We start from the raw sequence: 53842 nt of genomic DNA, 5'->3' as shown, positions 1-53842 counted from the left end.
ATACTGGCTTTGGAGAAGAGGTTTCTGTATATAATGAAGGTTCATGGGTAGTGCCAAATGGAGTCTGTGATGTAGACAATGAACTTGCAGATGAAATCATCAAGAACTCCAATTTCGCTAAGGCGGATTTCAATGCACACTTAAAGGAACATAGTTGTGAAGTTCAGCTTCCATTCCTAAAGTACTTTGACAGCAACTTCAAGATAGTTCCAATATGCATGATGGATCAATCTGTTGAAACATCTAAAGATTTGGCAAATTCCATCTATGAATCTAGCCAAAACATAGGAAGAAAAATCACTTTGATTGATAGTACTGATTTATCTCATTTTAAGTCTCAGGAAAAGACCATTGAACATGACAACCTTGTGTTTAATGAAGTGTTCGATGCAAATACTGAAGGGCTCTATCAAGTTGTAAAAAATAAACAAATTAGTATATGTGGATACGGCCCAACTATGGTAAGTATGGAATTTTCTAAAAAATTAGGCCAAAAGAACTTTGAACTCCTGCAGCATTCAACAAGTGGTGACATAACTTTGGATTATGCATCTGTTGTTGGTTATGGTTCTGGTGTATGGTATTAGATTTTTTTAAATTGTCTTTTCTTAAAGAGGGATTATGAAAAAATAATTTCAAAAAATTTAGAGGGGGATGTAAAATATGAAAACTTTTAATAAATACAGTTTGTATTTCCTAACAGCATATGCTCTTGTATTATTAGTCATCGGAATACTGATGTGGAATAGTCTTGCCATAATTCAAAAAATAATCATAATAGCAACATGTATTGTAACATTGCATGAATGGGAAGAACAGCGTTTTCCCGGAGGATTTTTTGATGTAATGTCTAGGATATGGCAAATAGATCTTTCCAATATAGACCTTCATGACATGTATGCTAAACCTGATATCTACATTTTTGCAATAACTTTTTTAGCATTGATTTTTCCAAATACTCTCTTTTTATCCTGTGCAGTACTGCTTCTTGGGGTATTTGAAGGTTTTATACATATAATGGGGATTAAGCTTGCAAAACTGGAAAAACCTTATACTCCTGGAATGATTACAGGGGAACTTTATGCCGTATTTTCTATTTCTTGCATAATCTTTCTAATTGAGTCAGGAATGACTGGTCTTATGGATTGGATTTTAGGATTTATTTGGATATTCTTAACATTTTTAATTATGGAATTCTTTGTTTGGAGAACTGCAGGCATAAGCCCTAAAGAGTTTCCAAGCAAGGTAAGATCTGTAATTTTTAATAAGGATTAAAGTTTTAGATTTTTAGTTTTTTTTAATTTAATTTAATTTAATTTTTTTTATTTTATTATTGGGATTGGTTGATTATGTCATCAAGTAAGGAATATTTGGAATACATTTTGGAGCAACTTTCAGATTTGGATGAAATTTCCTACCGGGCAATGATGGGAGAATACATTATTTACTATCGTGGCAAGATTATTGGTGGAATCTACGATGACCGTTTCCTCGTAAAACCTGTAAAAGCAGCTATTGAGATGATGCCAGAAGCAGATATGGAATTTCCTTATGATGGTGCAAAGGAAATGGTGCTTGTGGATGATGTGGATGATAGAGAATTCTTAAAAGATCTATTGGAAGCGATGTATGATGAGCTTCCAGCTCCTAAGAAAAAGCGTAAATAACTTTTTTCATCTGATTATTCTTATTTTAAATCTTCGTAAGTCCATTGTTCGAGATTTTCTACTATTAGATTCACAATTCTTAAGAATTCAAAGTCACAACCTCCACAATCTATAACAATAGCTCCATCTTCAGTCATGTAATAATCTACATCTCTTTCTTTTAAATATAAAGTTTTTTCTATTTATTGTTCAGTTATTTTTCATTTTTTTGCCAATTTTCACAGCTATCATCTTGATTGATTAGCTTTTCATGATACTTGCAAAAGAATTGGGTGCATAAGTCCATGTCAAACTCTAAATATTTGCAATTGTAACATTCTTTTTCAATATTCCTTTCCATATCTATAGTATACTTTTTATACTATTTAAGATAAATTTATAAATATATTAAATTTTATACAATTAAAAAGAATTTCAAAATCAAATATTGGATTTTAGAATAGTGAATTTTAACTTTAAAAAAATGAGGGAGAATTAGAGATGAGACATATATCAGTAGCTTCTGCACCGGGAAAGACAATCCTTTTCGGTGAGCATTCAGTAGTTTATGATGAACCGGCTATTGCAGGTGCAGTCAATAAAAGGGCTACAGTAAGCATTCGCAGATCAAATAACAATTTCTCCACATTAAAATCCAATGATTTAGGTTTTGAAGTGAAGATGGACACTCGTAGAGGAACTTATACATTAGTTAGAGGTAAACCTGGAATTATTCGATATATTCTAAATGCCATGGGGAAGTTTCATGACCACAGTGCAATTGATATGAGCTTATCCCTTAATTTGCCTATCGGTTCCGGTTTAGGTTCTTCTGCTGCTGTAACTGTCGCTACAATTGCTGCATTGCATCATTTTCATGGTGTTGAATTCAATAAGGAAACACTTGCACATGAAGCCCATGGAGTTGAAGAGGATGTTCAGGGAATAGCAAGTCCATTGGATACATTGATAAGCACCTATGGGGGATTAATCTACTTATCTCGTGAAAAGAGAATAGTCCGTTTTGACAGTCATTTGGATGCTCCATTTGTTGTGGGATTCACAAATAAGTATGGAAACACTGCTAAAATGGTTAAGAACGTAAAGACATTAAAGGAAACCTATCCTGAATTGGTCAATCCTATAATCTCTACAATGGGCAAGATTGCTAATGAGGCAAGAGTTGCAATCATAAAGAATGATGTGGAAAGGATAGCTGAACTCATGAATTTGAATCAGGGATTGCTTGACTCTTTAGGTGTAAACACTTATGAATTGTCCAGAATGATTTATACTGCTCGTGACAATGGAGCGCTAGCATCCAAAATCACTGGTTCTGGTGGTGGGGGAAGTATAATTTCCCTATGTAGGGAAGACAATGTGGATGAAGTTGCAGAGGCAATCAATGTTGAAGATAAAACAATTAAAGTCAAGTTCTCAAAGGATGGTGTTTTAGTAAATAGGAGGGCTCCTCCTTTACCTTAGATTTTGTGATTGCAATGAAAACTGTTTATAATTATTTTTCATTTTTCTAAATTTATTTTAAATATTATTTTAAATATTATTTATAATATTTTTTTAAATATTATTTTAAATATTATTTTAAAAATTATTTTTAATTATAGTGTGATTTTATGATTATTTTAAAGATTGGCGGAAGCATATTAACTGAAAAGGACTCAGCGGAACCTAAAGTGGATTATGAAAACTTGAATCGTATTGCAGAGGAAATCAGAGAGTCTTTATATGCTGAAGAAATCAGCAATGACTTGATAGATGGTCTTGTAATTGTTCATGGTGCAGGCTCATTTGGTCACCCACCTGCTAAAAAGTATCAAATTGGCCAACCTTTTGAAATGAAGGATTACCTTGAAAAGAGGATAGGATTTGCTGAAGTTCAAAATGAGGTCAAGAAATTGAATTCAATCATCTGTGAATCCTTGATTGATCATGGCATTCCAGTTATTGCAATACCTCCATCTTCCTTTATAACATCACACAATAAAAGGATTTATGATTTTGACTTGAACTTAATAAAGACATATCTTAGGGAAGGTTTTGTGCCTGTTCTCTTTGGAGATGTGGTTATTGATGATGAAGTGAAGATTGCAGTTATCTCCGGAGATCAAGTCTTGCAATACATTGCTAAGTTCCTAAAGTCTGATAGGATTGTCCTTGGAACTGATGTTGCAGGGGTTTATACTAAAAACCCTAAAACTCATGATGATGCAGTTCATATTGATGAAGTGAACTCCATTGAAGACATCAAGTTCTTGGAATCCACTACCAATGTTGATGTAACCGGAGGAATGGTTGGAAAGGTAAAAGAGCTTTTAGACCTTGCAGATTATGGAATAAGTTCTGAAATCATCAATGCAAATGAGGAAGGGGCCATTGCAAAGGCATTGCAGGGTATGAAAGTGAATGGAACTAAAATCTGCAGAAAATAATTTTAGTTCTTCATTGCTCTTTTTTACCATTATTTTTTCTTTTTTAGTATTATTTAACCTCTTTTTAAACAATTTTTTCTTAAACTACTCTATTTTTACCCAATATTTAAATATAATGAAAATAAAAAATTATAAATAGTTAAAATATATGTAATTTTCATATATTTTGAATTTAAAAAATTAGAATTAATATTAAGTCGGATTTTAATGTTTTTAAATTCATTCGGGACCTAATTAAACACGTAAGAATATTTTATTTAATTTAACTTTTATTTATAAGGGCTTTTTTAAATTTAATTTTTCTATTTATAAGAATTTTACAGTTATTAGTTTATTTTAGATATTTAAACTACTTTTAAAGGTTTACTATTTAAAAAATAGTTATATTTGATTGCTTTTTTTAGGTTTCCATGTTTGGATATTACTTAATATTAATTTAAACATATTATACTTACAGTTTATTAATTATAAAAGAGGAAACAATGATTTCAGATAGAAAATTAGAACATCTATTGATTTGTAAGAATTATGATGTTAATTATAAGGATAAGACTACAGGCTTTGAGGATATTGAATTGATCCATAGGGCATTGCCTGAAGTTCATAAAGAGGAAATTGATATTTCAACAGAAGTTTTCGGCAAGAAATTGGAATCCCCTTTATTCATTACAGCAATCACTGGAGGACATCCTGCTGCTAAGGACATCAATAAGGAATTGGCTACTGTTGCAGAAGATAAGCAAATAGGTTTAGGTTTAGGTAGTCAAAGGGCAGCTATTGTAAATCCAGAACTTAGAGACACTTATGATGTTGTAAGGGAATATGCTCCAAATGCACTTGTTTTAGGAAATATTGGAGCACCTCAATCTGATTTGGCAGAGGAAGCTATTGAAATATTGGATAGTGATATCTTAGCAATCCATTTGAACCCTTTACAGGAAGCTATTCAACCTGAAGGAGATGTTGATGCAAGAGGATACATAGATTCAATAGCTGAGATTTGCAAATCAGTTAAGGTTCCTGTCATGGCAAAGGAAACCGGTACTGGAATTAGTGCTGAAGATGCAAAGACTCTTGAAAATGCAGGAGTAAGCTTTATTGATATAGAAGGTGCTGGCGGAACCAGTTGGGCTGCTGTTGAAACCTATCGTGCAGATGACAGATATTTAGGAGAATTGTTCTGGGATTGGGGAATCCCTACTGCTGTAAGCACTGCAGAAGTAGTGAATTCTGTTGATATTCCAGTTGTCTCTTCTGGTGGTATCAGATCAGGTCTTGATGCTGCAAAGGCAATTGCACTTGGTGCAGATGCTGTTGGTATGGCACTTCCTGCACTTAAAGGAGCTTATGAAGGGCAAGACGCTTTAGTCCAAATGGTGGAAAGGTTCAATGAATCATTAAGAATTGCAATGTTTTTAGTTGGAGCTTCAAATATCGAGGAGCTTAAGAATTCAAGTCTCATCATCAAAGGAGAAACTAAAAACTGGTTAGAAGCAAGAGGCTTTGATACAAAAGCATATGCTAGAAGATAATTCATAAGATGATTATCTTAAAAAATTCTATTTTTTAATTTAAGAGTTTTAACTCTTATTTTTATATTATTTAGAATGTATTGTACTTTATAATTTGAAAATAAATATCATACTAATTATTTTACGGAAAAAAAACAAAAAGGAGGCAATAAATGACTGTAGAAGTTATTGCAATAGGTGGATATGAAGAAGTAGGAAAGAACATGACTGCAGTAAAAGTCGGTGAAGATGTAATCATCTTTGATATGGGTATCCACTTAGACAGAATAAGCATTCACGAAGATACAGATATTGATAGAATGCACAGTTTGGATTTAATCGAAAGAGGAGTAATTCCAGACGATACAATCATGAAGGATGTAGACGGTAAAGTTAAGGGAATAGTATTCTCACATGGTCACTTGGACCACATTGGTGCTGTTGCCAAATTGGCTCACAGATACGATGCACCAATCATTGGAACCCCTTATACCACTGCATTAATTGAAAAGCAAATTAAAGGAGAACGTAAATTCAAGGTAAACAATCCAATCAGACCATTAAACCCTGGAAGCAAGATCAAGTTATCCAAGGACATTACATTGGAGTTTGTACAGTCCACTCACAGTATTCCTCAAGCTGTGTTCCCTGTATTGCACACCAATGAAGGAATAATCGTTTATGCATTGGACTTTAAGTTTGACAACCATCAAAAGGTTTCCCCACCACCTGATTACAACAGGCTTAGGGAATTAGGTAGAAAGGGAGTATTGGCTCTTATTGTAGAGACTACCAATGCAATCAATTACACTGAAACCAGAACATATTCAGAAAAGGTTGCAAGAATAATTCTTGAAGACTTGATGAGAGAACCTTTAAAGGCAAAAGAAGGTATGATTGTAACCACTTTCTCATCTCATATTGAAAGGATTCAAACCATTGCAGACATTGCAAAGGACAGCGATAGGGAAATTCTATTCTTAGGACGTTCCATGGAAAGGTTCTGTGGAATCGCACAGAACTTGGGAATCTTGAAATTGCCTGCAAACGCTTATGTTTACGGATCTCCTAAAGCAGTCAATAAGGCTCTTATGAAAGCTGAAGATGATAGGGACAAGTTCTTGCTTGTAACAACTGGTCACCAAGGTGAACCTGATGCATTGCTTCCAAGAATAGCAAGTGGAAGAACTCCATTCAATGTAAAGAAAGGAGACAATGTCATATTTTCAGCACCTATCATTCCAAATCCAACCAATGCTGCAAACAGGCATATTCTTGAATCCAAACTAAAGGCAAATGGCGCAAGAATCTATGCAAATGCTCACGTTTCCGGACACGCTGGCCGTGAAGACCATAGGGATTTCTTGAGAATGCTTAAGCCTAAGCACATCATTCCTGCTCACGGTGAGCTTGAGATGTTAGTTGCTTATGGAGAGCTTGCAGAGGAAGAAGGATACAGAATAGGAAACAATATTCATATTTTAAGAAATGCACAAGCTCAGGTCTTTAATGGCCACTAGTTAATCTAATTAACTTATTTGGGCTCATTTCTTTAAAAAAATAATTATTATTAACAAATTTTAATTAAGTATTTAATTAAGTATCAATAAATATTATGCTAGAGGGAGAATTATGTCTGATGTTACTGATGTCTTAAAACAATATTCAAAAGATGTTGTAAAAACCATTGAAGAGAATCTTAGTGTTATTGAACCACAGGATTTACAGGATGCTTGTCTTTACTTAACTAAAGCTGGCGGTAAAATGCTTAGACCAGCTCTTACTTTAATCTCTGCAGAAGCAGTTGGAGGAAAAAAGGAAGATGCATTGAAAACTGCTGCTGCTTTAGAGCTTATTCATACTTTTTCACTTATCCACGACGATATCATGGATGATGATGACATGAGAAGAGGAATGCCTTCCGTACATAAGGTATGGGATGAACCTGTAGCTATTTTAGCAGGAGATACCTTATTCTCAAAAGCATTTGAAATGGTAATTGATTCAAAAGAGGAAAATGCAAACCCTGCAAATGTTGCAAATGCATTAGCTACTGTTGCAGATGCTTGTGTAAAAATCTGTGAAGGTCAAGCTTCCGATATGAGCTTTGAAGGAAACTTTGATGTGAAGGAAGCGGAATATTCTGAAATGATCTTTAAGAAAACCGGTGCATTGATTGCTGCAGCTACTAAAGCAGGAGCAATTATGGGTGGAGCAGATGATGAAACTGTCAACGCATTATATGAATACGGCCGTATGATTGGTACTGCTTTCCAAATTCAAGATGATTACTTAGATGTAATCAGTGATGAGGAAGACCTTGGAAAACCTGTCGGAAGTGACATTGCTAAAGGTAAAATGACTCTTATGGTTGTTAAGGCATTAGCTGAATCTGAAGGCGAAGATCATGAAAGATTGCTTGAAATCTTAAAAGAAGAAAATTCTTCACAAGAAAACATTCATGAAGCTATTGATTTATTCAATAAATATGGCTCCATTGAATATGCTCACAATCTCGCTTTAGAAAACGTTGATGGCGCTAAGAAAGTACTCGAAATATTGCCTGACTCTGAAGCCAAAGCAATGCTTATCGCTTTAGCCGATTTTGTTATAGACAGGTCTTCTTAATTTTAGTATTTTCTTATTTTATTATTTTTTTTTAATTATTTTCATTATTAATTATTCTTAAATTTTGTATCTATTTTTAACTTATTTTCATTTTCTTACTTTTTTTAAATTTTTGCATCGATTTTTACTTTTTTTAATCCATTTTACCCTCATTTTATAAGTTTTTTAAGTTAAGTTTATAAATAATTTAATTTAAATTAATAATTATAATAAGCTATTTTATTACTAGTTTTAAAAAAATTAGTTAATGGGGAGGTTTATGTGGATTTAAGACGTTTATTAGTGGTATTGTTAGTGATTGCTGTGGTTTTGGTTAGCTCTTTCTTTTTATTGAATTATGATGAGACTGTAAAATATAATAGAGTTAGCCTTACAAACACTTCAAGCATAGAAATGCCAATAAGTGATCAATCTACAACTGCTGTGGTTCATAATGGAATTAACCTTATTAATGACACTAAGCATGATTTAACAGTGATGTATTTCAATAGCGCACAAGGCAATCAGGTTGCCGCGGTTGAATTGGAGTATATCCGTAATGATTTTATATCAAATTCCGTTCAGGAAACATTAGGAAATCAAGCCATTTGGCATAATGAGGAAAATGGAACTTATATGGCTTTCATTGGAAATCATGTAACCCATGACAACATTTTGATTATATGTAAAGATCCTGAAATGTTGGAGCATATGATTACTTCTGTAAAATATCAATACTTCAATGAAGAAACAAACAGTACAGAAACCATAACCGGAGATAATGCAAGTGCTGTTGATAATGCAAGTGCTGCTGTCGACAGTACTAAGTCTGCTTCCAATCAATCTTCATCAAGCAATGTGCCTGCAGGTTATTATTGGTCTGGTCAGGATGCAGATTATATTAGAGAATATGATGATGCTAACGGTGTTCATCATATAGACCGTCTACATGGTCCTAATGAAGCTATTGACACAGTAAACAATAAGCATTATACAAATGGTGTAGAAGATACAGAGGCCTATAATAAAGATTTTAATTAATTTTAATTATTTTCTCTTTCTTCTTTTCTTTTTTAATTTATTTTGATTATTATCTCTTCTTTATATTGTTTTTTTCATAAATATTATATGTCATATGATTTTAGAGTAGTGTCATTAAATTTAAGAACGAAACCTTTATATACTAGTTTGTGTATAATACTTATTGTGATTAGAAAAAACTTAAGTAAAATTAAGTCTTGCTTATTTTTTCAATCATTAAAAGTTTCATTAAAATTTAGAAACTAAAAAAATGTTTCCAAATAGTGAATTGGTGCAGATTCAACCTCTCTAAAATGTTTGACTTTAACACCTTTTGCTTTGATTCGTTATTCATATGTATGCACTAAATTTTAATGGTTGAAAAAATAAGATCTAATCCAAATCAATATCCAAATTAATATCAAATAAATTATAAAAAAATGGTTAATTAAAAAGCTGAAATCAATCTTATGTTATTCATAAGCTAAGGAATATAAACTGGGGGTGAATTATATTCCTTCTTGTTTGAATAGGAATTGGGGGTGATTCTTATTCAATCATGTGCTTATGAAACTTTGATTATTTCGATTGATGTCCATGGAATATAATTTGGGGGTGAATTATATTCTTTACGTTTGGGATAGGAATTGGGGGTGATTCTTATCCTCAGGAAAAAAGGTAATGGGGGTGTTATCTTTTTTCCCTTAATCTTTAATCATTTTATTTTTTCATTTCCATAATCTCTTTTTTTATTAATTATGCCCTTAACTTTAAGAACAAGTAATTATATAATAATATATAGAAATATTGTTATGTTTTTATTTTAATCCATTAGGTGAGTATATGATTAAAAAATATAAGTTTGATGAGATTGCAGACATTTTCACTGGAATTAGAGTCAAACGTTATCAAAAAGGAATTACAGTAGAGCAGAAAGTGTTGAAGAAGACATATGAAGACAGCTCAAAAATTGAAACTGATATTGAACTTGTTTCTGAGGATATAAATCCTAAGTTTTACTCCAGGAAAGATGACATTGTGATCTTGCTTGCAGGATCTACTGTAAGCAAGCTTGAAGAGGAGGGAATAATCATCCCTATGTATTATGCTGTTGTAAGGGTTAGGGAAGGATTTGATGTGGATTTCATCTACCATCTTCTTAAAAGTGACATTTTTCCAAGGGAATTGCATAAAATCGTGGAAGGAACTACCTTAAAAATCATTAAAACCACTCACCTAAAAGAAATTACTTTACCTATACCTGATTATGAAACTCAAGTGAAATATGGAAGATTATTTAAATTGATGGACAAAAGAATCAATCTAAACCAGGAATTAATTGAATTGGAAAGACAGAATGAGAAATTGATCATGAAGAACTTATTGGAGAGATTAGGGGATAAGTGATCTTTAAGTTGATGATTATAATTATTTAAATTTGGGGTTATGATATGGAGAATGTTTTAGGACGTCAATTATGGTCCATTTATGAAGATTTGAAAAGGGAAAAGAAGATTGGTTTCTTAACTGATGATGAGTTTCAAAAGTATTTCCTAGGTTTCATTTCCTATAAGTATCTATCTGAAAAACTAGAGGCTTACATTAAAAACAGATTAAAAGCGAAAAACATTAATTTTGAAGAAGCCTATAATCTTAAAGCTTATAAAAAATCCTTAAGAGAAAAGTCCATTAAAGATATAGGGTACTTTTTAAGACCTAATCTCTTATATAGAAACATTGTCTCTTCAAAGAATTATGGAAATATTATTATAGAGGAATTGGATAAGGCATTCACAGAAATCAGCGATTCTTCAGTGGGAAGAGAAAGTCAAGAGGATTTCCAGAACCTATTTGAAGGAGTGGACTTATATGCATCTCAATTGGGGAAGACAATAGATGATAAGAATCGTGTTGTATTCAATATATTGGATGCATTGGGGCCAGTTAATTTTGATTTGGATAAGGAAAGCAGGAACAACACTCTTTTAAGCAAATCAATTCTTGACAATAGAAAATTCAATAGATCTGATTATTCATATTCAAGGGATAAGCGTTACAGAAAAATGAATAACATTAAGGCGGATTTCGACTCTTTAAATTTCTTAGTTGATAAAAAAATGGAACGTGATTTAATAGAGCCTAATTATTCTATAGAAGAGAATAGCTTAGATCATGAAATTTCAGAGGAATACAGTTTAAAAAAGGATAGCTATCACAAAGATGAAACTTATGAAAAGTATATCGATGATTTGATTGGAAACAGTTTTGAATATCTATTGAGTGAGTTTTCCTTGAATTCATCAAATTCCTCAGATTACTATACTCCTAATGAGGTTTCCACTTTAATAGCAAAATTGATTTCTTCCCAGAAATCAAAGCTTGAATCCGTTTACGATCCATGTTGCGGTTCAGCTTCCTTGCTTTTAGAGATAAATAAGGAATTGCCTTGTGATTTTATCTGTGGTCAGGAACTTAACGCATCATTCTATAATATTGCAAGGGAAAACATGATTCTGCATAATATCCATTATAAGGACTTTGACATAAAGCAAGGGGATAGTTTGGAGCAGCCACAGCATTTGGATTATACATTTGATGCTGTAGTGTCTCAGATTCCATTTAACTCCAGATGGACCGCTGACAGGAGTTTTCTTGATGATGTAAGGTTTTTGGAATATAATATTCTTCCTCCACATTCAAAAGCGGATTATGCATTCATTCAGCATATGCTTTATCACTTGAATAAAGATGGAATAATGATTGTCGTTGCTCCTCATGGAGTTCTATTCAGGTCTGCAGCTGAAGGAAAAATAAGAAAGATGATTGTTAGAAGATTCAATTATCTTGATGCAGTCATTGGACTACCTGCAAACATGTTCTACAGCACAAATAATCCTGCTTGTATGATGATCTTTAAGAAAAACAGGAAATCTGATGATGTTCTCTTTATTGATGCTTCCAAAGGATTTGATAGAACCAAATTAATCAACTATTTGCAGGAAGAGGATATTTCTAAAATCGTAAGCACTTATAGGAATAGGGAAGAAATAGAAGGTTATTCCCACAGAGCAAGCTTAAATGATATCAAAGAAAATGATTTCAATTTAAACATTCCTCGTTATGTTGATACTTACGAAGATGAAGGTGAAGACATCGACTATGATGAGTTGGTATCAAGACATAAATCTGTAAGTGATGAGATTAATATGGTTACAAGAGAGATTGAAGAGACCTATAGGGAGTTAAACATTGAAAATGACTTATTTAGGTAGATTTTGATATTCTCTTTTTTATCTTTTTTTTAAATTATTTTTTCAAACAATCTTTTTTTATTTTTTTCATTTTAATTAATTTTATTTAATTTAATTTAAATTCGATTTTATTTTATTTCATTTTAATTAATGATTTTATTTTTATTTATTTATTTATTTTCAAATGCTCTTGGAACAAGGGTTTATATTTATTTAAATAATATTATAATCAAGGAACGTGTATTTTTTGGTGAAACAATCTTATTGTCTTAAGATAAATTCATTGGATTATACAGTTTCCTCTTATCGGAAAATACTTAAAACTACGAGTTTAATCAAGGATTTATTATGGGATTATTCATTAATTAATACATAATATCTCTTTGATAAAATTCTTTTGATTATTCTAAATAATACTTTAAAGAAATCATTACATTCGTCTTATCTCTATTTGGAATAATCAAATTTTTTTATAAATAAAATAGATTAATATTTTACTTTTTTTAATTATATTTTACTTTTTTTAAATTTATTTGAAATTTTTAAGAGTAAATAGCTAGTTTTTTGCGCTATTGATAGATAACTATTTATATAGTTAAAAAATAAAATATATTCATAGAATTATTAACTATACTTTTAGAATATTCTTTTAACATATCACCCCCTTTACATTAGTTTCTAGTTTTCTTTTTTTGGTATAGTTATTAATTCAGGTTTAGAGCTTAGATTTTTTTATCTAAGTTCTAAACAATAATCTTTTTTAATTAACTTTTTTTAAATTTTCATAAATATTTAATAATGTGAAAAGTCAATATTATAATTGTTATTTTTATAAAAATTTATCCAATTTTGATAGGTGAAAAAATGAGTAAAACTTATATTTTTGGTCATAAAAGTCCAGACACTGATTCAATTACCTCTAGCCTTGTTATGGCTGATTTGGAAAGCAAATTAGGTAATGATGTCGTTGCATGTAGATTAGGAAGTCTTAACAAAGAAACTGAATACGTATTGAATTACTTTGATATTGAAGCTCCGGAATTAATTGAAAAAGTTGAAGATGGTGCAGAAGTTATTCTTGTAGATCATAACAGCCCAAGCGAATCTGTTGACAATATAGAAAATGCAAAGATTTTAAAGCTTGTAGACCATCATAAAATAGCTTTTGAAACTTCTTACCCATTATTTATCAGAACAGAACCTGTAGGATGTACTGAAACTGTTTTATTAAAGTTATATAAGGAAAACGGATTCACTCCAGATAAAACCATTGCCTCCTTAATGTTATCTGCAATTATTTCTGACACCTTGCTTTTAAAATCTCCAACTACCACTGAAGATGATAAGGAAGCAGTAAAAGAGCTTGCAGAAATCGCTGAAATTGATTATGAATCTTATGGATTGGAAATGTTAAAGGCTGGAACTGACTTGTCCAGTTTCTCTATTCCTGAAATCTTAAGCTTAGATGCAAAGCAAATTGACTTTAAAGATGTAAAATCCATTGTAAATCAAGTGAACACTGCAGATATTACTGATGTAATGCAAATGAAAGGTGATTTGGAAGCAGGCATGGAAAAGATCATTGAAGATGAGAATTTAGACTTATTTATGCTTTTAATCACTGATATTGTTAACAGCAATTCTCAAGTAATTGCGCTTGGTAAGGATGCTGCACTTGTAGAAAAAGCTTATGGTGTAAAATTAGAGGATAACACTGTCTTATTGGAAGGGGTTGTTTCCCGTAAGAAACAAGTGGTTCCTATAATGACTGAAAATGCTTAAATGGCATTTTTGGTTTAATTTTTATTTTATTTTTTGATTTCGTTTTTTTAAAATATTTTATTATGAGGGGGTAAAAAATGTCAAAGTTTTGTCCAAATTGTGGTCATGAAAATAAGGATGTTGCAACATTCTGTGGAAATTGTGGAAGTAAATTGGTTTCTCCAGATTTCAGCACCAATTTAAGGGATAATGGATCTTCCACTAATAATTCAACTACCACTACAACAACTACAACTACTTCAAATGCTAGCAGCTCTTCCAGTTCCAATGATCTTGGTTCTGTATGTTGTGGTGTGCTTATAATATTATTTATAATAATTCTTATCATGTCAATAGGATAATTTAGGGATAGAATGGATTTCAATCAATTTGGGGACAATTTAGAGGATTCCACTAATTTTCTAATAGAAAAATTAAGTGAATTGCATCCTTGGGATGATGAATGGAAATACGATATTGCAGTTAAATTGGTTCCCATATATGTAGAGGAAATCGATAAATTCAAGGAATATCTGGAATCCGTGGGCTTGGATTTCACCGAAGAGAATTTCGATAATATCCTTAAGTTCTCATCCATTTTGACAAAGGATCAAGTCAAGCTTCTATTTATGGGGGATTTGGCTGATATCCCATTGATTTATGATGGCAAATACTTAAGTGATGATGAAAGGATTGACTTATTGGTTGAATACAAGACACGCTTAAGGAAAGTAGAGCCTAACTTGTATCTGTTCTTTAATCATGTGGAAAATTACTTGGATTAGCTATTTTTTAGCCCTAAATTCCTTGATTCTTTTTTTTTCTTATTTTTATATTTTTAAAACTTTTTTAGCTATTTTTATATATTTCGAAAAACATATTATAATTAATTAAATGTTGTTTTAGGTGACACAATGTTTTATAGAAAATTAGGAAAAACTGATTTAGAAGTATCTAATTTAGGTTTTGGATGTATGCGTTTACCTCATAAGGAGCATTTTTATGAGATTGATGAGGTGGAAGCTGCAAAAATGTTCGATTATGCAATTGAGCATGGAGTAAACTATTTTGATACCGCTTATTCTTTTCATAGTAAAAACAGGAACTTAGGAGGAAATGCTGAGCCATTTTTAGGCAAGTACCTTGCTGAAAGAGGCATTCGTGATGATGTTGTCATTCAAACCAAATTGCCTGGTTGGCTTGTAAACAAAAGAGAAGATATGGATAAGTTCCTTGATTTGCAACTCGAAAGATTGCAAACCGATTATATTGATGTTTACATGCTCCATTCCCTTAAGATAGACTTCTGGAACAAGTTATATGGTATGGATGTATTGGAATTCCTGGACAGCATTCTTGAGGATGGAAGAGCTAAGTATGTCGGTTTCTCATTCCACGATGACTTGGATGTTTTCTTCAGCATTATGGATTCCTATGACAAGTGGGATGTCATATTGACTCAAGTGAACTACCTTGATGAGGACTATAAAAGCGGTCTTGGTGGTTTGGAGTTTGTTGGAATGGCAGGACTTGGAAATGTAATTATGGAACCTCTCAGAGGTGGAAGCCTAATCAATAACATTCCTGATGAGGTTCAAGCACTTTGGGATACTGCTGATAAGAAAAGAACTCCTGTTGAATGGGCATTTGAGTATTTATGGGATAAGCCTCTTGTAACTTCTGTTTTCAGTGGTATGAGTAATATGGATCAAGTAAAACAGAATATAGCCATTGCAGAAAACTGTGATGTAAATTCAATGAGCGAGCATGATAGGCAAATCCTTAAGGATGTCACTCAAGTCTATAAGTCAAGGGAAGAGATTCCATGTACTGGTTGCAGATATTGTATGCCTTGCCATAATAGGGTGGACATTCCACATTGTTTCAAGCAGTATAATATTGCAAAAAGTCTAGATTATATTGATAAGACAGCAGCCCCTTATTTCTGGTTAGTTAATAAGGATGAACGAGCAGACAGCTGCACATTCTGTGGTGAGTGCAATATTCAATGTCCACAAGGAATCGATATCCCTGCAGAAATGGAAAAGGTGTTTGATTTCTTCCATGACGAAGATTATGTATAAATTTTTTATTTTATTTTTTTATTTTTTTAATTTTTTAATTTTTTAAAAATAGTGTTAATTTTTATTTTATTGTTTTATTTATTTAATTTCTATCCTTCTTTCTCCACCAAATCAATACTAAATCAGTTTTATCTTTAGGATTAACCCAGTTTCCTCTCTCATTTTTAGTGAATATTTCCTTAAAGTAATTTTCTAAAGCAATTCTGTTTTCTTCTTCCAAGTCTCCAAGTCTCCAAATGGACCTGTCTATTGCTTCTTCGATGCTATGATATTCCTTTAGATTTTTACATTCCAATTGAAGAACATTTGCTTCAATTCCAAGACTTCTTAAAAGCATAACTAAAACCATATAGTCTGTTCCTGCTTTGAATGGTTTTCCAGCTATTTTTGCCTTTTCCTTTTTGTATTTGTGGGTTGAAGATCCAAAAACAGTTATATAAACATAGTTATTTGCAATTTCATTAAGAGTTAATAATGTATTTTTTATATTAGCTATTCCATTTAAGCATCTGGATGCAAGTACAATATCATAATTGCGTAATTCCTCAACACTTAAATCATTAATGTCCTTTTGAATAGTTCTAATATTCTTTATATTTTCCTCTTTGGCCTTTTTATTTAGTTCTTCAAGCATCAATTCTGATTTATCGATTCCAGTAACTGATTTTGCTTTTTTAGCTATTTTTCTAGTAATTGTGCCTTCACCGCAACCTATATCAAGAACTGTATCATTAGAAGATATTCTCATTTCGTTGAGCAAAACATCAGGATAATCATCATTTTCAAGCCATTTGCCATATTCGCTAGCTATCTTATCCCAATCCTTTTCTTTTTTGAATCCTTTTTTGAGAGATTTTTGCCAAATGTATTCCCAATCAAGTTCTAAAGGGTTTATTTCATCTTCTAATCTCATGATACACCTATATTATAATTTATTAAGATTATTTTTTCCACCAATACAATACCCAATCTGCTTTATCATTTGGATTTGAAAGCTTTCCATTTTTATTCTCTTCAAGAATGTCTTCAAGGTATATGTGTAACTGTTCCTTCTCCTCATCATTTAGGAAATCCAATCTCCATTTACCATTATCCATAGCATCCTCAATGCTTTCGTATTCCCTTTCATGGCCTATGTTCAGGCTTTCCACATTTGGATAGATTCCCATATCTATAAGTATGTTGAAAAAGTATCTATGAGATGGAAACTCAACATATTCCTTATTGATTGAATCATAGAATTCCTTTTCAATTTTCCAGTTGTTTGGTCCAAAAAGGGTTATGTAAACATATTTATTAGCTATTTCATTAATATTTGCAATGGTTTCCTTTATATTTAGAATTCCATTCAATGATCTTGAGGCTACAACAATATCATGCTTTCCTACATTGTCAATTGTTATTTTGCTCAAATCCTCTTCAATTGTTTTGATATTGTCCATATTCTCCTGTTGAGCTTTTTCATTCAATATTTCAAGCATTTTATATGCAGAATCAACTCCAGTGACACTTTTCGCTCTTTTAGCAAGGGGAATTGTTATAGTTCCGTCACCACAGCCTAAATCAAGAATAGTTTCCTCTTTGTTTACATTAATCCTTTCAATCAATTTGGTGTGATAGTCATCTCTTTTGGCAGACTTTCCAAAATTCGGTGCTGCCTTATTCCAATCTTTGCTTCTATCCTTTTTTGCTTCAAGCTTCTTTGCCCAGAAATAAGCCCAATCTATCTCTTCCGGATCATTAATTTGGAAAGCCATCTTATCACCATATTTGAATCATATATAAAAAGTCGTTTTCAAAATGCTTAATTCTTGTTTTCCTCTTTCATTTGCTTTTGAACTTCATAAACGTCAGAGACTGCTAATGTTCTTTTAAAGTCAAAACGGAAGTTTTCAATAATCGCACCAAGCTCTCTCATTGTTGAATCGAACTTTTCAGTCTTTACAGGAATGTCACATAAGCTGTCAATGCTTTGTCCAAGCTCATCAATGTACTTTGGAAATGTTTCATTTGCATGATTGAAGAAAACGTCGTATTCCTCAGGATTTTCTATATTGTCATTTCTGATGTTCTCTTTCATCTTTTCATAAAAGTCATTGTAGTAGGAATAGCTTTCCCTGAATGAATCAAGCAATTCAGCTATTCTGTCAGACATCTTGTCAACACAATTCTCTTTGGTTTCTTGTGTTGCATCAGTTGCAAGAAGTGGCATATTCGCTCTAAATAACAATCCTACATCACTTAAATTTTTATTTAAACCAGTAATTGCCTTTTCAAAAGAATCTATATCCAATTTTCCATCCATTTTATATTCCACCTTTTATTATTTAGTATTTGTAAATTATTTTTTTGTTCATAGAGAATTTTCATTTCATTTTCAATGTATACAATAGATAATTTTTCATGAATTTTCCTTTATATATCAATCATTTTTTTCATTGCCTATCATATTTAAAAATTTGATCTTTCTCATCATCATATAATTTTATTAATTGCCTAATATTTATAATTAGTTTATTTTTTTCTAATTCTTTATAAAGGAAATTCATTATTTGACAAAAATTTTCATATATTAGAGAGAGGTGTATTTCTACTGTAAAATTTTTGAAATTTGCTACAGTAAAACCATTTTTTTATTAGAAATTTATTTATTAAAATCCGCTTTTTTTACATAGTTTCATATAGTAAATTTTTCCATTATTTTTTCATTAATTTTAATTAAAAAGATGAATGATTAAATCATATCTTATTATGAGTACATATAAAAATATTCATCGTTTTTTCATTTATATCATTTCATGTCAAAAATTTCATTTGTTTGTACTAATTTATCTACATCACATTAATTTTAATTACAAAAAACTACAAATTTATAATTATGAAGAAAGTAAAGATTACAATTTTAAAAACAACATTTCAAGAAGATCTTGCTAAGGAATATGGTGTTGATGGTTTATCCACTTGTCCTTTAATGAAAGAAGGTGAAGTGTATTATGCAGATTATGCTAAACCTGAAGGGTTTTGTGATGAAGCATGGAAAGCCATTTATCAATATGTATTTGCATTAGCTCATGGAGCAAGTGAAATATGGTACTATGAGGACTGGATTAAGACTCCCGGAGTAGCTATTGTGTCCTGCAATGATGGCTTAAGGCCAGTAATTATGAAACTTGAAGCTACTGATGTTGAGGCTGATGTAGAAAATTAAATTTATCAGATATATTTAGGTATAACTAAATATCTGTTCTTTATTCTTTCAAATAGGCAATTATATCAAATAATTTAAATATCAAAATACTTAAAGATATTATTGTCTGATAAATTCGTTGCTAAACCTATTTATTAGATTTGCCTATCTAATATGTTTGTAATTTTATTACATTCATATTAGATTTATACCTATTTTTAATTTTGATAAAGTTTTGTGCTTTGATTTATTACCTATTTTTAATTATATTTATATAAGTTTAGTTTCATAAATTATAACATAATTTTAATTAAAATTATTAATTTAATTTATTGTAAAATATTTTTAATATAAACACTTTTTTTTTAAAAATTTATTTATTTGTGATATTTATGGATGAATTAGAAGAAATTGTATTTAAACATGCATTATTGAATGCTGCTAAACATAAGGGAAGTGCAAATCCTGGAGCTGTTATGGGTTCCATTATGAGCAGTGAGCCAGAACTTAGACCAAGAGCTAAGGAAATTGGTTCTTTGTCTGGTAAGATTGTAGCTCAGGTAAATGCACTCTCTCCGGAAGAACAAAAGGTAAAAATGGAAGAATTGGGAGTTGCTGTTGAAGAGAAAAAGCAAAAGAAAGAGGAAGGTCTTCCAAAGCTTCCAGGTAAAAACAAGGATGTAGTAATGCGTTTTGCTCCAAACCCAAGTGGTCCATTGCATATTGGACATGCAAGGGCAGCTATTCCTAATGGGGAATATGTAAAGAAATGTGGCGGAAAGTTCATATTGAGAATTGAGGATACAGATCCAAAACGTATTTACGAACCTGCTTATGAATTAATCCAGGAAGATTTGAAATGGTTAGGAATCGAACCTGATGAAGTGTACTATCAAAGTGATCGTTTTGAAATATATTACCAATATGCTGAAGAGCTAATTAAGCGTGGAGCAGCATACATGTGTACTTGTGATGGTGGAGAATTCAAAAAGCTTAAGGATAACTGTCAAGCTTGCCCATGTAGGGACAATACCGTAGAGGAAAACATGGAACTTTGGAAAAAGTTCCCTGAGATGGAAGCAGGTGAAGCGGTACTTAGAGTTAAAACTGATATAAATCATAAGAATCCAGCTATTCGTGATTGGGTAGCAATGAGAATTGTTGAAGAGGAACATCCAAGAATGGGCACTAAATACAGGGTTTATCCTATGATGAACTTCTCTGTATCTGTAGATGACCATTTGCTCGGCATGACCCACGTATTAAGAGGAAAAGACCACCTTGCAAACAGTGAAAAGCAAAAGTATCTTTACCAGCATATGGGTTGGGAAATTCCTGAATTTATCCATTACGGCAGATTGAAAATGGAAGACATTGCACTAAGTACCTCTAAGGCTATGGCTGGAATTGAAGACGGCACTTACAGTGGATGGGATGATCCTAGACTTGGAACCTTAAAGGCAATTGCTAGAAGAGGAATCCAACCTGAAACAATTACCCAATTGATGGTGGAGATAGGTATTAAAATGTCTGACTCTGCAATCAGCTGGAAAAAGATTTACGGCTTAAACAGAAATATCATTGAACAAAAGGTAAACAGGTACTTCTTTGTTCCAAATCCTGTCAAAATAGATATTGCTGATGTGCCTGAAGAAGATTTAGGATTAGCTATTGAAAGGCCATTGCACCCTGACTTTGAGGAAAGGGGAAACAGAACTCTTGTATTCAATAGTGAAGTTTATATCCCTCAAGCTGACTTAAGTGATGGAATCAGCCGTTTGATGGATGCAGTTAATGTTGAAATCAAGGATAATGATGTTGTTTTCCACAGCAAATCCTTTGAAGATGCAAGAGATGCAAAAGCAAGAATCATTCAATGGGTTCCAACTGATGCGATTAAGGCTAAAGTTGTTATGGATGATGCTTCTGTAACTGAAGGGCTTTGTGAAGTTGATTGCAAGGACTTGAAAGTTGGAGATATTGTTCAATTTGAAAGATTCGGTTTTGCAAGGCTTGATGAGATTAAAGATGATGAATTAATATTCTATTATGCTCATAAATAAGCATAATATTTATCTAATTAACTTATATGGAGGTTAATATGAAAAAAGTATTATTCTTAATGTTTTTCACTTTGATATTTCTGTCTATCACTGCAGTTTCAGCGGAAGATAGTGGAATTTTGATCAATGATGATAATTCAATTGGGCAAGCGTATGAAGTTCTAAGTGGAGAAGAGATGCTCAGTGTTGATTCAACAGATGACAGTAATAGTGGTGACTCTGTTGGTGGTGATGGTACTGATTCAACAGATGACAGTAATAGTGGTGACTCTGTTGGTGGTGATGGTACTGATTCTACTGGGGATGGTAGTGGTGACTCTAATGATGATGGTAATGAAGTTTTGGATGAAAAGGCAAATTCTACACTCACTGCATCGGATGTTAATGGATATGAATCATTTACAACCACAATAAGCATTATATTAACAGCAAATGGCACTGCATTATCTTCAAAACCTATTCAAATATTATTAAATGGTATTATATATGATAAGATCACTGATGCAAATGGTGTTGTTAAGTTAGATGTCAAATTAACTAAAGGTGTTTATTTAGCTGAAATACTTTATGATGGGGATGATTTGACAACAAATGCAAGCAAAACCTGTAAAGTGATTATAGAATCTCCTATTAAAACCAAATTAAAAATTGGTGACAAGTACATTAATTATCGTCAAGGTTCCAAGTGCTTGTTTTATGTAAAATTGCTTGATGCCAATGATAATGTTATCAAAAATAGGAAAGTGACATTTAAAGTTGCAGGCAAAACTTACACAGCCATAACAAATAAATACGGGAATGCTAAAATTTATTTAAATCTTAAAAAAGGAACATACACTGTAAAATATTACTATTATAAAAGCAATGCTCCTTATTTAGCGTCAAACGGTTATTTTAAGATTAAAGTCAAACCAAAAATAGCTAAAGGAAATGGTTATTGGTTATGGTCTTCAGATATGAAAAAGGTTAATCTTAAAACCCTTGCAAAAAAAGGAACCAAACACATTTTCCTTCACGTCAAAGCAATATCTGCACACGGTAAATCTGCAGTAATATCTTTTATTAAAAAAGCACATAAAAATGGCATTAAGGTTCATTTATGGATGCAGGTCTGTTATAAAGGGGGTAAATGGGTAAGGCCTATTGATGCGAATAACAAGATCAAATATTCCTTTTTAAATAAGAAGATCAAGGAAGCTAAGAAGTATGCGAAAATAAAAGGTGTTGATGGCATTCACTTTGATTATGTGCGTTTTGGAGGTAAAGCATATAAGTATGAAAACCCTAATCGTGCAATGAACTACTTCATGAAAAAGGCTTCAAATGAAATCCATAAGATTAAACCGAATTGCATTGTTTCCGCAGCCATTATGCCCGAACCAAGTAAGATGACCGAATATTATGGGCAAGATGTTTCAACAATAAGCAAATACTCTGATGTATTGTTGCCAATGGTTTATAAGGGAAACTATAAAAAAGATAGGCCATGGATTACATCTGTGACAAAAGCATTTGTTAAACAGTCTAATGGTGCTCAAGTTTGGACTGGTTTGCAAGCATATAAATCTGATTCCAATCCTAAAAAATTAAGTCATTCCACTCTTCTTAAAGATGCAAAAGCAGCTATGGAAGGTGGAGCAAAAGGAGTCGTATTATTTAGAATTGGTGTAAGTAGGTATTTAAATTTTAAAAAGGTTTAAATACCTTTTCTTTTTTCTTTTTTTTATTTTAGCTTTTTAGTTTATTTTTAATTTTTATTTATTAAATATGGGGTTATTGAAATAATAATTCTTGAAAATCTATCATTATTAATGTAAAATTAATAATTTGCCTCTATCTTTAAAGCAAAATTGCAACATAGATTGCACAAAAAATATTAATTTTATTGCCAATTATTTTTTTCATTTTGTTTAGTAAGTGCTTATTTAATGAATCAAATATATAATTATTTTATACTTATGTGATATATTAATGCTGATTGATGAGTTAATCCACATATCAATTTTTTAAAAGATAAAACATTCAATTTTTTAAAAGATATTAATTAGGCAATGAAAGAGAAGAAATAAAATATTTTTTAAAAAATTAAAAGAGGATAATAAAATAAAAATAATTAAATAAAAAAAGTAAAGAAAAGGAAATAAATTCATTTAAAGATTAATTCGGTTTTTTAATAAATAAATTTATTTTTAATAAAAATTTAAGTTTTAAGATTTAAAAATAGAGAATTAAAATAGTAAAAACTATTTAATCTATAAATTATTTTAAAATCTTTTTGACTGTATTGGATTTGACCCAAATCTTTTTAGATCTGTATCTTACTCCAATGTAGCCTGGTTTGAGTCTTAAGATTTGACTTGAATAGCTTTCACCATTGATGTCAAAGATTACGATTTGACCTACTTTTAGTTCAAATAAGGTTCCATTGATATAAACCTCTTCAACATCGGTTTTGGCCTTATGCATCATCAATCTTTTTTGACCTTCTTCCACAGGCTCTTTAGCAGGAGCAGCTTTTCTAGTGCGTTTGGATTTTGCTTTAGCTTCAGACCTTTTACGGAGCTCTTCTTCGCTAATGCCTTTTGATCCTAAAATTTTTTTAGTGTTTTGTGCTCTGCGTTCTTTTTCTCTTTCTTTTGCTTCAATCTTCTTATAATCCTCTTTGGTGTAGACATTTGCATCTTTTTCAGAGGTTTCATCAGTCACATCATCATAGGAATCAGACAATTCCTCGTCTTCTGTTTTATTGTAGGATTCCTTGTTGATTTCCTTATAGATTTTGTCCACATCTTCATTAGGTTGATTGATTGCTAAATCCCTTTCTTCCTCATGGATTGGAGTTATTGTAATTGTGTCTCCGATATACTCAATTCCATCTCCTAAGTCTTGAGCATAATCATCTGGGACTATATCGTCCTTAGTTTCAACAACAACTGGCTCTTGAGGAACATTAGCTTTTCTGAAGTTTCTAATGGATTTGATAGCATTGTTGATTAATTCATTTCCAGTGGAGATTCTTTCTTCTTCACCGGAATTGATAGTAACAAAATCATTTTCAGGGCTTTCATCCACTTCCACCTTTTCATCCTTATTCAAGAGGATATGCAAATCATCATAATAAACATCGTCTGAACTTTGAGAATCTTCTTTTTGAACTTCTGCTTTAGCTTCCTCTTTAGATTTAGTTTCTATTGCAGGTTCTGCTTCAGCTTCCTCTTTAGCTTCAGATGCTTGCTTAATCTTTTCGATAGTAGATTCGATATTAGGAGTTTCAGTTTCTTCCTTAGCAGTTTCAGTTTCCTCTTTGATATCTGCTTCTTTTTCAGCTTCCATTTTAGTGTCAGCTAATTTTTCTACATCTCCTTTAGCTTCTTCAATTTTCTTAATCAATTCAGCAGTATCTGCTTCAGCCTTTTCAACTATATCATCTTTTGTTTCTGCTTTTGCAGTTTCCTCTTCAATTTTTGCAGATTCTTTCATTTCTTCAATTGTTTCAGCTGGTTTTACAGATTTAACAACTTTGACACTGCCTTCACCATCTTCAACAACTAACTTTTTAGCTTCACTTGCAATGAATTCCTTTTGTTTTTCAGTCATTGGCACTTGACGAGCTTCAGGTTGTTTTTCTTCTTGTCTTGCACTGTTGATGGTTGCAGTGTGTTCAGGTTTAATAGGCTCTTGGAAAGATTTAACTTCCTCTTCCTTATTGATTTGAGTTTTCACTCTTTCAGGGGTTCTATTAACCTTTTTAGGGACAACTTTATTAGGTTTTTTAGTCCTTCTAGGTTGTTTTTTAGGAGCATCTTCCATAGATTTTGCTCTTTGCCTAAGTAAAGCAGTTGTTGAGCCCATTTCCCCATTTTCAACATCATCAATAATATTTGCGTATAATTGAGCTTCACTTAAATTAGCACGGGTTCTGTTTGGAGACCTTCTGACTCTTCTACGTTTCTCATCATCATAATCTGATCTAGTGCTATTGATGAATTCTTCTAGTTTTTCCTTGTCATTATCTTTTTCCTTTTCTCTATAGTATAATTTAACAATTATTATGGAAATTATCCCAATAACTGCTATGAGAATAAGCAATATTGCTGTCATTTCTTTCATTTTTTCTCACCGAATTAATCTTATTTAAATCTTTAAGCAAGTTCTATAAACATATGCATAACTATGCAATTAGTAAGTAGAATATAGAACAATATAAGTATAATATAGTAAAGTATAGGTTATCTTATAGTATTATATGTATATCTTTTTTATTTTATTTATACATTAGTTTTCAACTAGCTTTTGAGTAAAAATTTTTAGTGTGAATTTTAAAAAATTATTAAATTTTTTTATGAATTCATTTTAATAATAAACAATTTTAAATAATATATTTAATAAATATTTAAGTGTTAAATAGTTAGAAATTTAGTTAGAAATTATTAATTAAGTTAATTTTAGATATTTTAGATTTTTAAAGGGTATATTAATTATAATTTGATGTTTTAGATTTATTAACTAACAATTTTAATTATTTAAATTTTAAATTATGTCTGAGGTATAAACATGGTTAAAATTAATGAAAACTATCTTTTATTGCAAAATAGTTATCTTTTTGTTGAAGTAAATAGACGTGCAGCTAAATATATGGAAGAAAATTCTGATAAGAATGTTATCAAAATGGGTATTGGAGATGTAACAAAACCATTAGTCCCTACTGTAATCAAAGCTTTTAAGGATGCAGTGGATGAAATGGCTGAAGCTGATTCATTTATGGGATATGGTCCTGAACAAGGATATGACTTTTTAGCTGAAGCTATCATTAAAAATGATTTCAATAAATGGGGAGTGGATTTGGACCTTGATGAGGTATTCATTTCAGATGGTGCAAAATGTGATACCGGTAACATCCAGGAAATATTTGCGTTGGATAACGTTATTGCAGTAACTGACCCTGTTTACCCAGTATATGTTGACACTAATGTAATGGCAGGAAGATCCGGTAACATTAAGGATGATGGAATGTATGAAAATATTGTTTACCTTCCTTGTACAGAAGAAAATAATTTCGTACCTGAACTTCCTAGTGAGCCAGTTGACTTGATTTATCTCTGTTTCCCAAACAATCCAACTGGAACCACTTTAACTAAAGAGGAATTGGCTAAATTCGTAGAGTATGCAAAGGAAAATGATGCGCTTATCCTTTTCGATGCTGCTTATGAAGTTTTCATCACTGAAGATGATGTGCCTCATACCATCTATGAAATCGAAGGTGCAAAAGAAGTGGCTATTGAATTCAGAAGCTTTTCAAAAACTGCAGGATTTACCGGTACACGTTGCGCTTATACAGTTGTTCCTAAGGATATCAAAATCAAGGATGCTCTAGGCAATGAGCAATCAGTAAATGCATTATGGAACAGAAGACAAACCACTAAGTTCAATGGAGTTTCCTATCCTGTTCAAAAAGCTGCAGAAGCGGTTTACTCAGAAGAAGGTCAAAAGGAAATTATGGAAAACATTGAATATTACTTAGAAAATGCTAAAATAATTCGTGAAAGCTTATCCGATATTGGATTGAATGTTTATGGTGGAGTCAACTCCCCTTACATTTGGGTAAAAACTCCAAATGACATGGAATCCTGGGACTTCTTTGATTTGCTTTTGGAAGAAGCTAATATTGTCGGTACTCCTGGTTCCGGATTCGGTCCAAGCGGTGAAGGTTACTTAAGATTAACTGCATTCAATACCTTGGAAAACACTAAAGAAGCTATGAGCAGAATTTCTAAATTATCCTTCTAGATTTTAGTATTGATATTTGGATATCAATTCTTCTCATTTCATTTTATTTTTATAATATTATTATTGTTTATTTATGATTATCTGGTGAAAAAATGGAAATTAATTCTCTTTTAATTGAAGAAAATGATGATTTACAGGATTTATTCTCTAAATATGGTGCTTTAGCATTGGAAAAACAGGAAATCTTATCTTCTATTGTTGGAAATGCTGAACCTGAATTGGATATTGAAAAAGGAATTGTCAGATTTGGTGAAAAGGAATTCCCAATTCAATTGATAGGATTCTTGGATCCTGATGAGAATACATGGTCTTGGGCATGGGATAACGATGATATCGGTTTTCCAGAAGACTTAATTGAAGAAGCAAAGGCAGTCAAGGAATTTGGAGAAAAACAAAATATCCCCCAATTAGTTGAAAATGTATTTAATGCAAGCTTGACAGAAGCTCATATTTTAAACATGACCATTTCTTCAATCTTCAATAATGATGCATACTGTGCAGTAAATTATGGAAGCTTTGTCTTCTTTGTAACCATTGAGTCTGATGAGATAGAGATTAGTGATGACATTGATGTATTTGCAAATGTAATTAATGATTTCCATCGTAAATTTGAAGTAAATCATTTAAAGGCTTTAAGAGGTTATGCTTTAAATAAAGGTTATGAATACAAGTACAGGGATGAGTTTTGCATTGTTAAAGTTGGAGATGACACTATAGTTGTCACTTTGACTGAAAGAAAAAACATTTATACCATTAAAATCATTAGAGCTTAATGATTTCTATTTTTTTATTTTTCTACTTTTTTTATAATTTGCTTATTATTTTTTAAGTAAAGTCTATGGGTGTTATTATGGATAAGGAACTGATTGATGAGATCAATTATGAAATTCAGCTATTGATCAAGAGCGGTTTTTATGGTGATGATGAGATATTGGAAATCATTGCTGATGAATTTATTGAAGAGGACATATCTGACGATTTGATTTCTAAACTCCTTTTGGAAAATAAGGAAAACCTTGAAGATTTGGAAGGAGATTCTGACGATTTCCTTAATTTGAAGAGTGCATTTTGCGATTTGACAAAGGAAAATATCATTTCCATCCATAATGCTGGCTATGACATTGAAGAGGGAATTCAGGATTCATTTGAGCTCTTTGTACATTTAAGGAATAATAAATTCGATCCTATTGGATTCTGTTTCTATGCCTTTGAAGATATTGAAAATGTGATAGCGGATAATTCATTGAACATAGCTTTCGGTGATTTTGAATATGATGAAGAGAAAGGTTTGGAAATAGCTAAAAAGATTGTTAAAACCTTGAAGGGCTATGGTTTTGAAATCAATTGGGGGCAGTCCGTAGATGAGATAATTGAAATAGAGAATTTCAATTGGAAAAAGCAATATGATGGAAAGGATTATTCCATGGATGGGGCCCTTGAAGATTTTATTAGATTAAACAGTGAAGAAAATGAACAATAGATCAAAAGAGATTATTGAAGATGCAGTTTCCCAAGGAAAATGGGTATGGCTGGAAATAGATGATAATTCAAATTCACTTTATCTAGAATTTGAAAATCTCAAATTGTCCTCAAGGCCTATTTTAGACAATTCATATAGAGGCGAATTAGCTATTCGATTTGGCCAGAACATTTATTTTGCAGTCTTTTTTAATGAAAAGAAAAATCTAGATTTCTTAAGATTCGATGAGGATTATCTGAATCAATTGTTGAATTCCAATGAATATCTCTCCTTAAGATATCACTATTTCTATCAAGAATTTTCAAAAAAGGTCATTGAATTCAAATTCCAGAATCATGATTATTTAAGCGAAATTGAAGAAAAATACAAGTTTAAGAAGGTTTTGGCAGATAAAAGAAGTGAGAATGTGAATAATGATTTTCTACTGTCATTTGAATGTGAAGAGATAGCTATTGTAGTAGGTGGAGACTTTATAAATTTCTTCAATGACTTTGAAGCATTGGATGATGATGAGATCAAAAGGGTTTCCAATACTTGGATGATGTACTATTTGGATTACTGGAATAAGAAAGGAACCGATAAGGAGTATGATGAAGACCTTCTTTGTGAAGAGTTTCCTCTAAAATAAGCGTTTTGGTGAATTTATGGAACAATTGGAAAAAGGGTATAATTATTTGGAAAAAAATAGCTATTTCTTTGGAGAAGTTCCAAATAACCGTGCCGTTAAGATAGCAGACTATAAGTTCTTTTGGGATGCTACTGATGAACTTGCTCCTTTTGGATGTGAAGAGGCATACATTGCTTTTTGTGAAATATCTGAGTGGTTGGCTGAAAATCCAAAAACTCCAATAATTGAATGTTTCATATGGATCTTGGAATCTTGGGATTTGGAATTGGAGGATTTCAACGATGATATCATTGAAAGTGAAAATATATTAAAGCTCATTCAGGATATGGACTTTTATGAGGAATTGATGAGCCTGGATTATACTATAATAGCAACTGGATTCGGACAATTGATTCTACAGGGAAAAATTGATGAGGATGTAAAGAACATTATTCAATTATCCATTTTGCGTCAAATGAATTCCCATGTATTGGATGCATTTTTAGGAAGCAATGAGCAATTCAAATACGAGAGATACATGTATCTTCAAAAGCTTTTGGAAATATTGGAAGATGCTTAATATCTTTTAGTTTTTATCTATTATGCTGATTTTTTTCTATTATTTTGTATATTTTTCAAGCTATTTTTTCAATATTATTCAGTCATGATAATATTTATAAATGTTGAAAAATAAAATATATATGGTCAATGAACTATTTATTTAAATTTTAAATAGTTTAAAATGAACTTTTCTATTAAACTATATTTAACTATATTTAAGACTACTAAGACTAATAAAAACTGATAAAAACTAATGAAATTAATTAAAATTAATTAAACTAACTAAAAATATATTTAAAGGAGATTTTAAATGACTTGTAGTATACTAGTTGGTGGAGCTTGGGGAGATGAAGGTAAAGGAAAATGCATCACCTACCTTTGTGATAATGATAAGCCAAGCATTATTGCTCGTGCAGGAGTCGGACCAAATGCAGGGCATTCTGTTGAATTCAATGGAGAAAAATATGGTTTAAGATTAACTCCATCTGGTTTTGTACATAAAGATGCTAAACTCATGATTGGTGCAGGAGTTTTAGTAAATCCAGATGTATTATTTAAGGAATTTGAAGATTTAAAGAAATATGATGTAAAGGAAAGAATGGTTGTAGACCCAAGATGTGCAATCATTACTGAAGAACACATATCCAGAGATAAGAATTCCGAGCATTTGGCTAAAAAGATTGGAAGTACTGGATCCGGTTGTGGGCCTGCTAATTCAGACCATGTAATGAGGTCAGTTGGCCTTGCAAAGGATGTTCCAGAACTTGAAGATTATCTTGCTGATGTCTCTCTCGCATGCAATGAAGCTATTGACAATGGAGAAGATGTATTCATTGAAGGTTCCCAAGGATTTGCACTTTCACTTTATTACGGTTCATATCCATTTGTGACCAGTAAAGACACCACTGCATCAACTTTTGCAGCAGATGTTGGTGTAGGTCCAACTAAAGTGGATGAAGTAATCAATGTATTCAAATCTTACATTTCCCGTGTAGGAGAAGGTCCTTTCCCAACAGAAATGACTCAAGAGGAAGCGGAAAGCAAAGGCCTTGAAGAGTATGGTGTTGTAACTGGAAGACGTAGAAGAATCGGTTACTTTGATATGGAACTTGCTAAGGAATCTTGTAGAATAAATGGGGCTACTCAAATAGCTTTAACTTGTGTTGATAAGTTATATGACTGTGCTCGTGTACAGGATTATGGTCAATTATCTGCTGAAACCAAAGCATTCATTTCTGAAATAGAACAAGAGACTGGAGTTCCAGTAACAATCATTTCAACTGGGCCAGACTTAAAGGACACTATTGATCTAAGAAAAGAATTATTATAATTCCTTTTCTTTTTTTAAATCTTTTTTTACTTTTTTTATAATTTGTTGAAATCATTTTTCACTGTTTTGCTTTTTTTTACTTTTTTAAATTTTCTCGTTTTGCTATTTATATTAATTTTTAAAAAAAGTTTTTATTAGAAAAAAGTTTAAAAAATCATATTTAATAAAAAGAGTTTATTATTATTATTATTATTATTATTATTATTATTATTATTATTTTTTAATGAAATTATAGAGTTTAAAAAGAGTTTATTAATAGTTTTAATAAAATTAAAGTGTTTAAAAAGAGTTTAATAATAGTCTTAAATAAAAAATAAAAAAAGAAAAGGATATGTAATTTAGTCATTTGCTAAATTATCAAAGTATCCTTGGATGAAAATAACTGGAGTTCCCTTATCTCCAGAACCACTGGTTAAGTCACATAATGAACCGATTAAGTCAGTCAATACTCTTGGAGTGGTTCCTTCTGTAATCATTTGTCCGGTTAAGTCTTCATCTTTTTGTCTGATTTCTTCTTTGATTGCTTCTTTCAATTCGTCTCCTTTTAAGTCAGCGAATTTATTGTCAGAAACATATTTCAATTTGATTTCATTAGGATATCCTACCAATCCATCGGTATGTGCTGGTGAAACAACAGGATCCGCTAATTCCCAAATCTTTCCGACAGGGTCCTTGAATGCACCGTCACCGTAAACCATCACTTCAATTTGTTTGCCGGTAAGGTCAATCAATCTTTTTTGAACTTCTCTAACTAAGGAGTCTCCTGTTTTTGGGAATAATTTTAATCTTTCTTCTGTTGCCTTGTTGGAACCGAGTAATCCGAAATCAGGGTTGCATCCGGAATCTCCAATAGGTTCAGTTAAGACTTCGTGGAGTCCGAAAACATTAGCTCCTTCTTCCTTAAGCAATTTTGTGGTTTTTTCTCTGGTATGGATATCACAGGTTAAGACATCAGTGTTATAGTCAAGGATTGTTTTTACATCATTGGAGAAGACGAATTCAACTTCACAGTCTTCGCTTTCAATCAATTCTCTGTAAAAGTCAATCATGTTAATTCCAGTGAATGGGTGTTTCCATGAACCGAAAGTTTCATTATATTCATCTTCAGTGATGACGCTTCCTAAGTTGTATTCGCTTTTTTCTAAAACATCTTCATCTAAGATACCATTTCCAACTTCATCTGCAGGGAAAGAGGTTAAGAGAGTGATCTTGTCCATTGCTCTTGCAATGCCTTTTAAGATAATGGAGAATCTGTTTCTACTTAAGATAGGGTTTGTCACTCCAATGTTTTTAGATGGGAACTTGTTTTCTAGATCTTCTGCAACATCATCTACAGTTACGTAGTTTCCTTCTGAAATACCTACAACTGCTTCGGTAATTGCAACGATATCCTTGTCTCTGAATTCGAATCCTTCACTTTCCTTTGCTGCCATCAATGAATCTACAACTATGGTAGCTAAATCATCGTTTTCTTTAATAATTGGTGTTCTTATTCCACGTACAACAGTACCAACACATCTCATTTTTATTACTCCTAATAAACATAAATTTGTTGGATTGTATCCAACAACCTATTTATTTTATTTTTTTAATTATATTTATATGTTTAGATTATTTCATTTGCATTGAATATTTTTGGATGTTTTTTATGAATTTTTTCATCCGATTCTTTTAATTTTTCAAGTAATACAAACATGACAAAAATTATATATATTTTAATAATAATAATCTTTATCATGAAAGATATTATTAATCCGAATGTAGAAATTCCTGATGATCAGGTAGCTATGGCATTCTTTAGGAGTGTCCGTTGGGTTAATGGAGTCTATTGTCCTAAATGTAAATCATATAATGTCAACAGTAGGGGAAACCAGGGAAGGACTAGAAGATATGTGTGCAAGGATTGTGGCGCTAACTTCAATGACTTTTCAGGAACTATCTTCCATAAGAGCAAAATACCTCTAAATGTGATGTTATACATACTCTTCAATTTGGATAAGAAAACAACCACTCAGTTGTCTGAAGAGTTGGATTACAGCAGACAATGCATTTCAAGGATATCTAAATTGTTTAGGGATAAGCTATTGAGCAATCCAGAATTCTTTGATATAGAGGAATGATTCAAAAATTTTTTCTTAAAAATTCATATTGTTTTTTTTTATCAATTTGTATTAATTTTTGAAGAGCCAAAAAATATCAATGTTAGCATATTGGTACATATTTTTTTATTTTTGTAACTTTTATAGTACAAATATGTTAGCATATCGGTATTTAACAATTGTTATATATTTCTCCATTAACCTAGTTAAATCTTTTAAAATGGTTCATTTTTTGATGTTTTTCAATTATCTCTTGAAATAATTTATTTTTAGCCCTATTTTTTTAATTTAACACGTTTTTAACAGTTTAAATAATATATATTTAATATTATTGTAGTTATTTTTTGTACTATTAATCTATCATGCCTTTATTTAATGAAAAACATTATATACTTTGTTTATCAATCTTTAATATAAGTAATAAGTTTTTAAATTATATTTTATTAATCCATAAAAGCTAATTGATAAATACCTTTTTAATTTCAAATTAAACCTTTATTTTAAATGATTAGTTTTTTCTAAATTATTAAAATGATTTATAAAAAAAACAACTTATTATTTTAAAAGTTTTTATATGGAAATGAAATCTCAAAATGAGATTATATAAGAACCATTTTGTTTAATTTTAAAAATTAAAGTGATTTTTATGGATAAAAAAATTTTAGCAATTATTGCTGTTGTTATTATAGCTCTTGTAGCTGTAGGTGCTTACTTTGCAACCAGCGGTGGTTCCGGTGACAATGTTGTAAGAATCGGTCACTTACCATCCGATCACGACACCGCACTTTTCGTTGCACAAGAAAAGAAAATGTTTGAAGATCAAGGTCTTACTGTTGAATTAACCCAATTTAACAATGGTGGAGACTTAATGACTGCTATGGCAAGTGGAGATATCGATATTGGTTATGCAGGTATCACTCCTGTAATGTCTTCCATTTCTCAAGGAGTTCCAGTAAAAGTTGTATCCGGTGCTCAAATTGAAGGAAGTTCCATTGTTGCAGGTAAAAATAGTGGTATTAACACTGTTGCTGACTTAAAAGGCAAAACTGTAGCAACCCCTGGTGAAGCAACCATTCAAAACATGCTTTTAACCTCTGCTTTAACCGATGCAGGCGTATCTACCAGTGATGTTGAATTCACTACCATGAAAGCTGCTCAAATGACTGATGCTTTAAAAGCTGGTCAAGTTGACGCTATGATCATTTGGGAACCATATGCTTCCATTGCAGTTAAAAACGGTGACGGTAAATTAGTTGAAACCAGTGGAGAAATCATTCCTGGTCACCCATGCTGTTGTGTTGTAGCAAGAGAAGACTTCATCAACAATCATCCTGAAGAATTGAAAAAAGTCTTAGCTGCTCATGAAAATGCAACTGCATTCACTAATGAAAACCCTGCAGAAGCAGCTAAATGCTTACCTGAAGACATTGTCCCTGACCAAGAATTGCAAGCAAGTGTAATCAAAGACACTACTTTCATTTCAGGTTTAGACAGCAGTTACAAACAAAATGTAATGGACTTCATGGATCTTGAAGTAAAATTAGGTCTTTTACAAAAACCTTTAACTCAAGACCAAATCTTCGCAGATTTATAATTTTATAAGACTTGCTCTTTTTGAGCAATTCTTATTTTCTATTTTTTTAATTTTTTTTATTCATTTACAATTGACTTTTTTTAAATGCTAAATTATTTATATCATTGGATATTAATTATTAATATATGAAATAATATAATTCATTAAGTAATTATTATTGATTTTTTGATAATGAATGATTGTTAGTTAATAAATTATATTAAAACAATTTTAAGATAGTGATTTATGTGGAAATTAAAAAAGAATTATTACCATTTATCTTACCTGCAATACTCCTTATTATTTGGTATTTGCTTACTGATGGTTTACATTTGATTCCATACTATATTTTACCAAGTCCTTTAAATGTATTCACTGCGGCTTGGACTTTATTAAGCAATGGAAAATTGTTTATGCATACCTCAAGTACTCTTGTAAAAGTATTTTCAGGTATTATCCTTGCATCAGCAGTTGCAATTCCTTTAGGAATAGTTCTTGGATGGTATGAAACTTTAGATAGATTAAGTTCCTTGATCATTAGTATCCTAAGGCCTATTCCACCTATCTCATGGATTCCATTTTCCATTTTATGGTTTGGTATAGGATTATCTTCAGCAGTATTCGTAATCTTTATCGGTTGTGTATTCTCAGTGCTTGTATACACCATTGACGGTGTAAAGAGAACTGATAAGGTATTGATTGAAGCTGCTCAAACTTTAGGTGCTAACAATTGGAATATCTTGACTAAAATCGTGCTTCCTTCTGCATTGCCTTATATTGTATCAGGGCTTAAGGTAGGGGTAAGTATCGCTTTGATGTGTACCGTATCCGCTGAGATGATTGCTTCAAGCAGAGGTTTAGGTTATATGATCTTGACTGCAAGTCAATTGTTCCAGCCAGGAACTGTAGTAGTTGGTATGATAATTATTGGTATAATCGGTATTTTATTTGATTATGGATTTAGAAAGGCACAAGATAGAATATTCTGGTAAAGATAAAGAAGAGAGAATATTTACCAGTTTTAGATATTAGTAAAAGGTGTTTATATTGGCAATTGATATAAAAAATGTTTCTAAATCATTTATTACAAAAGATAAAGATTTCATGGCTTTAAAAGATGTGAATTTGCATGTTGATGATGGGGAGCTTATCTGTCTTTTAGGGCCTTCCGGTTGTGGAAAGACAACCCTTTTAAGAATGGTTGCAGGTTTGGAAGAACCTGATGAAGGTGAGATTTACGATAGAGGGGAACTTGTAGAAGGCCCTTCAAAGGAAAGAGGGTTCATTTTCCAGCAATATTCTTTATTCCCTTGGTTAAATGTTTTAGATAATGTAATGTTTGGTTTAAACTTATCTGGTGAGCATAGTAAGGAAGAGAATCTTGCTGCTGCTGAAAGATATCTTGAAAGAGTTGGATTGGCTGACTTTAAATACAGTTATCCTCATGAGCTTTCAGGTGGTATGAAGCAAAGGGTAGCTATTATCCGTTCCTTATTGAACCACACTCCTGTCTTGCTTATGGATGAACCGTTTTCAGCAGTTGATATGTTGAATAGGCATACATTGCAGGAACAATTGATTGGAGTTTGGAAAAGATTTGAAACCACAATTCTTTTCGTCACTCACGATGTTGATGAAGCGGTCTATTTGGCAGACAAGATTGTGATTATGGATAAAAGGCCAGGTAGAATAAAAGATGTAGTGGAGGTTCCTCTTGAAAGACCTCGTCAAAGAGAATCAAGAGAGTTCTTGGATTTCCAAGATGAAGTTGAAAAGCTTTTAGGAGTCTGGGAACCATAGATAATATATGTTTTAAACTTTAGTTTAGAATTTGATACACAAAGTTATCACTTTTATAGTGATAATTCTTTTTTTTATTTTTTAATTCTTTAAAAAAGAGTTATCTATTTTTATTTTTTTATCTTAAAAAGAGAGCACTATTTTTATTTTATAATACTTTAGAATTAAAATTAGGATTTAAAGTACCGTATCTGCCGTTTTTAACGGATTCATAAATGAATTTGGTGGATTTTTCTATAGCTATTTTTAAATTATCCTCATCTTTGCTGTTTTTGTCATTATTGTTTAATAGAACAAGATTTGCACAAATTGCAGCAGATAGGCTGCATCCTGTTCCATGCAAGTTTTCAGATTTGATTAGATCCTGATGTAAAGTGCTTAATTCCTCTTTTTCCTTATTGTAAATAATGTTTGTACCATTAAGATGTCCGCCAGTAATCATCACATTACAATATTCTCCAATCTTATATGCTGCTTCCTTTGCATCTTCAACACTTTCAATTTTCATTCCTGAAAGTTTTTCAGCTTCAGATACATTAGGAGTTACAATAAGTGTTTTTTTGAGGAGATATTTCTTTAAAGCATCAGCTATTTCCATCTTCGCAAGTGCATCTCCTGCACTAGCTACCATCACTGGATCAACAACTATGCTTAAATTGTATTCTTCGACCTTTTTACTTACAAGTTGGATGATTTCCTTTGAGTATAATAAGCCTGTCTTTGAGTATTTGATAGTGTACTCATCAAAAATAGAATCTATCTGTTCTGAGATATATGTAGTGCTAACAGGTTCAACAGAAAACACTTTTTTAGGGTTTTGTGCAGTGAGTGCAGTGACTGCTGCACATGCATGAACACCATGTGCTGCCATGGTCTTGATGTCAGTGCTTATTCCTGCTCCTCCTGAAGGATCGAATCCTGCAATTGTTAGTCCTATCATAATATCACACAAATATTTTTTATAAAATTCTAAAAAAATTAAAAATTAAAAATAAGAAGACAAATAGTTAAAAATTATTCATCTCTAGTAACCTTAAGTCTTTCATGGCCACGGAATGATTCCACTTTGATTCCAAGTGATTCCAAGTATTTCTTGGTTTCTGTTCCATTTCCATGAAGCATGATTTCTCCAAGGTCTTCGGTGGTGTTTACATCAAGTGCCATATAGAATGAATCATGAACCAATGGGACCAATTTCTTCCTTTCTGCCTCTTCAATATGCTTTTTGAAACTGAATCCGCCGAATTTCATGTCAATGGACAATGGCTTGATGATCAATGCATTTGTTCCTCCACCTTTTGAAGGGACAATGATGAAATCAAGGTTTTTAGCTTGGTCAATAAGTAGCTTGATGTTTGTCTTTCCAATCAATGGAATGTCAGATGGCAAAATTATGACTTTTCTTGTTTTCTTTCTGCACCATTTCATAGCTTGTTTTATGGCTTTGTTTAAAGGGCCTTCATCACCATTTTTTGAAGTCTTTGATGATTTGTGGTCCTCTTCAACAAGTGCAGTAAGTTCCAATTCCTCTGCATATGCCAAAACCTCTTCATCCTTACTTATTATTATGATATCATCTACAATAGGCTTTAATGTGATTGCAATGTCCTTTAGCATTGCCTTTAAAAGATTTTTTCTCTCTTCAGGTGATAAAAAAGGAGATAATCTTGTTTTAGCATTTGCAAATTGGTTTACTGGAATTATTGCATAAATCTTATCCATTTCCATTCCTCTTATGATTCTAATGTCTTGATTTAAATTTATTATAAATATTTTTATAACTAGTATGTTTTTGCCATTAATGCTAAATGTTTAGCTGGCTTTCCGCAATGTGGACAGACCTTATCGGTTTCAATATCCTCTTCGTTTATTCCAAGGATATCCACGCCGGTTTCCTCTTCAATTGCTTTTCCACATTCCTCGTCTCCACACCAGTAGAACTTAACGACCTTTCCTTCATCAACAATGTCAGATACGTTGTCAAGACTGTCTAAGGTTACTATTTTCTCTTCCTGTTTAGCCCAGGAATTAGCTTTCATGCTTTCTTCAACTTCAACTAATAAGCATGATACCTTTTCAGCAATGTCATCGTCTAAGCTTACTTCAATCTTTTCACCTGTGTCTCTTCTTCCAATGATTGCTACGTTGTTGTTTAAGTCTCTTGGACCTAATTCAAATCTGAGAGGAGTTCCTTTGAGTTCCCAATCAAAGAACTTTTTACCTGGTCTGATGTCTCTTGTATCCATTTGGACTCTGATTCCTTTAGCTTCCAATGCATCCTTGATCTCATTACATTTAGCCATCACTTCCTCTCCACCATCCTTGAAGATGATTGGAATGATAGTGATTTGCTTTGGAGAAATCTCTGGAGGCAATTGAAGACCTTTTTCATCTCCATGAGCTGCAATTGCCGCTGCAATCACTCTGTCAGAGATACCATAACAGGTTTGGTAAGCGTATTCATGGTTTCCTTCCTTGTTCTCGAAGGTTATTTCAAAGGTATGTGCAAAGGTTTGGCCTAAGTTGTGAACAGTACCAATCTGCAATGTCTTTCCATCAGGCATGATTGTATCGAATGCCATGGTGTATTCTGCACCAGGGAACTTGTCCCAAACTGGTCTTTTGCTGATGAGATAAGCGATTCCAAGTCCGTCAAAGAATTTCTTGTAGAGTTCGATACCAGTTTCAACCTGTTCTGCAGCCTCTTCAGCGCTTGAATGTACTGTGTGAGCTTCTGCAAAGGTAGTGATTTCCCTTACTCTAATGAGAGGTCTTGTATGTTTGGTTTCATATCTGAAGGTGTTTACAACTTGGTATTGCTTGATAGGAAGGTCAATGTGTGATCTTACCCATAATGCAAACATAGGATACATTGCGGTTTCACTGGTTGGTCTGATTGCAAGCTTTTCGTTCAATTCTGTTTGACCACCGTGGGTAACCCAATATACCTCATCTTCAAATCCCTTTACATGAATTCCCTCTTTTGCAAGTTCTGCTTCAGGAATGAGTAAAGGAAATAGGGTTTCGTCATGCTCTTTGTCCATCAAGTCTCTAAATATGTTTAAAGTTGCTCTTCTGATTTGAAATCCATAAGGACGCCATACAGCCATTCCCTTAATAGGATATCTTGAATCGGTTATATCTGCATTTTCTAAAATGTCATGGAACCATTCACTAAAATTTTCCACATTATCACCTAATTTTAATAAAATAATAAGTTTAAGTTAAATAACTATAGAATGGGTTTAATATCTTTTTTTTACCCAATAAAAGTTATATAATATTTATAATATGTTTTTAATTTATTATATAGTTTATTAGTTTTATGCTAATTTTTATTTTGTTTAGCTATTGGATTAAATGATTAGTTTTCAAAGCAGAATAAAATATTTTCATTTTTAAAAACTTAAATCAAAACTTATTTAATTTATAGAAAACATATATTAAAATAATATTAAATAACATGCTAAAAATTTAAGAATATTATAGATTCTAAAAATTATTCAATGGAAAATTGATTTTTAAGGAGATAACATGGATTCTAAAACAATTCAAATGCCAAGAGAAGTGCATATTGGGCCTAATGTCCTTGATGACATAGGTGAAATATGCAAGAATTTACGCTTGTTTGATGAAGCTCTTGTCGTATCAGGTTTTCATACATTTGATGTGGCAGGTAAGCTTACAGTAGAAGCTTTGGAAAAGTCCGACTTTGGAGTTGAAGTTGTAAAGGTAAAGGATGCTTCAATGGAGTCTGTTGAGATGGTGCAAGAAAGAATAGCTAACGCTTCTGTAGTGTTAGGTGTAGGTGGAGGAAAGATCATTGATGTAGCAAAGCTTGCTTCCACTAATGCGCATAACTATTTCATTTCCGTTCCAACAACCGCTTCCCACGATGGTATAGCATCACCAATGGCTTCCATAAAAAATGATATAGGTTCAGTTTCCAAGAGCGCTAATTCTCCTATGGCTGTTGTTGCTGATACTGGCATAATTAACGATTCTCCTTTTAGATTAATTGCTTCCGGTTGTGCAGATATTGTCTCTAATTACACTGCAATAAAAGATTGGAAATTGGCATACAGATTAAGAAATGAACCATACAGCGAGTCTGCTGCTGCATTGTCTGAAATGACTGCAAAGCTTATCATAAAGTCTTCCGACAGCATTAAGGAAGGGCTTGAGGAAAGTGCAAGAATTGTTGTTAAGTCATTGTTCAGCAGTGGTATGGCAATAAGCATTGCAGGGTCATCAAGACCTGCAAGCGGTTCTGAACACTTATTCAGTCATGCTTTGGATAGAGTTGCCAAAAAGCATGCATTGCATGGTGAGCAATGTGGTGTAGGAACAATAATGATGATGCATTTGCATGGTGGAGACTGGAGATCCATTCAAAATATATTAAAGACAATTGGTGCTCCAACAACTGCAGCTGAATTGGGTGTAGATGATGATGAGATCATTGAGGCATTGACAATTGCCCATACAATAAGGCCAGAAAGATATACCATTTTAGGTGATAACGGTCTTACAAGAGAAGCTGCAATTAAATTGGCTAAAAAGACTGAAGTTATTTAAATTGTCTTATATTAATAAAATACATAAAAAAAGAATTCATCTCTTTAAATTGGCATGTTAATTAAGTAAATGAATTTAAATTGGATGATTATATGATTACATTAATTGGAAAAGAATTAGCAAAAGAAGGAGTGAGTTTCATATTCCATGAGCCCGCAGATGAATGTGCAAACTGTAGATTCAAGGCATCTTGTGTAGATTCCTTGGAAGAGGGACATAGGTATACAATTACAGAAGTTCGTGATGTTGAACAGAAATGCCCTATCCATGAAGGAGAAAAGGTTCAAGTGGTTGCTGTTGAGAATGCGGAATTCACTATCTTGACTGATTCAAAAGGGGTCTTTGAAGGTTCAAGCTTTGACTTCAAGCGTCAAGGATGTTCAAATAAGGACTGTGATTTCAGGCATATGTGCTTCCCAGATGGAATCTCCAAAGAGGAAAAGGGAGTTTATGTAAAGGATTTAGGAAAATTCAAGGATTGTCCTAAAGGAAACGAATTGGTTAAATGCATTGTTAAAATTCAAGATAAATAATTTAAAATTTAATTCAGTTAAGATTCAAGATAAATAATTTAATTTATTATGCATAGTTTAAATTTACGATAATTAGTTTATATTATTAATAATTATTATTTGGTGTTAATTATGAGTCAAATGAAAAAGGATTGCGGTTATGCTGCAGCTGATTTGGTAAAAGACGGTCAGGTTTTAGGTCTTGGAACTGGTTCAACCACCCTTTACTTTATTGAAAAGGTAGGTATGAGAGTAAGGGATGAAGGAATTGAAGTCATTGGAATTCCAACTTCATTCCAATCAAGATTGCTTGCTCGCCAATGGAACATTCCACTTACAGACCTTAGTGAACATGAAATCGATTTGGCTGTTGATGGTGCTGATGAAATCGATCCAGACTTCAATTTAATCAAGGGTGGAGGAGCAGCACACACTTTGGAAAAGATTGTTGATTATTCCGCAGATGAGCTTGTTATCATTGCAGACGAATCCAAGCTTGTAGATGTCTTAGGCGCTTTCCCACTTCCTATTGAAATCATTCCAGAGTCCTTAAATCCTGTAACAAAGGCATTGGAGGATATGGGTGGTAAAGTGGATATAAGAATGGGTCAAGCTAAGGATGGGCCTGTAATAACTGATAATGGTAACTTCATCTTGGATGTTGCTTTTGGCCAAATAGACAATCCTATACCTATGGAAAAAGAGTTGAATACTATTCCTGGTGTTGTAGAGAATGGATTGTTCACTGAAATGGTAGATAAGGTCATTATAGGTTCTAAAGACGGTGTAAAATACTTATAGTTTTTATGCTGTTTTTCTCTTTTTTCTTATTTTTTTAATATATTTTTAATTAATTTTCATTTTTCTTTTCATATTTTTTTAACAATTTTTTTAAATCATTTACTTACTTAAAGAATAGTATATATAATAGAATTGAGAAAATTTAATATAATTCTAATATTAATTAATTCTCTTTTAAATTAATTTTTATTCAATAATTTTTCAAATTTATTCATTATGTTTAAAATTGATTAATCTTTTCTTATTAATTTATTAGAATGTTTATAATTCAAAATTCAACTAACTATAAAGAATAATGTATTTATTTAGGATTTGAGCAAATGAAAGTTGTTATCGTTGGTGGTGGAGCTGGAGGAATATCCACAGCTTCAAACCTTAGAAGATTAGATAAGGAAGTTGAAATTATTGTACTTACAAGAGATAATCATGTCTCTTATTCCCCTTGTGCTATCCCTTACGTATTGTCAGATAGAATCCATTCATTTGATGATATCGTAATGAGATCTGTTGATGATTACAAGGCAAAGAACATTGATGTCATGCTTGAGACTGAAGTCACTGCTGTTGATAGCGCTAAAAAAACAGTAACCTATCTAAAGGATGGGAAGGAAAACACCATGAGCTATGACAAATTGGTATTGGCTACTGGTGGAAGTCCATTTGTCCCTCCTATGAAAGGAGTTGATTTAGATGGTGTATTCAAGATAAGAACCTTGGATGACGGTAAGAGAGTCAAGGAATGGGCTGAAAACTGTGAAAGCGCTTTGGTTACCGGTGCAGGGTTAATCGGTATTGAAATAGCATATGCATTCAAGAAAATGGGATTGAAGGTAACCTTATGTGAAATGTTACCTCAAATCGTTCCACGTTCCCTTGACCCTGATATGGCTAAAATCATTACAGACTACTTGATTAGTGAAGGCATTGATGTTGTGCTCGGCCAGCCTATCACCGAGCTTAAAGGTGAAGATGGCAGAGTCAAGACTGCTGTCTTTGAAGATGGAACTGAAGCTGATGCTGATATGGTCATCTTGGCTACTGGTGTAAGGGCAGAGCTTACATTGCCTAAAATGGCTGGATGTGACTGTGGAAGATGGGCTGTGCTTGTAAATGACAGAATGGCAACAAGCGTACCTGATGTTTATGCTGTTGGTGATTGTGTAGAGTCCTACAGTGCAATACTTAGATCAAACACTGTTTCCCAATTAGGTACAACTGCTGTAAGGCAAGCTAAGACATTGGCTCAAACTCTTGCAGGAAAACGTTCAAGATTCAATCCTGTCTTGAATTCAATGGTTTCCAAAGTGGGTAAATTGGAATTCGGTGCAGTAGGCCTTACAAGAAGCTTTGCTCAACAGAACAGCATCAAGGCAGTTGTAGCAAAGGTTGAAGCGTTGACAAGGGCAAGATACTATCCAAATGCAAAGCCAATGAACGTTAAGGTCATCTGTGATGCAGACGGTACAATCATTGGATGCCAAATCATTGCAGAGGAAAGGGTGGCTGAAAGAATTGATACAATGACTTTAGCTATCACTCAAGAGCTCACTTGCTTTGAATTAAGCAATATGGAGTTTGCTTATGCACCTCCAGTGTCTATGGTTATTGACCCATTGGTAATGGCTGTAGAAGAAGTAAGTAAGAAGTTTGATAATTAAATAAACTTTTTATTTATTTTTTATTTCTTTTTTTATTCTTTTCGCAATGTTTAATTTTTATTTTTACATTTAAATTTCAATTCATTTTTTCTCTTTTAATTTAGTTCAATCAGCTATTTTTCACATAAAAAAATAATATTTTTTTAACTCTATTTGCAATATTTAATTTTTATTTTTGCACTATTTTTCTTAAAAATCACTACTTATTTATATAACTGTAAATATATAATATAATGATAAATCTTTTATTATAATCAATTTTTATTATTATCATTTAAGATTTAATTTTCAATTTTATAAAGCATTTAAAAATTAATTAAAATAATTAAAAATACTATTGGATTATTGGAGAGGATTTAATTGACTAAAATATTTATTTCATGTGCACTTCCATATGCAAATGGACCATGTCATTTAGGACATTTGAGATCCACTTACATTCCAGCTGACATCTATGCAAGATACAATCGTATGGCTGGAAATGATGTATTGATGGTATGTGCTACTGATGAGCATGGTACTCCTATTGCTGTAAAGGCAGATGCTGAAGGCAAGGAACCTATTGAGGTTGCAAAACGTTACCATGACATGATTGTAGAAGACATTAATAGCTGTGACATTTCCTTTGATAACTTTGCAAGGACAACTGATAAGATTCACTATCAAATCTCACAGGACTTCTTCAAGTACCTTTATAATAAGGGCTTGATTTATGAGGAAACCATCCAGCAGCTTTACTGTGAAAACTGTGAAAAGTTCTTGCCAGACAGATATGTTGAAGGAATTTGTCCTGTCTGCGGTGCAGAAGCAAGAGGAGACCACTGTGAAGTTTGTGGTAGAGCATTGGACCCTATTGAACTTGTTGAACCAAAATGCTTGACTTGTGGTAACACCCCAGTCATTCGTGACAGTACACAGTACTTCTTTAAATTAAGTCATTTCCAAAAACCACTTGAAGAATACATAAGCACAAACCCATACTTGCCTCCAAATGTAAGGAATTACGCTCAAAACTGGTTGAAGGAAGGTCTTCAAGACTGGATCATGACCCGTGACATGAAATGGGGTATTCCAGTTCCTTTGGAAGGTGCAGAAGGCAAGGTTATTTACGTATGGGGAGAAGCGTTCATCGGTTACATGTCCTCTGCTGCAGCATGGTCCAGAAGAACTGGCATTCCATGGGAAGACTATTGGAATGGCCATGTGGTTCATTTCATCGGTAAGGATATTATTTACCACCACTCATTGTTCTGGCCTGCAATGTTGCTTGGACGTGACTGCAAATTGCCTGATGACATCTTTGCAGGAGAGTTCCTTTCCCTTGAAGGCAGAAAGATGTCAACCAGCAAAAACTGGGTTGTTTGGGTGGCAGACTTCGTAAAGGACTTTGATTCTGATCTTCTCAGATATTACCTTACAATCAACGCTCCATTGAATAAGGACACTGACTTCTCTTGGGATGAGTTCCAAAGAAGGGTAAACGATGAATTGGCAGATGTAATCGGTAACTTCCTCCACAGAACATTTACTTTCACCAAGAAGTTCTTTGATGGAAAAGTGCCAGAATATAAAAATCCTAGTGAAGCTGACTTGGAATTTGAGCAAGCAATCAAGGAATTGCCTGATAAGGTAGGTGATTTGATTGCTGACATGAAATTCAGAGAAGGTTTAGTTGAAATCATTTTAACAGCTAAGAAAGGTAACAAGTACTTCAATGACCAAGAGCCATGGAAAGCTGTAAAAGAAGACATGGAAAGAGCTTCAAACTGCTTATACTTATCCAATCAATTATGTAAGGCAATGGCTGTACTCTTAAAGCCTTACATTCCAAACAAGGCAGATGCAATCTGTGAAATAATAAACATTCCAACTGAAAACACTTGGGATGATGCTAAAGTCTTTTTGGAAACCGGCCATGAAATCAACAAGGCAAAACCATTATTCAAAAAGATTGAAGATAAAGTGATAGAAGCACAAAAAGAAAAATTATACAAGAATTTAGAGACTCAAGAAAACGAATCTAAAGACGATAAAAAGGACGAAAAGAAGAGTGAAGAGTCTATAGATGAAGGTGAAAAAATGGATTTAATTAGTATTGACGAATTCGCTAAAGTGGAAATTAAGATAGGTAAGATTTTAAAATGTGAAAAGATTGAAAAATCCAACAAGTTATTAAGAACTCAAATTGATATCGGTGACAAAACCATTCAAGTAATTGCAGGTTTAGGCAAAAGATACGCTCCTGAAGATTTAGTTGGCAAAAAGGTACCTGTTGTAACCAATTTAAAACCTGCTAAACTCATGGGCGAATTATCTGAAGGAATGATTATGGCTACTGAAAGTGCAGCTATCTTAACTCCAGATGATTGTGAAATCGGCGAATTACTTATGTAATTTGTCTTTTTCTTTTATTTTAAGAATAGATAAGTGAATTACTTATGTAATTTGCCTTTTTCTTTTATTTTAAGAATAGATAAGTGAATCTTTATATTAAACGAAATTTAATTTATAATATCCTATCAAATTATAGGTTCTTGGCGGCAAACCTATAAAAGTCCTCACGGTGATATTATGGATGAATCATTGATGATAACAGAGTCTGAAAAATTTCTAAATCAAATAGAGAAGGAACGATTAGATTTAACTAATCTAAAGAATGATTTTAAGGATTTAGAGTCATTTTTAGAAATCTATGAACTTCTTAAAGGAAATTTGGATAAGCTTCAGGAAATGAAGGAGAGCATGGATGAAAGCGGTTACACTGCTCCATTCAGATCCTTAAATCGTTATGGTTCACGTGTAAGTGAGGATGTTGATTTTGAGGAATTAGGCGAAATAAGTCGCCATAATCAAATCTTCAGAAACAAGGCATCTGCCAAGAAAAACAGTTTTGATAGGGTAAAATATGCTATTTCTGCTCATAGAATCGCATTAGGCAATCTTGAGGAATATGCTAAAATAAGATGCAAGGACTGCAAGAAGTCCTATCGTGTCAGCAGTTTCCTTGATAATGGAAAGGTATGCAAGTGCGGTTCCTCTAATTTTGAATTCAAGATAAACCATTCCGGTGTTCACAGACTTGAGATAATCCCTTATCTTCCATTGTCCGGTAATTACATGGTCTTGATGTCAGGTCTTTCAAGCTGGGGAAGGGAATCTTTCAAAAGGGTTCTGAACATCTTAAAACAGCAAAGAAGAGGAGTTGTAAAGACAGTAACTCCTATTGTCAAGTATAAGGAAAACGGCAGAACAATCACAAAAAGGGTTCCTCTTGACAGTGAATTTGCAGACAGCTATGAAGATGAGCTTAGAAGAAGATTCGGTAAGGGAGTTCGCATTGAAAGACTGGAATTCCATAGAACCAAGCCGACAATAATCAATGACAAGCACACATGCACCAATTTGGCTCTTGCTTATGTAAAACATGCTGAAGATATTGTGGAACGTCATGGAGAAGCTATTTTTGAAGACAAGATCAAGGATTTGAACAATCTTAAAATCTATGATGAGATAATTTATTCAGTAAATCTTGAAAAGCCTGAATTCATTGATTCAAGCGATTTGGAAGATTGGAGAAAGGATAAAATCAACAAGACACTTGAAGAGTTAGGTCTGATAGACAAGTTCGGCCATTTGGATAGAGGATTAAAGAAAGACCTAAAGGAAAGGGAAAAGATAAAGACAAAGATCTTTGCAGATATCGCTCCTACATTGATATTGTGGGACATTTCCAAATACTATTTATGCACTTCACAGGACAGGCGTAAGCGTTACGGTTCACCTTTCCCATACATTCGTGGGGACATTGACAGGCAACAGCGTAAGGTTTTCCAGAATCCTCACACTCAAGTAGTGAACCTTTTAATGGAAAAGGAAAAGGAACACATCTTATCTGTTCCAGATATGGATTTATTGTTGCATAAGAAGTTCAAGTTTGAAGGAAGAATAAAGAACCTCAACATCAAGTTGAATTATGCTGCTGTAGGTCCAGCTATTGTATTCACCAATTCAAATTACAGCATTAAGGAAGTTTCCTATGCATTTAAAGTAGGTGAAAAGAGCATTAAACGTGAAATTAATAATATGAAAAGCATTAGAAAACCTAACACTAAACGTTCTAGAGACTTTATTGATTTGGTAAAGAACAAATCTTAACTTTTCCTTAAGGAGATCTTTTTATGGTTGAAGACTTTGATGAATTTGACGATTTTGATGATGAATTCGATGATGATTTCGAGGACATTGATGATTTTGAAGATTACGATGATTTCGAAGACTTCGACGATGAAGATATAGATTTTGACAATTTGGATATCGAGTCAAAGGAAGAGTTGGATATCTTTGATGAAAAGCCTTTGGAATTGGATTCCGATTATGACATCAATGCTGTTGAAGTTCATATTTCAACACAGCTCACATCCCAAAAGATTATTCAATTGATGGACACTTACCCATCTTTAAAAAGGATCACTTGTCCTCAAAGCATTTACAATAGGATTTCTCCAGATTACATTAAAGCTTTAGACAATTTAGGGGTTTCAATTGAGATAAAATATAATTGGGGCAAGAAGAAATATTCCATGAATCAAATCAATCAGGTCGTTGATTTGTTCAATGAAGGAAAGCGTTCTGAAGAAATAGCTGGCATATTGGAAATGCCTGTTGCAAACGTCAATTATATTAAATCAAAGTATTTTGACAAGATCAATGTAAAGCATTATAAGAGAAAGTATGATGATGAGTGCAGGCTAAAGGTAAAATCACTTAAAGAAGAAGGATTAAAGCCTAAAGAGATTTCCAAAGAGCTTGACATTCCAGTTAGGTCCGTCTACTATATCTTGAATAAAAAATAATTTATTTATTTTAATAATCCCTTTTTTTATTTTAATTATCCATTTTTTAATTATAAATATCCCTTTTTTTATTTATAGTCTATTTTTTTTAATAACTCATTTTTTTAATTTTAATTAATTCTATTTTTTTAACTTTTTGAAAATTATTCAATCAATGATTTTTATATCAATTTTTAAGACTATTTCATAATATTTATATATAATTTTATATAAATATATAAAGTAATATGGACGAATTTTGATAGTTTTACATCGAAAATTAGAAAGTTATCTTAGTTAAGTAAAGGTTCATTTAATTGAATATTGTTCAATTTTTTGTTTATTATATTAACTTAATTATGAAATATTTTTTAAAATTATCGAAAACTTTGTATTAAATTTATGTTTATTTAGTCCATATGAAGAAATTTTATTATTAAAAACATTATAAAATTTCTAATTTGAATGAAATTATATTAATATATAATTGAGTTGTTGAATTTAAAAATCGTATGGGCTTTAAATTGGCCATATGGCGTTAATGGCAGAAATTTAAAGAGTGTATGATTTTTTCATTATTGATTAAATTTTTATTATGGAGGAAAAATTTGATGAATAATAAGACATTAATTCTTATTGGATTATGCATATGTCTTTTATTTACCCTACCAATGGTTTCAGCTGCTGAAATAAGCGCTGATTCTGGTTTAATTGATAATTCAGTGATTGAATCCAATTTTGATAATGTAGATTCCGATATTGCTTCCAGCATTGAAGAAAATGCCAGTATGGAAAGCATTGCTGTTGATGAGGGGGACATTTCTCAAATTCCAGCAAAAGGAGAGAAACTTGCCCAAAGCAATCCAGACAATGATATTCTATCTGCAGATGGCAGTGGAAACACTTTCACAGATTTGAAGATTCTTATTGACAATGCCATTTCCTCAGGGAATCCCTTAACATTGAATCGTGATTTCGCTTTCGTTGATGGGGATGATGATGCTTTAAAAAACGGTATTGTCATCGACTCTCCAATCACTATCATAGGTGACAATCACATTATTGATGCTAATTCCTTAGCTAGAATCTTTGTAATTTCATCTGATAATGTGTTCCTGAATGGAATCACCTTTAAAAATGGTAAAACAACCGAATTAAGTAACTATAATCAAACAGGTGGAGCATTGTACGTTGGGGGTAACAGCGTCACTATAGAAAACTGTAATTTCACCAACAACAATGCTTATGAAGATGGTGGTGCAATTTACATTGAAGGTGAAGGATGTGTCTTGAACCATACTGTTTTCATTGATAATGTCGCTTATAATGATGGTGGTGCAATTGAATGGCGTGGAGACAATGGTAAGATCTATGACATGAATGCTTCCGGCAATTATGCAAACAGTACAAGCGGCAGTTCCAAAGGTGGTACTCTCCTTATTGCAGGAAATAATATGGCTTTAGATAAGCTCAATGTTTCCAATAGCTATGTTAGCGGTGAGGATGACGGTACACTTAGAACCATTCAAGGTGGAGCTATTGCTTTATCAGGTAGCAATTGTAACATTACTAATTCAGTATTCACCAATTGTTCTGTCAACTACTATAAGGATGATTCAGAGGCTTCCGGTGGTGCATTATATATCTGGGGTAACAATACCAATATAGTGAATTGTAATTTCACCAATAACACTGCAAGTGAAGATGGTGGTGCAATTTACATAGAAGGTAATGACTGTACTTTGAATCACACTGTTTTCGTTGGCAATCTTGCTCACAATGATGGTGGTGCAATTGAATGGAATGGTAACAATGGTAAAGTCTATAATTTAACTGCCATTGGCAATTACGCTGACAGTGAAGAAGGTTACCTTTATGGAAACCCTTCTGAAGGCAGTTCCAAAGGAGGTACCCTTGTTCTAACTGGTAATGATTTGGTTTTGGAAAAGCTTAACATTTCCAATAGCCGTGTTTTTGCTACTCATTACAATGGCGATAAGCCTCTCCAAGGTGGAGCTGTATTTTTAACTGGAAACAATTGTAAGATTAGCGATTCCACATTCCACAATTGTTCTGTCAATTACAATAAGGACAAGTCTTATGGTGGAGCGATGTATATCATTGGTAACAATGCTAACTTAAGCAATTGTAACTTCACTAAAAACACTGCAGTTCTTGGTGCTGGAGCCATATACATTGATGGTAGTAATACCTTTTTGGATAACTGTAATGTTTTGAATAACTCTGCAAATGATGCTGGAGGAATATGGATTTATGGTAAGGAAAACATCATTAACAATACTAACATTTCCAACAATAAGGCATCTAACAATGGTGGAGGTGTTTACTATCAAGGAAACAATAACACAGTCAGCTATTCTAATATAGATCATAACATCGGTCACAATGGTGCTAACGTTTATATGGTAGCCAAAATGGTTGGCGGTAAGCTTATTGGATGTAACATTACAAATGGTCGCGCTTCCAATTTTGGAGGTGGAGTGGAATGGCGTGAAACATCTACAGACTGTCTGATCAAGGATTGTTATTTCTATAATGACACTTCAGCTGCTCATGGTGGTGGAGTCCACTGGTACCCTGGTACAAATGGTCAAATAGATAACTGTACCTTTGAAAGTTGTCATGTGGACAAAGAAAAGAACGGTGGTGCAATTTATGCTGGTTCCACTGGTGGTACCCAAGCTAGCGGAACAATCATATCCAATAGCAAATTCATTAATTGTACATCTGGTAGTAGAGGAGTCGTTACATGGATTGGAAATAACGGTTTAATCGTTAACAACACCTTTATTAATTGTGGTAAATCATCCGGATCTACCAATTATGGTGGTGTGCAAGCTTTACAAATTCAACAGGGTAATAACAATCAAATCATTGGATGTAATTTCACTAACTGTACCGGTACTCTTGGAGGAGGTGCAATAAGACTTCAAGGTGATGGTAATAATCAAGTAAATAATATTACCATTGCACATTGTCACTTTGATAATTGTACTGCTCAACAGTCTGCAGGTGCCCTTTATATGACTTCTCTTGCTAGAAATGTGAAACTTGAAAACAACACATTCACAAATAACCAAGCTCCTAATTATGGTGCATTGTTTATTGATAATGCAGCAACAATATCCTCATTTGTAAACAATAACTTTACAAATAACAGCGCTACTGCCAGTGATGGAAATGGTGGTGCTGCAAGATTGCATGCAAACATCAATGTTGTAAATTCAACATTCACTGCAAATTCATGTAATGGTTCCGGTGGAGCTATTTACACTAGTGGAGTTATAAACGTATTGGGAAGTACATTTGAAAACAACACTGCTAAATCTGGTGGTGCAATAGCAACTGAAAATTCCAATTTAGTTGTAGATCAGTCCACTTTCAAATACAACAAGGCGGAATCCGGTTCTGCCATTAGTGCAACTACACTTAGCATGAGCAATACTGAATTGCTTGAAAACCAAGCTGCATTTGATAAATGGGAAAATAAGAACTATCTATTTGCAGATGATCATTTAACAGTTAGCGGTACATTTGTAGGAAAGGATAATCTCTTAAACGGTATTAAAGCAAATTCAGGCACTTTCAACAATGTTACCTACTGTGGTGTAAATGGTGGAGGAGTTGGCGAAGGAACCACAAATACTGATGATGTTCTTTCAGCTAATTCATACAATGAGGTTCATCAAATTATAGTCATGGAAGTCTATGATGTAAACCGTGAATTGAAATATAATGTATCCACTTACACTGATGAAGACGGTAACTATAACTTTGATTTGTCTTTAGATGGTGCTGTTGTCTCTTTAGTTAAAGTCTACCATCCTGAGGATAATTATTATACAGGTGCTGAATATGAGATAGAGAGAGTTTCATCTGAACTCAACATTACCTGTGAGAACATTTATGTTGAAGAAGTGGAAAACATCACTTTCAAAGTTACAGGATCCAATGATACTCCTACTGGAAACATTACTGTATTGATTAACGATACAGATGGAAATGTAATATTCAATGGAACCATTCCTTTAAATGGCTCAGGCGAAGCAAACATAACCCTTTCCGGATTGAATGCAAGCCAGTATTACATTTATGCTAGCTATAATGGAGACAATGATTATTTACCTGTTAATGAAACTGCTGATTTCAATGTAAGCAAATGGAATTCTACCGTGGAAGTTGTTCCTATTCCAAGCATAACCTATGGATCATTGGAAAATATCAACATTACAGTAAGTTCAGATGCTACAACTGGAAACTTCACTGGAAATCTTACCATAAACATTACTAGTGAAGATGCAATCGGTTTTGAAAACATTAGCCAAATCATCGTACTCACATTAGATGATGAGGGAAAAGTGATTGACTGGACCATTAATAACATGATTTTACCTATAGGTAATTACTCTATCGATGTTGCCTACTCAGGTAATTATAAATACAATGGAAACAGTTCCAAATCCAAATTCAAGGTTGTAAAGGCAGTACCTACTGTCAATGTGAACACTACTGATATTGATTATAATACTACTGAGCCGGTCAAGTTTAATGTGACTGGTGTTGATGGTGGTGCTCTTCCTACTGGAAATGTTACTGTTGTTGTTACTAATTCCAGTGGTGGAG

At 32.6% G+C, this 53842-nt stretch carries 45 protein-coding genes; 36 read left to right on the top strand and 9 right to left on the bottom strand.

Annotated features, from left to right (window positions below; genetic code table 11):
• From amrB to ACJMLB_RS02010, 3 genes are all read left to right on the top strand, one after another.
• Nucleotides 1-587 (top strand): AmmeMemoRadiSam system protein B (amrB, locus tag ACJMLB_RS02020; RefSeq protein WP_405323199.1); only part of this gene is annotated, 587 nt, incomplete at its 5' end.
• Nucleotides 588-846: 259 nt separating this feature from the next.
• Nucleotides 847-1275 (top strand): hypothetical protein, encoded by a 429-nt coding sequence (locus ACJMLB_RS02015; RefSeq protein WP_405323197.1) that lies wholly within the window; start codon nt 847-849, stop codon nt 1273-1275.
• A 74-nt stretch (nt 1276-1349) separates the two neighbouring features.
• A complete protein-coding gene (locus tag ACJMLB_RS02010; RefSeq protein ID WP_405323195.1) occupies nt 1350-1667 on the top strand; it encodes a TfoX/Sxy family protein in 318 nt (105 codons plus the stop codon).
• 193 nt (nt 1668-1860) lie between these two features.
• Here the strand turns inward: ACJMLB_RS02010 and ACJMLB_RS02005 are convergent, their stop codons facing one another.
• A complete protein-coding gene (locus ACJMLB_RS02005; protein ID WP_405323193.1) occupies nt 1861-2007 on the bottom strand; it encodes a hypothetical protein in 147 nt (48 codons plus the stop codon).
• 140 nt (nt 2008-2147) lie between these two features.
• Here ACJMLB_RS02005 and mvk point away from each other — a divergent pair, with 140 nt between their 5' ends.
• The 12 genes from mvk to ACJMLB_RS01945 all read left to right on the top strand — a co-directional run bounded on the left by mvk (nt 2148) and on the right by ACJMLB_RS01945 (nt 16330).
• Entirely contained in the window at nt 2148-3131 is a 984-nt protein-coding gene (gene mvk / locus ACJMLB_RS02000; protein WP_405323191.1) for a mevalonate kinase, read from the top strand.
• 149 nt (nt 3132-3280) lie between these two features.
• Entirely contained in the window at nt 3281-4096 is an 816-nt protein-coding gene (locus ACJMLB_RS01995) for an isopentenyl phosphate kinase (RefSeq protein WP_405323188.1), read from the top strand.
• Nucleotides 4097-4578: 482 nt separating this feature from the next.
• Nucleotides 4579-5628: a type 2 isopentenyl-diphosphate Delta-isomerase gene (fni, locus tag ACJMLB_RS01990; protein WP_405323186.1), complete on the top strand. Its 1050-nt coding sequence runs from the start codon at nt 4579-4581 to the stop codon at nt 5626-5628.
• Nucleotides 5629-5780: 152 nt separating this feature from the next.
• A complete protein-coding gene (locus ACJMLB_RS01985; protein ID WP_295604649.1) occupies nt 5781-7127 on the top strand; it encodes an RNase J family beta-CASP ribonuclease in 1347 nt (448 codons plus the stop codon).
• A 112-nt stretch (nt 7128-7239) separates the two neighbouring features.
• Entirely contained in the window at nt 7240-8235 is a 996-nt protein-coding gene (gene idsA, locus ACJMLB_RS01980; RefSeq protein WP_405323184.1) for a short chain isoprenyl diphosphate synthase IdsA, read from the top strand.
• A 261-nt stretch (nt 8236-8496) separates the two neighbouring features.
• Nucleotides 8497-9255: a hypothetical protein gene (locus ACJMLB_RS01975; protein WP_405323182.1), complete on the top strand. Its 759-nt coding sequence runs from the start codon at nt 8497-8499 to the stop codon at nt 9253-9255.
• Between the two features lie 822 nt (nt 9256-10077).
• Nucleotides 10078-10641, top strand: coding sequence for a restriction endonuclease subunit S (locus tag ACJMLB_RS01970; RefSeq protein WP_295604643.1), 564 nt, complete (start codon nt 10078-10080; stop codon nt 10639-10641).
• A gap of 44 nt (nt 10642-10685) precedes the next feature.
• Nucleotides 10686-12506, top strand: coding sequence for a type I restriction-modification system subunit M (locus ACJMLB_RS01965; RefSeq protein ID WP_296855592.1), 1821 nt, complete (start codon nt 10686-10688; stop codon nt 12504-12506).
• Nucleotides 12507-13349: 843 nt separating this feature from the next.
• Nucleotides 13350-14267: a manganese-dependent inorganic pyrophosphatase gene (locus tag ACJMLB_RS01960; RefSeq protein ID WP_405323179.1), complete on the top strand. Its 918-nt coding sequence runs from the start codon at nt 13350-13352 to the stop codon at nt 14265-14267.
• Between the two features lie 77 nt (nt 14268-14344).
• Complete coding sequence (locus ACJMLB_RS01955) at nt 14345-14608, top strand: zinc-ribbon domain-containing protein (RefSeq protein ID WP_405289090.1); 264 nt, start codon at nt 14345-14347, stop codon at nt 14606-14608.
• 12 nt (nt 14609-14620) lie between these two features.
• The gene (locus ACJMLB_RS01950) at nt 14621-15031 is read left to right on the top strand and encodes a hypothetical protein (protein WP_405289088.1); all 411 of its coding nucleotides are present in this window, start codon (nt 14621-14623) and stop codon (nt 15029-15031) included.
• A 129-nt stretch (nt 15032-15160) separates the two neighbouring features.
• Nucleotides 15161-16330: an aldo/keto reductase gene (locus tag ACJMLB_RS01945; RefSeq protein WP_405289087.1), complete on the top strand. Its 1170-nt coding sequence runs from the start codon at nt 15161-15163 to the stop codon at nt 16328-16330.
• A gap of 82 nt (nt 16331-16412) precedes the next feature.
• Here the strand turns inward: ACJMLB_RS01945 and ACJMLB_RS01940 are convergent, their stop codons facing one another.
• Genes ACJMLB_RS01940 through ACJMLB_RS01930 form a run of 3 tightly spaced genes read right to left on the bottom strand, consistent with a single transcriptional unit; the run spans nt 16413 to nt 18635 of the window.
• Nucleotides 16413-17243, bottom strand: coding sequence for a class I SAM-dependent methyltransferase (locus ACJMLB_RS01940; RefSeq protein ID WP_405323177.1), 831 nt, complete (start codon nt 17241-17243; stop codon nt 16413-16415).
• A gap of 28 nt (nt 17244-17271) precedes the next feature.
• On the bottom strand, nt 17272-18087 hold the full coding sequence (locus ACJMLB_RS01935; protein ID WP_405323175.1) for a class I SAM-dependent methyltransferase: 816 nt from the start codon (nt 18085-18087) through the stop codon (nt 17272-17274).
• A gap of 47 nt (nt 18088-18134) precedes the next feature.
• Complete coding sequence (locus ACJMLB_RS01930) at nt 18135-18635, bottom strand: hypothetical protein (RefSeq protein WP_405323174.1); 501 nt, start codon at nt 18633-18635, stop codon at nt 18135-18137.
• Between the two features lie 573 nt (nt 18636-19208).
• Between ACJMLB_RS01930 and ACJMLB_RS01925 the strand changes: the two genes are divergently transcribed.
• From ACJMLB_RS01925 to ACJMLB_RS01915, 3 genes are all read left to right on the top strand, one after another.
• Nucleotides 19209-19538: a TIGR04076 family protein gene (locus ACJMLB_RS01925; RefSeq protein WP_405323172.1), complete on the top strand. Its 330-nt coding sequence runs from the start codon at nt 19209-19211 to the stop codon at nt 19536-19538.
• A gap of 371 nt (nt 19539-19909) precedes the next feature.
• On the top strand, nt 19910-21580 hold the full coding sequence (locus tag ACJMLB_RS01920) for a glutamate--tRNA ligase (protein WP_405323171.1): 1671 nt from the start codon (nt 19910-19912) through the stop codon (nt 21578-21580).
• Between the two features lie 38 nt (nt 21581-21618).
• Nucleotides 21619-23280: a putative glycoside hydrolase gene (locus tag ACJMLB_RS01915; RefSeq protein ID WP_405323169.1), complete on the top strand. Its 1662-nt coding sequence runs from the start codon at nt 21619-21621 to the stop codon at nt 23278-23280.
• Nucleotides 23281-23839: 559 nt separating this feature from the next.
• Here ACJMLB_RS01915 and ACJMLB_RS01910 read toward each other — a convergent pair.
• The gene (locus ACJMLB_RS01910) at nt 23840-25690 is read right to left on the bottom strand and encodes a hypothetical protein (protein ID WP_405323167.1); all 1851 of its coding nucleotides are present in this window, start codon (nt 25688-25690) and stop codon (nt 23840-23842) included.
• A 444-nt stretch (nt 25691-26134) separates the two neighbouring features.
• Between ACJMLB_RS01910 and ACJMLB_RS01905 the strand changes: the two genes are divergently transcribed.
• The 6 genes from ACJMLB_RS01905 to ACJMLB_RS01880 all read left to right on the top strand — a co-directional run bounded on the left by ACJMLB_RS01905 (nt 26135) and on the right by ACJMLB_RS01880 (nt 31345).
• Nucleotides 26135-27367 carry an LL-diaminopimelate aminotransferase gene (locus ACJMLB_RS01905; protein ID WP_405323165.1) on the top strand — a complete coding sequence of 411 codons (1233 nt, stop codon included), beginning with the start codon at nt 26135-26137 and terminating at the stop codon, nt 27365-27367.
• Between the two features lie 92 nt (nt 27368-27459).
• Nucleotides 27460-28140 carry a DUF6882 domain-containing protein gene (locus ACJMLB_RS01900; RefSeq protein WP_405323162.1) on the top strand — a complete coding sequence of 227 codons (681 nt, stop codon included), beginning with the start codon at nt 27460-27462 and terminating at the stop codon, nt 28138-28140.
• A gap of 77 nt (nt 28141-28217) precedes the next feature.
• Nucleotides 28218-28847, top strand: a complete 630-nt coding sequence (locus ACJMLB_RS01895) for a DUF6891 domain-containing protein (protein ID WP_405323159.1) — start codon at nt 28218-28220, stop codon at nt 28845-28847.
• Complete coding sequence (locus ACJMLB_RS01890) at nt 28837-29475, top strand: hypothetical protein (protein WP_405323156.1); 639 nt, start codon at nt 28837-28839, stop codon at nt 29473-29475. The genes ACJMLB_RS01895 and ACJMLB_RS01890 overlap by 11 nt, the downstream gene beginning before the upstream one ends.
• Nucleotides 29476-29491: 16 nt before the next feature.
• Nucleotides 29492-30034, top strand: a complete 543-nt coding sequence (locus ACJMLB_RS01885; protein ID WP_405323153.1) for a hypothetical protein — start codon at nt 29492-29494, stop codon at nt 30032-30034.
• A 291-nt stretch (nt 30035-30325) separates the two neighbouring features.
• The gene (locus ACJMLB_RS01880; protein WP_405323151.1) at nt 30326-31345 is read left to right on the top strand and encodes an adenylosuccinate synthetase; all 1020 of its coding nucleotides are present in this window, start codon (nt 30326-30328) and stop codon (nt 31343-31345) included.
• A 338-nt stretch (nt 31346-31683) separates the two neighbouring features.
• On the opposite strand, the gene ACJMLB_RS01875 is transcribed toward ACJMLB_RS01880, so the two are convergent.
• Nucleotides 31684-32868: a coenzyme F420-0:L-glutamate ligase gene (locus tag ACJMLB_RS01875; RefSeq protein ID WP_405323149.1), complete on the bottom strand. Its 1185-nt coding sequence runs from the start codon at nt 32866-32868 to the stop codon at nt 31684-31686.
• Between the two features lie 213 nt (nt 32869-33081).
• On the opposite strand from ACJMLB_RS01875, the gene ACJMLB_RS01870 reads away from it, so the two are divergent.
• The 4 genes from ACJMLB_RS01870 (at nt 33082) to ACJMLB_RS01855 (ending at nt 36817) form a co-directional block, all read left to right on the top strand.
• Complete coding sequence (locus tag ACJMLB_RS01870; protein ID WP_295606642.1) at nt 33082-33465, top strand: transposase; 384 nt, start codon at nt 33082-33084, stop codon at nt 33463-33465.
• Between the two features lie 625 nt (nt 33466-34090).
• Nucleotides 34091-35038: an ABC transporter substrate-binding protein gene (locus ACJMLB_RS01865; RefSeq protein WP_405323145.1), complete on the top strand. Its 948-nt coding sequence runs from the start codon at nt 34091-34093 to the stop codon at nt 35036-35038.
• 227 nt (nt 35039-35265) lie between these two features.
• Nucleotides 35266-36009, top strand: coding sequence for an ABC transporter permease (locus ACJMLB_RS01860; protein ID WP_405323142.1), 744 nt, complete (start codon nt 35266-35268; stop codon nt 36007-36009).
• A 55-nt stretch (nt 36010-36064) separates the two neighbouring features.
• Entirely contained in the window at nt 36065-36817 is a 753-nt protein-coding gene (locus ACJMLB_RS01855; protein ID WP_405323140.1) for an ABC transporter ATP-binding protein, read from the top strand.
• 148 nt (nt 36818-36965) lie between these two features.
• Here ACJMLB_RS01855 and thiD read toward each other — a convergent pair whose 3' ends face one another.
• The 3 genes from thiD to proS all read right to left on the bottom strand — a co-directional run bounded on the left by thiD (nt 36966) and on the right by proS (nt 40005).
• Complete coding sequence (gene thiD, locus ACJMLB_RS01850) at nt 36966-37757, bottom strand: bifunctional hydroxymethylpyrimidine kinase/phosphomethylpyrimidine kinase (protein WP_405323138.1); 792 nt, start codon at nt 37755-37757, stop codon at nt 36966-36968.
• Between the two features lie 74 nt (nt 37758-37831).
• Nucleotides 37832-38539, bottom strand: coding sequence for a 2-phospho-L-lactate guanylyltransferase (gene cofC, locus ACJMLB_RS01845; RefSeq protein ID WP_405323136.1), 708 nt, complete (start codon nt 38537-38539; stop codon nt 37832-37834).
• 59 nt (nt 38540-38598) lie between these two features.
• Nucleotides 38599-40005: a proline--tRNA ligase gene (gene proS, locus ACJMLB_RS01840; protein WP_405323134.1), complete on the bottom strand. Its 1407-nt coding sequence runs from the start codon at nt 40003-40005 to the stop codon at nt 38599-38601.
• A gap of 346 nt (nt 40006-40351) precedes the next feature.
• Here proS and ACJMLB_RS01835 point away from each other — a divergent pair, with 346 nt between their 5' ends.
• The 8 genes from ACJMLB_RS01835 to ACJMLB_RS01800 form a co-directional block, all read left to right on the top strand.
• The gene (locus tag ACJMLB_RS01835) at nt 40352-41395 is read left to right on the top strand and encodes an NAD(P)-dependent glycerol-1-phosphate dehydrogenase (protein WP_405323132.1); all 1044 of its coding nucleotides are present in this window, start codon (nt 40352-40354) and stop codon (nt 41393-41395) included.
• A gap of 92 nt (nt 41396-41487) precedes the next feature.
• Nucleotides 41488-41928: a UPF0179 family protein gene (locus tag ACJMLB_RS01830; RefSeq protein ID WP_405323130.1), complete on the top strand. Its 441-nt coding sequence runs from the start codon at nt 41488-41490 to the stop codon at nt 41926-41928.
• A 111-nt stretch (nt 41929-42039) separates the two neighbouring features.
• The gene (rpiA, locus tag ACJMLB_RS01825) at nt 42040-42708 is read left to right on the top strand and encodes a ribose-5-phosphate isomerase RpiA (protein ID WP_298536137.1); all 669 of its coding nucleotides are present in this window, start codon (nt 42040-42042) and stop codon (nt 42706-42708) included.
• Between the two features lie 320 nt (nt 42709-43028).
• Nucleotides 43029-44366, top strand: a complete 1338-nt coding sequence (locus ACJMLB_RS01820) for an FAD-dependent oxidoreductase (RefSeq protein ID WP_405323128.1) — start codon at nt 43029-43031, stop codon at nt 44364-44366.
• Between the two features lie 360 nt (nt 44367-44726).
• Nucleotides 44727-46760, top strand: coding sequence for a methionine--tRNA ligase (gene metG / locus ACJMLB_RS01815; protein WP_405323126.1), 2034 nt, complete (start codon nt 44727-44729; stop codon nt 46758-46760).
• Nucleotides 46761-46937: 177 nt separating this feature from the next.
• Nucleotides 46938-48521, top strand: coding sequence for a DUF530 domain-containing protein (locus ACJMLB_RS01810; RefSeq protein WP_405323124.1), 1584 nt, complete (start codon nt 46938-46940; stop codon nt 48519-48521).
• Between the two features lie 23 nt (nt 48522-48544).
• On the top strand, nt 48545-49219 hold the full coding sequence (locus ACJMLB_RS01805; RefSeq protein ID WP_405323123.1) for a hypothetical protein: 675 nt from the start codon (nt 48545-48547) through the stop codon (nt 49217-49219).
• A 590-nt stretch (nt 49220-49809) separates the two neighbouring features.
• A partial coding sequence (locus ACJMLB_RS01800) for an Ig-like domain repeat protein (protein WP_405323121.1) occupies nt 49810-53842 on the top strand: 4033 nt, incomplete at its 3' end.

The organism is Methanobrevibacter sp., from assembly GCF_045114555.1.
Lineage (GTDB): Archaea > Methanobacteriota > Methanobacteria > Methanobacteriales > Methanobacteriaceae > Methanobrevibacter.
The sequence above is the reverse complement of the archived record's forward strand: the minus strand, read 5'-3'. Positions and strand labels throughout refer to the sequence as shown.

Coding starts and splice junctions, on each gene's coding strand:
- ACJMLB_RS02015 (WP_405323197.1), top strand. CDS start 847: ATGTCTAGGATATGGCAAATAGATCTTTCCAATATAGACCTTCATGAC.
- ACJMLB_RS02010 (WP_405323195.1), top strand. CDS start 1,350: ATGTCATCAAGTAAGGAATATTTGGAATACATTTTGGAGCAACTTTCA.
- ACJMLB_RS02005 (WP_405323193.1), bottom strand. CDS start 2,007: ATGGAAAGGAATATTGAAAAAGAATGTTACAATTGCAAATATTTAGAG.
- mvk (WP_405323191.1), top strand. CDS start 2,148: ATGAGACATATATCAGTAGCTTCTGCACCGGGAAAGACAATCCTTTTC.
- ACJMLB_RS01995 (WP_405323188.1), top strand. CDS start 3,281: ATGATTATTTTAAAGATTGGCGGAAGCATATTAACTGAAAAGGACTCA.
- fni (WP_405323186.1), top strand. CDS start 4,579: ATGATTTCAGATAGAAAATTAGAACATCTATTGATTTGTAAGAATTAT.
- ACJMLB_RS01985 (WP_295604649.1), top strand. CDS start 5,781: ATGACTGTAGAAGTTATTGCAATAGGTGGATATGAAGAAGTAGGAAAG.
- idsA (WP_405323184.1), top strand. CDS start 7,240: ATGTCTGATGTTACTGATGTCTTAAAACAATATTCAAAAGATGTTGTA.
- ACJMLB_RS01970 (WP_295604643.1), top strand. CDS start 10,078: ATGATTAAAAAATATAAGTTTGATGAGATTGCAGACATTTTCACTGGA.
- ACJMLB_RS01965 (WP_296855592.1), top strand. CDS start 10,686: ATGGAGAATGTTTTAGGACGTCAATTATGGTCCATTTATGAAGATTTG.
- ACJMLB_RS01960 (WP_405323179.1), top strand. CDS start 13,350: ATGAGTAAAACTTATATTTTTGGTCATAAAAGTCCAGACACTGATTCA.
- ACJMLB_RS01955 (WP_405289090.1), top strand. CDS start 14,345: ATGTCAAAGTTTTGTCCAAATTGTGGTCATGAAAATAAGGATGTTGCA.
- ACJMLB_RS01950 (WP_405289088.1), top strand. CDS start 14,621: ATGGATTTCAATCAATTTGGGGACAATTTAGAGGATTCCACTAATTTT.
- ACJMLB_RS01945 (WP_405289087.1), top strand. CDS start 15,161: ATGTTTTATAGAAAATTAGGAAAAACTGATTTAGAAGTATCTAATTTA.
- ACJMLB_RS01940 (WP_405323177.1), bottom strand. CDS start 17,243: ATGAGATTAGAAGATGAAATAAACCCTTTAGAACTTGATTGGGAATAC.
- ACJMLB_RS01935 (WP_405323175.1), bottom strand. CDS start 18,087: ATGGCTTTCCAAATTAATGATCCGGAAGAGATAGATTGGGCTTATTTC.
- ACJMLB_RS01930 (WP_405323174.1), bottom strand. CDS start 18,635: ATGGATGGAAAATTGGATATAGATTCTTTTGAAAAGGCAATTACTGGT.
- ACJMLB_RS01925 (WP_405323172.1), top strand. CDS start 19,209: ATGAAGAAAGTAAAGATTACAATTTTAAAAACAACATTTCAAGAAGAT.
- ACJMLB_RS01920 (WP_405323171.1), top strand. CDS start 19,910: ATGGATGAATTAGAAGAAATTGTATTTAAACATGCATTATTGAATGCT.
- ACJMLB_RS01915 (WP_405323169.1), top strand. CDS start 21,619: ATGAAAAAAGTATTATTCTTAATGTTTTTCACTTTGATATTTCTGTCT.
- ACJMLB_RS01910 (WP_405323167.1), bottom strand. CDS start 25,690: ATGAAAGAAATGACAGCAATATTGCTTATTCTCATAGCAGTTATTGGG.
- ACJMLB_RS01905 (WP_405323165.1), top strand. CDS start 26,135: ATGGTTAAAATTAATGAAAACTATCTTTTATTGCAAAATAGTTATCTT.
- ACJMLB_RS01900 (WP_405323162.1), top strand. CDS start 27,460: ATGGAAATTAATTCTCTTTTAATTGAAGAAAATGATGATTTACAGGAT.
- ACJMLB_RS01895 (WP_405323159.1), top strand. CDS start 28,218: ATGGATAAGGAACTGATTGATGAGATCAATTATGAAATTCAGCTATTG.
- ACJMLB_RS01890 (WP_405323156.1), top strand. CDS start 28,837: ATGAACAATAGATCAAAAGAGATTATTGAAGATGCAGTTTCCCAAGGA.
- ACJMLB_RS01885 (WP_405323153.1), top strand. CDS start 29,492: ATGGAACAATTGGAAAAAGGGTATAATTATTTGGAAAAAAATAGCTAT.
- ACJMLB_RS01880 (WP_405323151.1), top strand. CDS start 30,326: ATGACTTGTAGTATACTAGTTGGTGGAGCTTGGGGAGATGAAGGTAAA.
- ACJMLB_RS01875 (WP_405323149.1), bottom strand. CDS start 32,868: ATGAGATGTGTTGGTACTGTTGTACGTGGAATAAGAACACCAATTATT.
- ACJMLB_RS01870 (WP_295606642.1), top strand. CDS start 33,082: ATGAAAGATATTATTAATCCGAATGTAGAAATTCCTGATGATCAGGTA.
- ACJMLB_RS01865 (WP_405323145.1), top strand. CDS start 34,091: ATGGATAAAAAAATTTTAGCAATTATTGCTGTTGTTATTATAGCTCTT.
- thiD (WP_405323138.1), bottom strand. CDS start 37,757: ATGATAGGACTAACAATTGCAGGATTCGATCCTTCAGGAGGAGCAGGA.
- cofC (WP_405323136.1), bottom strand. CDS start 38,539: ATGGATAAGATTTATGCAATAATTCCAGTAAACCAATTTGCAAATGCT.
- ACJMLB_RS01835 (WP_405323132.1), top strand. CDS start 40,352: ATGGATTCTAAAACAATTCAAATGCCAAGAGAAGTGCATATTGGGCCT.
- ACJMLB_RS01830 (WP_405323130.1), top strand. CDS start 41,488: ATGATTACATTAATTGGAAAAGAATTAGCAAAAGAAGGAGTGAGTTTC.
- rpiA (WP_298536137.1), top strand. CDS start 42,040: ATGAGTCAAATGAAAAAGGATTGCGGTTATGCTGCAGCTGATTTGGTA.
- ACJMLB_RS01820 (WP_405323128.1), top strand. CDS start 43,029: ATGAAAGTTGTTATCGTTGGTGGTGGAGCTGGAGGAATATCCACAGCT.
- ACJMLB_RS01810 (WP_405323124.1), top strand. CDS start 46,938: ATGGATGAATCATTGATGATAACAGAGTCTGAAAAATTTCTAAATCAA.
- ACJMLB_RS01805 (WP_405323123.1), top strand. CDS start 48,545: ATGGTTGAAGACTTTGATGAATTTGACGATTTTGATGATGAATTCGAT.